Raw genomic sequence first — 57,671 nt, forward strand, 5'->3', positions numbered from 1 at the left:
AATTCGGATATCACCCTTTGCTGGATAGATACCCATTTTCTTTAATAAATCCATTGATAATGGTACATGTTCTTCAGGGCAAGAATTCACTGTTGGAATTCCGTGGTTACTCATTAATTCCTCCCACAGGTGGATATGTTTGTTTCCATTGAATATTGACTTTTCTCTTTGTTGCCATCTAGGAATTAACGGAAAGAAATAAGGGTGAAAAGCTTCTTTTATCCATCCCCATGGGACGGTCAGTAATTCTTGTTCATTGTTTATATCTACAATGACAACTGGGATTTTCATTTTTTTACAAGCCCTTATAAAAGAAGGGGTCAGTGCTTTCAATGAAATTTTAACTCCAATATAAAAGTCAATTGGACTATTTAATAAATAATGCCTAGTTTTTTCTATTTTGTTTTTTAATTCCCGTTCATGTGATACATCGCAAATAACAATAACTGTTGTGCAACCTTTTTGTAGGTAGTGAGTCTTCATGGTTTCTTTGAATTCATGAAAAGGTAGGTTGTTTGCAAATGAAAAATTCATCATAACATGCCCAGGCGTTAATAAATAGTTTGAAAGATTCATTCTCATAAAATTAAAGCGTGTGATGCTATTACTAATATAGTCAATATTTGTGTCTTTTACAACAATTGAGCATTGCTCCACTTTGTTCTCTTTAAGTACATTAGCCTCTTCAATTAGATATGTCAAAATGCCTCCTCCATTCACTATACATTTGATGTGACCTAAATTTTCATCTTAAGACAAGCTATGCTTGTACTAACAGAAGTATGTTGAAAATTTAGGTGCCTCTTAAGTGAATGAAGATTAACAGAAAAAAGAAGATCCTAAGCTATAGCCACTTAGGATCCTTCATTATTATTTATTAACACTTATCTGTTCAAGGTGATTGAAAAAGTTAGGGTAAGAAACTGCAATGGATTCAGGGTTCTCTAATTGGATTTCTCCTTCAGTAATGAGGGAAGCAATGGCAAGCATCATTCCAATTCGATGGTCACCATAACTACTAACTTGGTTGCCATTTAGAGCATCTGTTGAACCTGTAATAATCATCCCATCATCGGTTGACTGAATATCAACACCAAGTTTTGTAAGTTCATTGACAACTGTATCAATTCTGTTCGTCTCTTTTACCTTTAACTCACTTGCATCCTTAATCACCGTTTCACCACTAGCTTGAGAAGCAAGTAATGCAATAATAGGAATTTCATCAATTAATCGTGGAATTAAGTCTCCACTGATTTCAATTCCAGAGAGTGCTGATGTTGAAATGATTAAATCAGCAACTGGCTCAAAATTCACAACTCGTTCATTTTCGATTGAGAGATTTGCTCCCATACGAGTTAACACATCAATGATACCTGTTCTAGTCGGGTTCATACCTACGTTTTTAAGTGTAATTGTGCTGTTTGGAGTAATAGCACCTGCTACAAGAAAAAATGCTGCAGACGAAATATCACCAGGCACAGTGATTTCTGTTCCAGTTAATGCTTGTCCACCTTTGATTGATACTTTTAACCCTTCTTCTTCAACCTCACAGCCAAATGCTCTTAGCATCCTTTCAGTATGATCTCTTGATTTTGCAGGCTCGGTAACAGAAGTTACTCCAGTAGCATTTAATCCCGCTAGTAACACCGCAGACTTCACCTGCGCACTTGCAACTGGTGAGACATAATCAATCGCAGTTAGTTTCTTGCCACGTACGGCTAAAGGCGTATAACCACCCTCACTTCTACCATCAATACTTGCACCCATCATTCTTAATGGAGCCGTCACTCGATTCATCGGTCGCTTTGCAATGGATTCATCACCAATTAAACATGAATGAAATGTATTACCTGATAAGATACCTAAGATAAGTCTAGTCGTCGTACCTGAATTTCCCACATCAAGAATGTCAGATGGCTCAGTTAGTCCTAGAAATCCCTTACCCTCAACCTCCACCACATCATCAGTAAGATTAATTGATACTCCCATCTTCCTAAAGCAATCAATCGTACTTAAACAATCCTCACCAGTCAAAAAGTTACGTATGGTACTCTTCCCCTTAGCAATTGCACCAAACATAACTCCGCGATGTGAAATAGATTTATCACCAGGAATGACAATTGAACCTGACAATCCATTTACTTTTTGAGGGAGTATTTTCGTTGATTTCATTTCTACACCTCCAGTTTATCCATAAAACGTTTCGTAATTTGTATTTGACTCAATACATAACTTCGCACTTTCACGGTCCTCTTCCGATTGAAAGCTTAATCGCAAGACTCCATATATTTCTTCACGTGTTTCTATAATTCTAATATTAGTAATACTGATGTTTGACTCTGCTAAATAACCAGTAATCTCAGAAATAATCCCTGGATAGTCAGGAACATCTACAAATAAATCATAAAATGATGGGATTGCCCCTTTTGTCCTCGTTGGTAAGTCATCACGAAAATCCTTAGCTGAAGCAAAATATTGATATATTTGATCACTACTATCAGTTGCTATAAAGTGACGTACCGTTTCCATTTCCTTCATCCAACTATCAAACATTTCAAGCAAAGATTCTTTATTATGTAAAAGTATATCTCGCCACATTATTGGATTACTTGATGCAATCCTAGTGATATCACGAAAGCCTCCCGCTGCTAAACGACTGACTAAATGATGATTCTCACTATAGTTTCTTGCCTGATGAACTAGTCCCACAGCAATAATATGTGGAAAATGACTAATAACACCAGCAACCTCATCATGCTCTTTAGGTGTGAGTATGATAAAGTTTGCTTTTGTTCCATTTAATAAGTACTTTAATTGTGCAATTTCTTTTTGTGCTTGATCATCATGTGGTGTTAATATATAAAAAGCATTTTCAAATAAATGAGCTTTTGCTGCAACTACTCCACTTTTATGTGAGCCAGCCATTGGATGACCTCCAATAAAGGTAATCCCTCTCCGCCTTAATCCTTCTGCTTTCTCAACAATTTTCACTTTTGTACTACCCACATCTGAAATGATAACATTCTTTTTAAATTCAAGCTCTTCCATATCTTTAAGTAGCATTTCTGTCTGTTTAACTGGTACTGCTATAAAAATAAAATCGCTAATCGGAATAATTTTATGTAAATCATCTACGATTTCATCAATGACATGCAAAGTCTTCGCAAGTCTTCGTTGCTCTTCATTGATGTCATAACCAAATATCTGACAATTTGGATGTTCTTTTTTTATACCAAGAGCTATTGAACCACCTATTAAGCCAAGGCCTATGATTAGAACATTTCCTTTCACATCATCACCCCCCTTGATGAAAAAAGCGAGAGAAGACTAAATCATCTTCGATCTCGCCACTTTAAAATTTAAGACTTACTTCCCTGTTGTTTGTAGCATTTCAGTTAAATGACCAATGATTTCTGCATTCTGTTCTTCTGTACCAACAGTGATTCTAACACTCGTTGGGAAACCAAGTGCATTTCCTGATCGAACAATAAATCCTCGCTCAAGTAAATATTGAAATACTTGATCGCCTTGCTGCTTGAAATCAATCAAAATAAAGTTACCTTGAGATTTATAGTAGGAGAGGTGATGCTCTTCACAAAATGTATAAAATTGATCTAGTCCTTTTTTATTTTTAGAAACACATTCTTTGATAAACTCTTGGTCACTAATGGCAGCTTTAGCAGCTGCTTGTGCAACTCGAGTAGTATTAAATGGTTCACGTGCTGGTTCAATCTGCTGAATCAACTTACTTGAACCAATTCCATATCCAATACGTAAAGAAGCAAGTCCATATGCCTTTGAAAAAGTCCTCAATATCACAACATTTTCATATTCAGATAATAATCCAATCGTTTCTGGATAATCTGAGGCAACAACATATTCATAATACGCTTCATCAAGAACCACAAGTACATGTTTAGGAACTTTACTTACGAATGAAAATAACTTTTCCTTTTCTATATATGTACCTGTCGGATTGTTTGGATTACAAATCCATACAATTTGTGTTTGTTCATCAATTGCAGCTAACATCTCTCCTAAATTGTGCTCACCATCCACTAGCTCAACTTCACGTACTTCTGCTCCTTCAATAACAGCATTATGTTTGTATTGAGGAAATGAAGGAGTTGGCATCACAGTATTTTTCCCCGGTCCTAATAGTGCTCTACAGATGATTTGTATGACTTCATCTGAACCGTTTCCGAAAATAAGCTGTGTTTCATCCACATTTAGATGTTCGGCTACAGCTTTTCTTAAATCGGTTGAATAACCATCTGGATACAATGCAAGTGAATTCAACTCTTCCAATATTGCTTGTTTTGCTTTCTCCGAACATCCAAATGGATTCTCATTAGAAGCTAATTTGGTGATTTTCTCTAAGCCAAATACACGCTTTACAGTTTCAATTGGTTTACCTGGTTGATATGGTTTTAGATCTAATAGTTGTGCTTTGATTTCCATTCCTACAATTACACCTCACAAGGTTTAATTGGCGCAATGATGGTCTCTACAAATTCCTGAAAGTCAGAAAGTGCCTTACCTTGAGTTGAAGGACAAAGAAGTGCTTCGTTTAATTCTTCAATTTTTCTAACGATTGCACTACCAATAACAATGCCTTCACAATGGTCCTTTAATAAGCGAATATGGTCCGAATTAGATATACCAAACCCAACAGCTATTGGAATCTTGCTGAACTGTTTCACTTCATTTAAAAATTCAAGAACATCTTCATTTAATGTATCTCTTACACCAGTCACACCAAGTGATGAAACACAATAAAGGAAACCGTCAGCGTTCTTAGCAATTTTCTCAATCCGTTTTGACGAGGTTGGTGCAACTAACGATATATATTTCAGACCCTGCTGTTTACATTGTTCTCTGATGTGTTCACTTTCTTCATAAGGTAAATCGGGAATAAGTAGACCATCCACGCCATTTTTATGCGCTAAAGTAAAAAAGCGATCTTCTCCTAATTGTAGCACAGGATTGTAATAGGTAAATACTACAACTGGAATTTTTAATCCTTTTTCTCTCATTATCCCCACTAACCCCATCGCACCTTCAAGAGTGATATTATTTTTTAACGCTCTTAATGATGCACTTTGGATAATCGGTCCATCTGCAAGTGGATCTGAATACGGGATTCCTAATTCTAGAACAGATGCCCCTGCTTCTTGTAATGCTAACGCTAGGTCAATCGTTACATCCGGGTGAGGGTCGCCTGCGACAATAAATGGGATGAACAAATGATCAACTTTAGGTAATCTTTCACTATATGTTGTGTTCATATTATTGCCCTCCTTCTATTACTTCCATTAATGAGTGTACGTCTTTATCTCCTCGACCTGATAAGCAGACTAAAATCGTTTCCTCAGGTTTCATAGTAGCTGCTATTTGAAATGTCTTTGCCAACGCATGTGCAGACTCAATTGCAGGAATAATTCCTTCTTCAATCGTTAGGATCTGAAGTGCTTCTAGAGCCTCTTCATCTGTTACACTTTCATATTTCACTCTTCCTATATCATTAAGATATGAATGCTCTGGACCAACTCCAGGATAATCTAGACCCGCTGAAATAGAATAAGGCTCAGTGATTTGTCCATGTTCATCCTGTAATAGGTACGTAAGTGAACCATGGATGATTCCTTTAGTACCTTTTGTGATTGTTGCGGCATGTAGGTCTGTATCAACACCTTTACCAGCTGCTTCCACTCCAATCATTTCTACCTGGTCATCTAGAAATGGATAGAACATCCCAATCGAATTACTTCCTCCCCCAACACATGCAATAATTTTGGTTGGAAGCTTTCCTTCTCTTTCTAAAAATTGAGCTCTTGCTTCATCCCCGATGACTCGTTGAAAATCACGAACCATTTTCGGGTATGGATGTGGTCCAACCACTGATCCAATAATATAGAAGTGGTCTGTACAATTAGACACCCAATAACGAATAGCTTCATTAGTTGCATCTTTTAATGTTTTATTTCCACTAGAAACGGGGATGACCTCAGCACCTAATAATTGCATTCGAAACACATTAAGCTTTTGACGCGCAATATCCTCTTCTCCCATGAATACTTTGCATTCCATGCCAAATCTTGCAGCAACAGTTGCTGAAGCTACGCCATGTTGACCGGCACCTGTTTCAGCAATAATTTTTTTCTTTCCCATTCTCTTTGCAAGAAGTGCCTGCCCGATCGCATTGTTAATTTTGTGAGCTCCTGTATGATTTAGATCTTCTCTTTTTAAATATATTTTTGCTCCACCTAGTTTCCTACTTACATTTTCAGCGTAGGTTAATGCGGTGGGTCTACCTGAGTATTCTCTTAATATATCAAAGTACTCTTTCTTAAAAGCTTCATCCTCTAATGCTTCTTCTAGAGCAGCTTCTATTTCCTCTAAAGGCTGCATAAGTGTCTCAGGTACAAATTTTCCGCCAAATTCTCCAAAACGACCGTTACGATTTGGTACTTGTATCATATCGCTTCACCTTCTCTTCAATTTTTGAAATGATGTCAATGTCCTTTTTATCATTTTGTTCAATACCACTTGATATATCGATTCCATCAATGTTCAAGGTTAGTAATTTATCTAGGTTCTCCTGATTGATACCACCTGCAATTAAGCAGGGTACCCCTTGTTGTTTGGCTTCTGCCACATAAGCAGGTATGTAGCTCCAATCAAATACCTGCCCAGATCCTCCCCACAACCCCTTTGCCTTACTATCAATCACATAGCCGTCAACGATTCCATTGAAGGTTGACATGTTTTTGATCGCTTCTTCAGAATGATGAATAACCTTCCATACCTCTTTGTTAAATGTCTGTTTGACAAGGTCAACAAATTGAGGAGACTCCGTGCCATGACATTGGATAATTGATAGAGGTACTTCTTTCACGACAGAGGCAATCTCCTCAATTGATGCATTCACAAAAACTCCTACTAGCTTTTTTGAATTCGCATTGATTTCAGTTAACCAATTTCTTAATTCACTTGGATCAACTTCTCTTTTACTTTTTGCAAATATAAATCCAAGATATTGAGCGTTGCTATCAGCTGTTATTCTTAAATCCTCTAGAGTCTTATTTCCGCAATATTTAATGTGTAGAGAATTCATAGTCTTCTTCATATATCTGAGCAATTCCTTTTCCTGGTATTTCACACCTCATAAAAGCTTCACCAATTAATACCGCATTAGCTCCATATTGCGCGACTCGCTTCAGATCCTCTGAAGTATGAATCCCACTTTCACTTACCAATAAGCTTTCTTTTGGTATATATTCAACTAATTCCTTTGTTTGAATGAGATTAGTTTCAAATGTTTTCAAATTCCTATTATTTACACCCAGAATCTTTGGTGAAAATATCGCCAAAATTCGTTCTAGAGTTTCTCTGGAATGAACCTCAACAAGACATTCTACTCCTTTTTCATATGCCTCGAGATAAAATTCATGGAGTTCTGATGGGTCAAGAACCTCCCCTATCAATAGAATCGCATCGGCACCTATTCGTACACTTTGTTCTATTTGCTTAGAATCAATGATAAAGTCTTTCCTTAAGATTGGGACATCGACGTGGTCTTTCACTTCTGCTAAATATTGAATGGAGCCTTGGAAAAAGACTTCATCAGTTAAAACTGACATTGCATCAACTTTGGCTTTTTGATAGCTGCATGCAATTTCCAGATGATTGAATTTTTCCCGTATCAGTCCTTTTGATGGTGATGCTTTTTTAATCTCTGCAATTAAAGCAGGCTTCCGATTTGATAGATAGAGAGCTTTGTAAAGTGATCTTCTTTGCACATCTTTAAACTCTGGCATCGTTAATTTCTGTATCTCATGTTTCTTTTGTTCTATGATTTTAGTAAGCATACCCCTCAACCTTCCTTGTACGAAGTTTAGTTAAATGCTGCTCAACTGTTCCGTTTCGTAGAGCTTCCCTTGCTAAAGTGACTCCTTCTGAAATACTTTTCACCTTTCCTGCGACATATAATGCGACTGCAGAGTTAATAATGACAATATTTGTAGCACTTATATTTGACTGTTCTGTAATTATAGCCTCAATTAATGAAGCACTCTCTTCTGAAGTAGAGACTGTTAATTCTTCGATTGTCCCTCTTTGAAGACCTAGTTCCTCTGGTTTAAGAACAAATCGTCGAATCTCTCCATCTATCAATTCAACAACATCTGTTTCCATCGTTATTGTTACTTCATCAAGACCATCTCTACCTGTTACAAACAAGACATGCTTTGAACCGAGGTTTTTCATTGTTTGTGCCAGTTTTTCGGCATGGTCAATCGAAAAAACTCCAATTACCTGTCTTTTGCAGCATGCTGGATTTGAAATGGGTCCTAGTAGGTTAAACACCGTTCTGAACCCAATTTCCTTCCTAGGAACAACAGCATGCTTCATTGCAGAATGATATAGAGGGGCAAATAAAAAGCTCATTCCCGTTTCATTTAATGCCCTAATTGCCTCTTCTCCAGTCGCTTGGATATCGATCCCTAATTTTTCAAGAACATCTGCACTTCCACTTTTAGAAGAGACTGCTCGATTACCATGCTTTGCCACTTTAACACCAAGTGATGAGATAACGATTGCAGCAGCAGTTGATATATTAAAAGTCTGTGCTCCATCACCACCAGTTCCACACGTATCTATTAAATCACCATCAAAATCAAGAGTTGTCATATGTGCTCTCATCGCTTTTGCAAAACCAGTAAGCTCCTCAACTGTTTCACCTCTATATCTTAAAATCGATAATAAGCTTGCTATTTGACTGGAGGTCACATTTCCTTCCATGATTTCATTCATCATTTCAAACGCCTCTTGCTCAGATAGAGTTTCTCCAGAAACACTTTTATTTAAGAGTTGCAGATACATAAGAATCCTCCTGTTCTTCAAAGGTTTTTTGAGCAATTTCAATGGTTTTAATCAAAGCACTTGCTTTATTCCTGGTCTCTTTCCATTCAAGCTCAGGTACAGAATCTGCTACAACTCCAGCACCAGCTTGCACATATGCGACACCATCCTTAAGAACAATCGTTCGTATAGTAATGCAAGAATCAATATTTCCATCAAAGCCGATATATGCAACCGTTCCAGCATATAGATTTCTAGCTGTCGGTTCTAGTTCATTTAATATTTGCATCGCACGTATTTTCGGAGCTCCTGACACTGTACCTGCTGGAAACGCAGCAATTAACGCATCAATTGGATCGACTTTCTCATCTAATACGCCGGTCACTTTTGAGATTAAATGCATCACATGTGAGAATCGACCTAATTCCATTAAAACAGGGGTATTAACACTTCCATATTTCGCAACTCTGCCAATGTCATTTCGTGCAAGATCAACTAGCATATAATGCTCTGCCTGCTCTTTTTTATCATTTTTCAATTCTTCTTCAAGCTGTAAATCTTCTTCCTCAGTTCTACCACGACGCCTTGTTCCAGCAATCGGATGAATTTCCAGATGACTATGATCAATCTTGATTAGTCTTTCAGGTGAACTACCAACAATTTCTAGATCATCAATTTTTATATAAAATAAATAGGGAGATGGATTTACTGTTCTTAGCACTCGATATAGTTGAAAACCTGTTACTTTAATTGGAATTTCGAAGCGTTGCGAGAGTACTGCTTGAAATACATCTCCTGCAGAAATATAATCCTTTATCTTATTTACATCTTCAATGAACTTTTCTTTTTTGTAATTTGATTTAACACCTTCAAATGAAACTTGAAGAGTATCAACATTTTCTAAATATAATTCCTGCTGCCTTGTATGCTGCATGATTTTTGAAATGTACATATCAATCTTTGAATAGGCATGAGCTAAAATCGCACGTTTGCTCTTCTCGTTTTCTTCGCCCGTTAACCTAACATTGTGGATAAAAATGACCTCACGCTGATGATGGTCATATGCAATTATCGTTTCACAGAAGAAAAACTGCTGTCTTTCTACATTGAGATCTATATTTGGGTTCTCCTCAACCTTTTCAAAAGTTGAAATCGAATCATATCCTAAATAACCAACAGCTCCTCCACTAAATGGAATGTCTAAGTCAATTTTCTTGATCGCTAATGATTTTTCTACCCAATTAAAGGCTTCTTTTAATGAAGGCTTTTTCATTAAGTTTTGTTTACTTTCATTTTTAATCGAAAAAACGCCACTAGACTCTTGTATAAACAAGAATGGCTTTAATCCTATGAAAGAATACCTTGACCACGAAGACTCTTCATCCTTGCTCTCTAATAAAAACGAAGCTTCGCTTTCTACATTCTGAAATATTTGGATTGGTGTTAATGTGTCTACAATAAAACGTTTAATAATTGGGATTGTTTTGTACTTACTTGAATCTGATAAAAAAGAGGTGATTTCTTCATTTTTCATTTTTCATTCCTCCACCTTTATAATGGAGAATGAGGATTTAGGAGGGGTATTTTTATAGAAAAAATAAAACCCAAAGACACCTTTGCGTCTTTGGGTAGGAGTTGATTACTTCATATACCTAACTAACCTCAGCTAAACTCACTCATTCTCTGCAAAGCAAATAAAATACGATCGTTAATGATCTTTACGATTATACGTATGATATCCCTTTGCCTACCCTATGCTCTGCTTACTATTCACTGGTTTACTAACTCTATCTTACTTATCTACTCTAACTAAACTCTAACTAAACTAACTCTATTCTTCTATCATGTTATTATATGAGCTTTGGTTTTGTCAACAATTATCAGAATATAAAAATCATTAAACCTTAAGATCTGGACGTAAACTAACTGCTTCTCCTAAGTAAATATGCTTGATTTCCTCTTGATCAATGGCTGTATTAACTGTCATCATCACACGAATACATTTCTTTAATGAATTCATGACAGGGATTTCTTGCATACACATAACAGGAACAAACGACCATCCCTCAATCTTTCTTAATGCAGCAGCTGGAAATACAGCATCAATATCATCTGTAACCGAAATTAATACCTGTGCAACATCTGATGCTTTAATTGTATTTTTTTCGATCATTTCTCTAATAAGCTGATCTGTTGCTATTAATATTTCTTCTGCATTATTTTCAACTACTGTAGTAGCTCCCCTAACTCCTCTAATCATTAGTAGCCTCCTTAAGCAACGACCTGATCATCTCTTCATTCACTTCAACTACCTCAACAGCTCCAATTTCCCGCATAAGAACCATACGAATCTTGTCTTCTTTTGATTTCTTATCTCTTTTCATTCTTTCAATAAGTAAATCAGCACTTAATTGATTTGGAATACATGTAGGAAATTGAAATGTGTGAAACCAAGAAATAAAAGAACTAGATTGCAGATCTATTCCATAATGCTTCTCACTCACTTTTATCGCAAATAGCATACCAATTGCCACTGCATCTCCATGTGAAATCTGACCATATCCAAGCTCTGCTTCTATTGCATGTCCTAAAGTATGACCAAAATTCAAAATAGCCCTAATGCCCGTTTCATTTTCATCCTCAAACACGACGTCAGCTTTTACTTTTACACCACTAGCTATAACATGCTGAAGCTGGTCAGCTTTTAAGTCTGAAATGGAATGAATATTCGCTGTTAACCAATGGTACAGTTCTACATCCTTTATGAGAGCATGCTTAATGACTTCTGCAAAGCCAGATCTCATTTCTTGCTCAGGTAGTGTTTCTAATAAAGATATATCATAAACCACTGCTTCAGGTTGATAGAATACACCAATCATATTTTTACCTAATTCATGATTGATGGCCACTTTTCCTCCAACTGCACTATCATGAGCTAGGAGAGTTGTTGGCATTTGAATAAATGGGATTCCCCTCATATATGTAGCTGCAACAAATCCAGCTAGATCGCCAACAACTCCTCCCCCAAGTGCAATAACGAGGGATGAGCGATCAAGCTTTTCTTTTAATGCATGTGTATGACATTGGTAAAAAACATCTATAGATTTAGCCTTCTCACCACTTGGAATGACAAATGATGTCACCTGAAACTTACCATTTAGGTAATTAACGACCTTATCCAAATAATATTGACTGACTTTTTCATCTGTAATGATTAAAATCTTAGTCACTTTCCACTTAATAAACTCTGGCAGCTTCTCAGAAATGTTCTCTCCTACATATAAAGGATAATCCTTTGTTTTCGTTTTTATATGAAGGATTTTCATTAGAACTTCCTCGCAAATTCCCTGCTGTTATTCACATTTGCTAATAACAAGTCGATTCGATCTTGCCCAAATTGATCAACAATTGCTGTCGCTATTTCCCATGCTACAACCGCTTCAGCTACGACGCTTGCAGCTGGAACCGCACAGCTATCAGATCTCTCAATACTTGCAGCAAATACTTCTTTTGTTTCTATGTCGACACTATTTAAAGGTTTGTAAAGGGTAGGAATAGGCTTCATGACACCTCTTACAACAATAGGCATTCCAGTCGACATCCCACCTTCAAAGCCCCCTAAATTATTGGTACGTCTTGTATAACCATTTTCTTGATCCCAAATAATCTCATCATGTACCTGACTACCTGGTAATTCAGCTGCTTGGAAACCTATTCCAAACTCTACGCCCTTGAATGCATTAATACTCATAACTGCTGCTGCAATTTTAGCATCCAGCTTACGATCATAATGGACATAACTTCCTACTCCTGCTGGTACACCCTCAACGATGACTTCAACAACACCACCAATTGAATCTCCATTCTCTTTCGCTTGGTCAATTGCATCCATCATCTGTTGTTCTACTTTGGGATCAAATGTACGAACTGATGAAGCTTCAGTCACTGTCTGTAATTCCTTTAAATCCTTATATGGGATTCGTTCAGCTTTTACTCCACCAATTTCGACAACGTGACCTGCTACTGTAATCCCTAGTTCAAATAAGAGTTTTTTCGCAACAGCACCTGCAGCAACCCTTACTGTTGTTTCACGCGCTGAGGAGCGCTCTAATACATTTCTCATATCTCTATGACCATATTTTATCGCACCATTTAAATCAGCGTGACCTGGGCGTGGACGTGATATTTTTCTTTTGATTTCATCCTCAGTACCCTCTTCAAGCGGCTCAATTCCCATGATTTTTGTCCAATGTGTCCAGTCTCTATTTTCGACAGCCAAAGTAATGGGTGAGCCAAGTGCTTTACCATGTCTTACTCCACTTAAGATTTGAACCTGGTCTTTCTCTATTTGCATTCTTCTTCCGCGACCATGCCCTTTTTGACGTCTTGCAAGTTCTATATCTATATCTTCATGTGTTATACTTAGTCCAGCTGGTACTCCTTCAAGTATCGTTGTTAATTGTGGACCATGTGATTCTCCTGCGGTTAAGTACCTCATGTTTATCCCCCTTCATGGCTTTAAAGCGATTATGTATCAATATATCATACAATAGAGTGTTCGAGTAGTTCTATTTTTTAAAAATTTGAATAAATAGAATCGATCATTCTGAAAAAAAGCCCATAATTGGGCTTTTTTAGTTATTTTTTTCTATAAATAAATGTGTCTTCTGTTTCAAGATTGAATTGACTAGGATTAAAAATTTGCTCAGTACTCCCCACAAAGAAAAAACCATCTTTTTTCAGTGCATCACTAAACTTTTGATATAAGTGATTTTTTGCATCATCGGTGAAATAGATTAATACATTACGACAAACAATCAAATCAAACTGTTTATCAAAGGGATCTGCTAGTAGATTTTGCTGCTTAAAGGTTACTGCCTTTTTCAACTCACTACTCACCTTAAAATGCTGGTCTTCCATTGTAAAGTACTTTTGTTTTATTCTTTCTGGAACCTCTTTAAGCGATCGTTCATGATATACCCCCAGTTTAGCTCGGGCAATAGCATTGGTATCTATATCTGTTGCTAGAATAGAGATGGATGATAACGGAATATGATTTGATAATATCATCGCTAATGTATAGGGCTCTTCACCAGTAGAACAAGCAGCACTCCATATTTTTAGTTGTTTGTTTTTACTTAGTAGCTGAGGAATAACCTTATTTTCAATGACTTCCCAGCGCTTAGCATTTCTGTAGAATTCAGAGACATTGATCGTCATCCGGTCAAGGAACTCATGAAATAATTTGTCGTCGCGATTTAATGCAGTAAAAAAATCCTTAAAGTTTTTAAAGCCTTTTTTTTCATATAGAGATGAAAGTCTTCTTTTCATCTGTGCTTCTTTGTAAAGAGATAAATCAATATTTGTTTTTCTTTTAATCTCGTTAATAAAATGACCATAATCCTCGTCATGCATCGTATTACTCCTTTGTCATCTTTCTTTGTTAAAAACAAAGTGCCTGGCACAAATCATTCAATCGAACTATGATTAAATGATTGCCTGGCACTAAGGCATTACTATTAGTTTGTGTTATTACAAATTAATAAATCCACTCATTTATTAATTTGCTGTATTCTTGAAGTTCCTGCTCTTCGAAAAACAAGCTAATTTCACGAATTGCACTTTCTTGCGAGTCAGATCCATGAATAATATTCTTTCCTACGATTAGTCCATAATCACCACGGATAGTACCTGGTTGTGCTTCTTTTGGATTTGTCACACCCATCATTTTGCGAGAATGAGAGATTACATCTTCACCTTGCCATACCATTGCAAACACAGGTCCGGATGTAATGAACTCAACTAATTCATTAAAAAACGGTCTTTCACTATGTTCCGCATAATGCTGTTTTGCGAGGTCCTCTGAAATTGTCATTAATTTTGCACCAACCATTTGAAAGCCCTTACTTTCAAATCGAGAAATTATTTCCCCAATTAATTGACGTTGTACTCCATCTGGTTTAACCATTAAAAATGTCTTTTCCATCTCTACTCCACCCCATCAAAGTTATGTTATGTATGAAAAATGACTGGCAAATATGACCAACCAATCAAAATATTAACACTATTTTGATTGGTTATCAACAACTATCAAATCTGGGGCTAAAATTTTCGTTTACCGATAAACCTTGCAATATTATGAAAGGCTGTTTTCGTTTTATTATTCGGAACATCGTCTAGAATATCAAATGCCTTTTGCAAATAAAGATTGCTTAACTCAAATGATTTGTCAATTGCATTTGAAGATTTAACCAATTCAATAATGGGTTTTATATCTGTTACAGATGAATGACTCGAAACCCCAACAATCTGCTCTCTTAATTGACTATCTCTAATTGCTATTAATACAGGTAACGTGATATTCCCTTGTAATAAATCACTTCCTGCTGGCTTGCCTAATTGTTCTTCGGTTGCTGTAAAATCTAAAATATCATCTGTGATCTGAAACGACATCCCAACATAATATCCAAAAAGATATAACTTCTTTTGAATATCCTCAGATACATTAGCAGCAATTGCACCTAATTGACAACTAACAGCAATTAATAAGGCTGTTTTCCTTTTGATTCGTCTTAAATATGTACGCAAATTCTGATCGAAATCATATTTATCTTTAATTTGTTCAATTTCACCAATACAAAGCTCAACCATTGTATGTGAAAGAAGCTTATGTGCTTTTGCATCTTGAAGCTTTGTCATTAATTCTAAGGCTCTAGCAAATAAAAAATCACCTGTATACATGGCAACCTTATTGTCATATTTGGATTTAATTGTTTGCCTTCCTCTTCTTAACTCTGCATCATCAATGACATCATCATGAACTAATGAAGCCATATGGATGATTTCAAGAGCCACGGCAACATTTTTTATTTTATCTATATCATAATCTCCAAACTTACCCGCTAAAAGCACGAATACTGGGCGAAGGCGCTTACCTCCAGCTTGAAGTAACTCAACACCAGCTTGTCTTAACAAAGGATGTTCAGCTTGCACAGTTTCTTCAAGTTCTTTTTCTATGATTGCAAGATCTGTGCTTAAGAAAGAATACATCATTTTTAATTTCATGGAAATTCACCTAAATTTACTTATAGTTGAGAAGGAATATCCCTTCTATTGTTTTTTGTATCCTAAATGCATTGCCGCAACCCCACCGGTGTATGCCTTTACTTCGATATCAACTAAACCAACTTCTCTAAATAATTGTGCTAATTCCTTCATCCCTGGGAATTCACGAGCTGATTCCTGTAACCATGAATATTCCTTATAGCTCTTTGCAAATAGTTTTCCGAAGAGTGGCATGATGTATTTGAAGTAGAAATAATATCCCTGCTTAAAACCAATTAATGTTGGTTGTGAAGTTTCTAGACAAACCACTTTTCCACCTGGCTTTACTACACGGTGCATTTCTTCTAATACTTGCTTATAATCAGGAACATTACGTAATCCAAAACCAATTGTTACATAATCAAACGAATTATCCTCATAAGGAAGTTCCATTGCATTTCCATGAACAAGAGTTACTTGATCTAGCTTAAGTTGATTAACTTTTTCCTGCCCAATTTTTAGCATGTTTTTACTAAAATCTAAACCAATGACTTTCCCCTTTGGACCTACAGCATTAGCTAAAGCGATTGTCCAATCTGCCGTTCCACAGCATAAATCAAGTGCTGCTTGTCCAGGCTGTACATTCATTCTTCTCATTGTGTCTTTTCGCCATGCTTTATGCTGTTGAAAGCTAATCACCGAGTTCATTTTATCATAATTTTTATAGATACTTTCAAACACATGATGTACGCGTTCTTCTTTTGATTGTTGCATCCTATGATCCTTCCTCCGCAATCTTATTCATTGGTAATTGGGAATGGTAATTAACTAATTGATTCATTCTTTCCTCGAGTAAATGATTACCTATAAAGTTATTTGATCCTAACGATAGTAGTATATCCTTTACCCCTTTAATTTGAATGTCTAATTTTTCTAAAATGGTTTCACTTTTTAATTCGGAATGTTCATTTCTTTTATTTGAGTGAGGATATGAAATATTGCAAAATGCATCCACTACAATCGAATGTCCCTCTAAAAGGTACAATTCTCTTTCATTTATCAAACGTCTAAGAAGGAGAAATTTCGAAATAAAGAGTTCCCAATTTGGAAGTTGGAAAAACTGGATTACTTTTTTTATTAATGAGGACTCGATTATTTCTATACTTTCAAGAAGGGTTTCTACTTGAGTTATATCACTTTGATAGACCCTAATCTTATGTTCGTTTACTTCTTTTGTTGCCTCAGATAATAATTGTATCATTTTCAAATCACCCGCTTGGGCAAGAAAATAATAATATAAGCCACTAAAGTAATCGCCAGCTAATACCGTTAGTTGATTCTTTAATTGGCTAGAGGGTTTCAATGAAGTGTTTGTACTAACCTGATCATGAGTATCAAGGGCTAACTGAATGAGCATTGTCGTTAATACATAATGTTCCAGTTCATGCTCTTCAATTTCAATCTCTTCAAAGATCGTATATAACAAAAGAAGCTTGTCTTCATCTATAATAGGGTTACTCAAATATTTATGTAGGTAGGAATGGTTTAACTCTCCTTCAATTCGCTTCTTAAAATTGGCTATTCTCACATTGATGTCCAGCATTCAATCACCCTTGTTTCCCCTATTTATAGCTTAAAATCAATAATTAATTAATAAACAAATTATATTATAACATACCTGTCCTATTTTCGCCTTTGTCTCTAGTTAAAAAAACACAGGTCTCAGTCATTAAAAAATAAAGCAGGAAGATCCTGCTTATTTTTTCGCATCTGCCTCAATTTCTCCATGGCTCGTTTGAATAATCGCTTGTCCTCTAATTTTTATGGCAGAGGTATGCTCTGTGAACTGAGCTATCATCACTTCACCTTTATCTAGTTTTTCAGAATGATGAAATCTTGTATCAGTTCCTCTTGTTAATCCGATTACATTTACACCATCTTCAATCGCTTTAATTACGATGAAATCATTCTTATCATTTAAACTCATGAATCTCTCCCCTTATATAAAGAAGACTTTTTTATAAATCTTCCCTAACTATCTCTTAAAAAGGAATATCTGTCAAACATAACTAGATGATTAACTCTTATTTCTCTTTCGGAATATGAATGTAATGAAATTCTAGCATAATGGGGATATGAAAAGCAAAAAAGAAGAATCATTTAAAGAACGATTCTTCTTTTTATATCAGGTGATTATGTATTATTTAACAGCGTCCTTAAGTGCTTTCCCTGGTTTAAATGCAGGAACTTTACTTGCTGCAATTTCGATTTCTTCACCAGTTTGTGGATTACGACCCTTACGAGCAGCTCTCTCACGAACCTCAAAGTTACCAAAACCAATCAATTGTACTTTATCACCATTTTTTAATGCTTCTAAAATTGAGTCAAATAAAGCATCAACAGCTTTAGTTACATCTTTCTTAGAAAGTTCTGTACTTTCAGCTACAGCGTTAATTAATTCTGTTTTGTTCATGCCATTCACCTCCTCCCAAAATCTAAGAAATCTAACTATGCAACGATTCTTGCAATTCATTAATCATTTCTTCACAAATTTAACTATTTCTATACATTTAAATGAGCTAGTAATTACTAACATGCCTTATATTAAACGATAATAAGACATATTTCAATCATTTTCGCGTAGAATCTTATTGAAATAGGTATATTTAGCCATTTTCACAAAAAAAGAGACTCCTCTAGAAAGGAGCCTTCAATTCTTTTGCTTATAGAATAATCGCAATCAATCCACCAGATCCTTCATTAATGATACGCTCTAGCGTTTCCTTTAGCTTATATCGTGCGTTTTCAGGCATTAATGACAGTTTCGCTTGAATGCCTTCACGTACAATAGAACTTAACGAACGACCAAAGATATCAGAGTTCCAAATTGATAGTGGATCATCTTCAAAGTCTTGCATTAAGTAGCGTACAAGCTCTTCACTTTGTTTTTCAGTGCCAATGATTGGGGCGAACTCTGACTCGACATCCACCTTAATCATATGAATGGAAGGGGCAACTGCTTTTAATCGTACTCCAAATCTAGATCCTTGACGGATAATTTCGGGTTCATCTAAACTCATATCAGCTAACGCTGGTGCTGCAATTCCATAACCAGTTTGCTTCACCATCTTAAGTGCATCAGCGACTTGATCATACTCAGCCTTAGCATAAGCAAAATCCTGCATAAGTTGTAGCAAGTGATCCTTCCCACGGATTTCCACACCAACAACCTCTTTAAGAATTTGATCATAAAGGTCATCTGGAGCATATAAATCAATTTCTGCTACTCCCTGACCCATTTCAATTCCTGCTAGGCTTGCTTGATCAATAAAGTCATACTCGCTGAATTGACCAACCACTCTATCAACATCTCTTAAACGCTTAATATCTTTGACAGTATCCTTCACTGCATCTTGGTAGCTTTCACGTAACCAATGGTCTTCACGAAGTACCATGACCCAGCTTGGTAAGTTAACATTCACCTCAAGCACTGGGAATTCATATAAAGATTCCCTTAATACATTAAATACGTCGCCTTCTCTCATACTTTCAACACTCATCGCTAAGACAGGAATATCATACTTTTCAGTAAGCTCTTGTCGCAATGCTTCAGTATCAGGGTGATGTGGCTGTACTGTGTTGATGACCATAATAAAAGGCTTCCCTACTTCTTTCAGTTCATCAATCACTCGAGCCTCTGCCTCAATATAATCTCTTCTTGGAATATCTCCAATCGTACCATCAGTTGTAATTACTACACCGATTGTTGAATGTTCTTGAATGACTTTTCTAGTTCCAATTTCTGCTGCTTCATGGAATGGAATTGGTTCTTCATACCATGGAGTATTAATCATTCGAGGACCATTTTCATCCTCATACCCTTTTGCACCTGGGACTGTGTATCCAACACAATCAACTAGACGAATATTAACGTCAAGCCCCTCGTCAACATGAACTGATACCGCTTGATTTGGCACAAACTTAGGTTCAGTTGTCATAATAGTTTTACCAGCTGCACTTTGTGGTAACTCATCTTGTGCCCTTGCTTTATCAGCCTCATTACCGATATTCGGTAGAACTACTAGCTCCATAAATTTCTTGATGAAAGTAGATTTACCAGTTCTTACCGCACCAACGACTCCTAAATAAATATCGCCACCGGTACGTTCAGCGATATCTTTGAAAATATCTACCTTTTCCAAGTGATCCCCTCCTGATCTTAGAGTTCCTGGGATAATAATATCCGACAAATTTAATAATCTAGGACACTATATATGTATGACGTTGTCCTATTTAATTATGACTAGATCTTAAAAATAAATTTGAACCCCTAGTGATTGAAGTAACAAACAGTATAAAAAACCCTTCCTCTAGATTGTATTCACGAAGGAAGGGTTCATAACTATTTTTTTAAAAAAATCGGCTCATTTTCCGAATTAATTGTATATGGAGTTGAATGACTTGGAACAAACATAGAATGGTCAACTAGGATACTTCGAATATCTTCCCCTTCTTTGAAGGTATGTTCATGCTTCGTAAGCGCATCATATAAATCAATTCGATAGTCTACAAATACTTCAATTTCATTATTAATTATGAATGGAAGATTGTTTCCCGTAAACGGACTAACAACGAAGGGTTCTTCCTTTAGACCAAGCTTTTGATAATCTAAGGTAAAGAATTCGGATTCTATCACTTCCTTAATAGGAGGAAATCCATGTTCTCTTCGGTACATATCTAATCTTAAATTTAAGTCTCTAATTTTTTCAGATATCGTCAAATCAAAAAGCTTTACTGTAGGATTCGTTTCCACATCAACTAATACATAGAGATAAACTCCACCGCTTTCATAAGCAGAACCAGGAGGATCAGCGATATATCTAGGTATGAGCTTATTAAAGTCAATTGGGTATTTTTGATATAGTGGTGTTTCCATATCTCTTGTTTTGATTGGAAGTAACCCATCATTTGCTTCCTGAAATTGTTCAACTGATGCTTGAACAGATTCTAATTGATGTTCATACGGAACTTGATTTTGAACCAATTTTTCTTGAGGATACATGCAACCGGTTAAAAAAAAGAGCATTCCTAAAACTATTATGTATTGTTTACTCATCATGAATCTGCCTCTAATCACTTACTGGACCACTTAGCACAACAAAGAAAATAATTATCCCTGCTAATACCATAAAGAAATAAGCCAGTCCAGCTGTAATCAATTTAAAAATGCCATTTAATTTATATCGACTAAAGTAAATTCCTATAACTGCAATAAACATAAATCCCATTGCAGCTAATGAAATCCACATTTTTAACAATCCAGGTGTCATCCATACATCTCCCCCATCTTTAATCTCTACCTGAATGGACACAAATCATGCTTGTCCGCCGCAAAATATTATACCATATATTTCGTTTTCAAGAAATGCCACCAATTATTACGCATATACAAAAAAAACTGAAGTAAAGGGGGCAATCTTTACTTCAGTACACATTCTAACTATTTTACCCATACCATGTTCAACCCTTACAGTATTACGCTTCATTTTATGCAAATATCGTCCTAAATGTATCGTGTTATTGCCTATCTTTTACGATCTATTTCTAATTAGATTTCTTTTTGAAGGCTATGTTATACTGGGCTGTTTCGATAAGCGATTACCTTCAACTACACTTCATTTTATCTTATGCAAAATCCAGTGCTATTGTGAGCTATTATACCGTTCGTTCACCTAGTATATTTGCAAGATCCTCCATTTCATGGGTAGGTAGTCTTCCCATTAAAGAATCGACTGCTTCTTTTGGACTTTTCTCATTAAATAAAACATCATAAAGAGCAAATGTTATTGGCATTTTGACATTCATTTTTTTTGCAAGCTGGTAAGCTGCCTTCGTTGTTCTTACACCTTCTACAACCATGCCCATATTCTCTAGAACTTCATCAAGGCTATGGCCCTTACCAAGTAAGTTCCCTGCTCTCCAGTTACGTGAATGAACACTCGTACATGTAACAATTAAATCCCCAATTCCAGTCAAGCCTGAAAAAGTAAGAGGATTTGCGCCCATAACAGATCCAAGTCTTGCAATTTCAGCTAAGCCACGAGTAATTAGTGCAGCTTTAGCATTATCGCCATACCCTAGTCCATCGGTTATTCCAGCACATAGTGCAATGATATTCTTCAAGGCACCGCCTATTTCCACACCAACAACATCAGGGTTAGTGTAGACTCTGAAATTCTTATTTATAAATAGATCTTGTACAAATTCAGCTGCAGCAATATTTTTTGAAGCTGAAGTCACTGTAGTCGGTTGTCTTAAAATAACCTCTTCCGCATGGCTTGGACCAGACAAGACAACGACATCCTTCAATAATTCTTCTGGTAGTTCTTCTTCAATGATTTCAGAAATTCTTTTTAATGAATCAGGCTCTATCCCCTTACTCACATGAATCACTGTTAAAGCAGTACTTGTCATTGTAGAAACCTGATTAAGGACTTCACGAATTGCTTTTGTTGGAACTGCTAGTACAATCGTATGTATTCCTTCCAATGCACTTTTTAAATCAGAATACCCAACAATGGATGCTGGTAGTTCAACATCAGGCAAGTACTTACTATTAGTATGAAGTTGATTAATTTCAGTAATTTGTTCTTTATTATGGCCCCACAGTCTAACCTCATGGCCATTATCAGCTAAAACAAGTGCTAAGGCTGTCCCCCAGCTACCTGCTCCAATTATTACGACCTGTTGATTCATTTTTGCACCTCACAATTCACCCTTATTTTCTCGCTCTTGCAAACAACCTAATTGGTGTCCCTTCAAACCCAAAGGCTGCACGAATTCGATTTTCTAAGAATCGCTCATATGAAAAATGCATAAGCTCTGGTTCATTTACAAATACAACAAATGTTGGTGGCTTAACTCCAACTTGTGTTGTGTAATAGATTCTTAATCTTTTTCCTTTATCAGTTGGTGCAGGATTCATAGCAACTGCATCCATTATGACATCATTCAATACATTTGTCTCTACTCTTAGAGAATGATTTTCACTAGCTACTTCAATCATCGGGATAAGCGTATGAATACGTTTCTTAGTCTTCGCTGATAAAAATACAATCGGTGCATAATCAAGGAATAAGAAGTGATCTCTCACTTTTTGCTCAAATTCCTTCATTGTTTTTTCGTCCTTTTCAATCGCATCCCATTTATTCACAACAATGACAACAGCTCTTCCAGCCTCGTGTGCATATCCTGCTATCTTCTTATCTTGTTCGATGATTCCTTCTTCAGCATTTAAAACAACTAAGACAACATCTGATCTTTCAATCGCTTTTAATGCTCTTAGCACACTATACTTTTCAGTAGTCTCATACACTTTACCCTTTTTTCTCATACCAGCAGTATCAATAATGACATATTCTTTATTATTATATTTGTATTCTGTATCAATTGCATCTCTTGTCGTTCCAGCAATATCACTAACAATAACTCTATCCTCACCTAAGAGAGCATTCACTAAAGAAGATTTACCTACATTCGGTCTTCCGATTAAACTAAATCGAATTTTATCATCTTCTTCGTCTTCCACACCTTTATTTGGGAAGTTCTCAATCACAGCATCTAACAAATCTCCTAATCCTAGACCATGTGAGCCCGAAATTGGATATGGTTCACCAAAGCCAAGTGCATAAAAGTCATAAATAGCATCTCTCATCTCTGGATTATCGACTTTGTTAACTGCTAGTACTACCGGTTTTTTTGAACGGAATAAGATCTTTGCAACCTCTTCATCTGCAGCAGTCACTCCCTCACGACTATTTGTCATGAAAATAATCACATCTGCTTCATCAATAGCAATCTCAGCCTGGTACCTGATTTGAGCTAAAAAAGGTTCATCTCCAACCTCAATTCCACCCGTATCAATAATATTAAATGTTTGATTTAGCCACTCTCCTGAACTATATACCCGATCTCTAGTTACCCCAGGTACATCTTCAACGATTGAAATTCTCTCTCCAACAACGCGATTAAAAATCGTTGATTTCCCCACATTTGGTCGTCCAACTATAGCTACTACTGGTTTTACCATTAGTAAATCACCCTTCCTCTACTTGATGTTCTAATTGAAAGCTATTTTTCACTGTTCTTATGTTAAGTAATTTCACAAAGTCCGTTATTCAAAACCAATGTAAACAACTAGCAATATGTATAAATAAACCCTTCTCAATTAGAAGGGCTAACTTTTATATTCTATCAGATATCATGGTAAAAGCAATAAAATTAATGTTAGTGCTTTACAATCACATATAACTCATCACTAAGGCCATGTGCAATTCCATCCAATATCGCTTCTAAATTGCCTGCAACATGTTCCATTTCTTCTTTTGTTTCACATGTAAAAATGGCTGTACTTCCAGTGACTTTTTTTGGATTGGTTGTAATAATTGCAAGAATATACTTTTCTAAATTCATTGTAAACGCCGCCCTTTCTTATTAGCCTTTGATTCAGTAGGCATTCTTATGGCATTTTCCAATGTTGGCACTTGACCTATCACAGCAATCGCTTTTTCAATGTCCTTTTCCTGCGGGAGAATAAATATGCCAACGCGTCCATCATCTAGATCACGCTTGGCCAACGGTATTAGTGCTGGGGTCCCAGAGTCTCTATATACACCCAAAGCCGTTGAAACATCATGTAAAATGGCTTGTCTTTGACCTAAATTAGCAATTGTTGACCTGACATTAAAATTCTTGGGCTTTAGAACAAATCCCATACCATATTTAAGCACTTCCTCTTGCCTAGCAGGTAACCCTATATTCATTATATAAATGTTATCTACATATAATCCTGGACCTTCAAATCGGGGCTTAACATATTCAATATCCACCATATCTTTCAGTTTTCCACCAGCCATAAGCTTCTTCGATATAAGTAAAGAGATGATTCCCGCTGCAATTCCTGCCCAAACATTCCAAACTAAATAGGCGAAAGTTGTTGAAAATGATGTTAGAATCACTAAATAATTTCTACTTTCAAAAGCAACAGCTATTCCTTCAATGTAAGTGTTCCCTCGTTTTACTAACTCAAATTGATCTAATTCTGTTAATGTATTTCTTTCCATATTTCGAACGTCGCGAAATTGAGAAGCAGCAATAGTAAGAAACGTAATTGCTGTAAATTCTTGCTCCATAATGGATGGGACAGCAACTGCTCCTAAGCCAGCTGCAATAAACCCTAGAGCAACATGAATAATCTTACCATGTAGATAAGTTGGATACTGTCTGTAATCAGTACGGAGCATATATACTCTTGTCATGACTCCAAATACTAATCCCAACAGAATGGGGTATGTATATTCATTCATTTATTCGAGTTTCTCCTTTAGCATTTTTTTGGATCATCTCATCAAAATAATGGATGAACAGCTCTATTTTTAACCAGACAAAAACAATAAAAAAAGCAATTGACAACACATCAAGAAATAAAAATGAACCAATCTCATATTCAAAACGAAACTTATTGATTACAAACCCATAAAGCAGTTCGCCTTGACAACTACCAATTAACAGAATAGCCATTCTAGAAAATCGGTCCTTTGTCAGCATAAGTGTAAGATAAATAAGCACAAATGCTAATAGTAATTTCCGATCAAGAAAGAGCCAAATTGGATCAAATAATTCAAAGAGCTGAAAGGTTACATACGCAATAGTTATAGTTAGCGAACAAATAAGTAAATATACTTTTTGTGCCATTGTTTTTTTTGCAATCAAAGTAAATGAAATAAACAGGATGACAAAATGAACTACATTTAAGTGATAGGTTTTTAATGTTAATTGTAGTGGTGAAAGAATAATAAGGATCAAAAATAGCAATGATAAACCTAACCGTTCCTTGTTTTTTTCCATAATAAATGTAGTATAGACCCAGGCCATCCATGCAATCCAATAAAAATATATACCTTCCATAACCCACCTCCACATCCTTCATTATGGCTATAAAACTAATTAATTAGTCGGCAATTCAAGATAATTTATAAGAATAGATAAAAAAATTACACAAAAGATAAATATGTTGTTAAGTACAATTAAAGGAGAATGTCAAATGGGTAAAGATAGACAAGAAAAGAAATTAAGGGAACGAAATGTTGTACCTGCGGATCGTGATCCAGAGCTACATCAACCAGGAGCAACGAAATTAGAAGGACCTGAAGCAGCAAGAGAGAGAAATGAACATTAATCTGCAAAAAAAATAAAGTAGGATGCATTAAATGCTTCCTACTTTACTTTTTTTGACTATATTTAGTTGTATCAATTCCTCTTTGCTGTAGCCATTGATTAGTATCTCCACTAATAACAATCATAGCGTTCTGAAGTTCATCTATTGTTTTAGCACCAACTGCTGTCATGATATACCTTAGGTCTGTCTGTAAATGAATGATTTCTTCTAATAAAGCTTGTTCCCCATCATTCATTAAAATTTTCAAGAAATATCCAGCATAGCCAACAACAGATGCACCTAATGCAATAGATTTCGCCATGTCCATTGCATGTTGAATTCCACCTGATGCAATAATCGATGGATGACCATTCACACTTGATACTTCTGCAATAGATGCAGCAGTCGTAATGCCCCATGTTTGAAAATAATCTAACGTCCGAGTTCGTCGCTTATTTTCAATAGCAGAAAAGTTTGTACCCCCTCTTCCACCAACATCAATCATGTCAACTCCGATATCAGAGAGCTTTTGGCATGTTTCTTTACTCATCCCAAAACCTACCTCTTTTACAATTACAGGTACTGATAATGAGTCTACAATTTTCTCAATTCTCATTAATGCACCCTCAAAACTACGATCTCCCTCTGGCATAACAAGCTCCTGAATGACATTAAGATGAATTTGTAGTGCATTCGCCTCAATCATGTTAACTGCTTGTTTTGCATCTTCAACGGTTGCTTCACTACCTAAATTCGCAAAGATGATACCATTCGGATTTGTATTTCTCACCACTTCAAAAGATAATCGTTCGTTAGCATCTTTAATAGCAGCCATTTGCGAACCAACTGCTATGGGAATATTGGCTTTTTTTGCGACTAATGCTAATGCTTGATTAATCTTTCTCGTTTCTTCTCCACCCCCACCAGTCATCGCATTTATTAAAATAGGCGAACTTAATATAAGTTCGCCTACTTTCGTACTAATGTCTATTTGATCGATATTGGTATTTGGAAGGCTTTGATGAACAAATTTTATATCTTCTAAACCATGTGTTCTATCTTGACCTACTGATAGAGCATGCTGAATATGTTCTAACTTGCGTTGTTTTCGATTGCTCATTCGATCACCAAATCTTTATTTTAATTTTTTAAGTTGGTCGCCAATCATTTCACCTAATTGAAAACCTGAAGATTCTTCTTTCTGTTGGTATTTCGCAAAATCCTCTTCATCTACGAAGTCGTCTGCTAACTCTTTCATACTTAAAGAAATTTTTTGGTCCTTCTCATTAATTTCAAGGACTTTTACATTTACTTTTTGTCCTTCTTTAAGTACTTCATGTGGAGTTCCAATATGTTTATTTGAGATTTGAGAAATATGGACTAATCCTTCAACTCCTGGAATCACTTCGACAAACGCACCGAATGAAACAAGTCTTCTGACAGTCCCTTCTACTACATCACCACGAGATAGTTTTTCATTAATATTAGCCCAAGGTCCAGGTAAGGTTTCTTTTATCGATAGTGAAATTCGCTCATTATCAAGATCTACAGATAGAATCTTTACAGTAACCTTTTGCCCCTCTTCAACCACATCAGATGGTTTCTCTACATGATTATGTGACAATTGAGAAATATGTACTAGTCCATCAACTCCACCTAAGTCAACAAAGGCACCAAAATCAGTTAATCTCTGAACAGTTCCTTCAAGAACCTGGCCAACCTCTAATGAATGAATGAGTTTATTCTTTTTATTTTTCTGCTCTGCTTCAACAACAGCACGGTGAGAAAGAATGACACGATTCTTCTCTCTGTCTAGTTCAACCACTTTTACAGTTAGTGTATTGTGTAGGTACTCAGAGAAATCCTCTACATAATGAGCTTCAACTAGTGATGCTGGGATAAATCCTCTAACACCAATATCAACGACTAGACCACCTTTTACCACATCTTTTACTTCTGTTTCAAACACTTCTCCAGAGGCAAAGCGCGCTTCTAGTATTTCCCATGATTTTTCAGCTACTGCAGCTCTTTTAGATAGAATAACAGTATCCTCTTCCACCTTAATAACCTTTAATTCTAATTCTTCTTCTTCTGAAACAACATCACTTGCTTTTTCTACATGAAGACTTGAGAGTTCGCTTATTGGAATAATGCCATCAACCTTACTGTTCTCAATGCTCACGATTACTTGTTTTTCTTCAACCTTTGTCACCTTCGCAACAACTGTGTCGCCAACCTCTAAATCTTTCACATCTACTTGATTCATATCCTCAACCATCATTTTACCTCCTTAAGTCCACCTGCGAAAACAAATGTAACTGTTGTTTTGTCTTGCAAATGTATCAATACCCAACTTTTGATGATCAAAAATCATCTTGGGAATACATAGTTTAAAAATAACTCTCTTTAATAAACTTCTAATAAATGCTAACTTTTGTCAAGTACAAACTCTTAAACTATTTATGTTTTTCTAGCAATTTTCTAATTCCATCCATTATATGCTCAGTAACAGCTTCAGCAGATGCTTTCTCCGATCTAAGCATATCCATCTCAATCGGAGGTCCATACACTACTTTTAGCTTACCAAACATTTTATATGGTCCAATAATTGCACAAGGAATAACAGTAGCACTAGAGCGCAACGCGAAAAACCCTGCTCCAGCAAGACCTTTACCTAAGTGACCATCCTTACTTCTTGTTCCCTCTGGGAATAGACCAAGTACATGATTTTCCTTTAGGATCTTCATTGCTTTTCTTAACGCTTCACGGTCACTCATTCCTCTTTTTACTGGAAAGGCTTTTGTTTTTGTAATAATCTTACCTAAGATTGGAATGTTGAATAACTCTTCTTTTGCCATAAAGTGGACAGGTCTTGGTACTGTAATACCTACAATTGGAGGATCTAAGTTATCTATATGATTAGAACAAATGATTACTGGTCCTTCCTTTGGAATATTATCCTGACCAATTACTTCTATTCGATAAAACGGGCGAAGAATGACTCTTACTGTTTCCCTTGCAAAAATATAAAAATCCATCTAATCAAATCCTTTCATCGACAAGGATCATAATCTTATCAACCACCTCATTAATTGAAAGGGAAGTAGTATCAATTTCGATCGCATCTTCTGCTTTCTTCAATGGTGATACTTCGCGTTCTGAATCTAATTTATCTCTTAATGCAATTTCCTCTTTTAATTGATCAAGATGTGATTCAATACCCTTAGCAACATTTTCATCATGGCGTCTGATGGCTCTCTCTTCCACTGAAGCTAATAAGAATACTTTCACCTCAGCATTAGGAATAACATGCGTACCAATATCTCTACCATCCATAACAACTCCACCGTTTAATGCTAATTGCTGTTGTCTAGCAACCATTTCTTCTCTGATTTGACGATGTTTTGCAACTATTGAAACAGAGTTTGTCACGATATTTGATCTAATTTCTTCCGTAACATCCTCACCATTTACATAAACAAGTTGTCCATTAGCAACTGGTTTTAGTTCGATTTTTGTTTGAAGAAGTAGGTCTATTAATTTCTTTTCATCTTCTAAATTAATATCTTCTTGGATCGCCTTGTATGTTAAAGAACGATACATTGCACCTGTATCTATATATATGTATGACAATTTTCTTGCTACGATTTTTGCAACTGTACTTTTTCCAGCAGCTGCTGGTCCATCAATTGCAATTGAAATATGCTTGTTCATTTAATTATAAATCCCCCTAATTTTCTTCGTTTCATTCCTTGTGAAAGAATGTTTCTATTGTTTGAGTAGCCTCGGATTTGTTTACGCCTTCGTAATCAATGATTTTCGTCAGATATGGTGAGATAGGAGTATATAATAATAAACCTTGAGCTACGATCATGGTTACTAATTGAATGATGATTAATTTAATTAAAATACCCTCAAACCGCTTCATTTCACACAACCCCATACTTTTTCTATATAGTATGTGAAATAAATAGAATAATTATTCTATATCCTGTATTCCTTTTTTTCGATCAGATAATTGTTTTTCAAAACAGAATTTCGTTATAAGTTGTATTGCGTTGTTATTGGTATTAATAAATTGTAAGGATGCCTTACTCCTGTGAGAGCCATTTTCCTCTATAACTCTTATCAATTTACTTTCCAATTTTAAGTATTGATTTTCTCCTGAAATCATTGGTAGGACAAACCATGTCTCCAATTCATCACCAGGGCGACATAGATATTTTCTTGGTAAAATGATTGATGAACCCCCAGCACTTAAATCAGTCGTAAGTGTTACAAATGGTGGAAAACGCTGATCCTTTGAATGGACTGCTACATCAAGACTTACATCAATTCGAACAAACTGTCTTCTTTGTATTCGTTTTACATTCTTATATCCAGGAAATGAAATAATCACCATCGGAATTCCCTTGATTGTCCGACCTAATACTTCAGTTTCAAATAAGTGAACAGAATTATCCTGGCCAACAAAGGATGCCTTAAGTTTTGTTCCATTTATTAAGAAAATTGATTTTCCTGTTTGCTCATTTATAGGATAATCGATGTATAATTGATGATTCATTTCTTCAACTAGTCGGCAACGAAATGATTCCCTTTTATCATTATTGATTAATTCTAAGGTGATCGAATCTCCAATTCTCAACAAACTATATCACTCTTCCCACTATCAATAGTGTGTAGGAATACGAATTACTTATTCCATAACCCCACACTTTAAGTTTTATCAGTTGTACAAAAACAACCTATATTCATATTAAATCATGGAATAAAAAAAAGGGAAAGTATATTTCACTTTCCCAAAGATAAATATTACATTGATTGATTATATAATGGTTCAGCATTTTTCAACTTGATAACCTCTTCTTCATGTCCATTTTCGGCATTAATATAGAGTCTGTAGGTATCATCATTTATTACCCCTAAAAATTCATAACATAGAACTTCTTCATTTAAATCATTTGTTATAATCGCTAGTCGATCTTCCATCACTTCTAAATTCGGATTTACTTTTTTTCTAGCTTCTTCAAGAGAAATACCTGGCTTTGGTATTTTTCTCTCCTTATGGGATGATAAGAAATCTTTAGCTGAGAATCCAACGATATGACCGTCATCTAGCGCTACCTTCATTTTAATTGAATCTGGATAGATTCTAACACCGTCAATACTTGAAACAAAGTTAAATACACCGATATTGTCATATTGTGCACTTTCAAACAGTTCTTGAGTGTGAAAGTTATGATCCTTAAGAAACTTAATTGCATTATTTGATGCTTCATTTAAACTGATTTTCGGATCTTTAACATCTCGGTGCTGAATGACCCATACTGGATATCCGCCTTTTTTGGTAATATCCATATAAATTTCAGATTTTGAATCAGGATCATCTATTCTTAAGCTATAGAAGCCATTTGTTGCTCCATCACCATTTTCTGTGACGGACATATCAATATTCCCTTTTAGACTTAGAAAGTCTTTTGCTATTTCCTTTGCTTTGTTCTCATCGATTTCATTGCCTTCGAGATTTTCATACTCTCCACCATTTTGCTTGCTAGAGACTGTTGGTCCAAAGTTCGTTTCTTTATATCCTTCTATATCTTTTTCAACAGTCTTAAATCCATCGATGATTGTATTATCAGCTTGCTTTTGTCCTGATGCCAATGCTAATTCTACATCCATCCACCTTAAATTATTCTCAATTACTAAATGCTGAACCTTACGTAATTCCTTCTGTATATCCTCTGCATTCGAATACAGATTTTGCAGTGTTTTATACTCTTCATCACTGAGAGGTTCTCCATCTAAGTCTCTCACAGCTGTACGATAACTGAAGTCACCGATATTAGACAAAAACTCTTCAGTTTTATTGAAAGGTAAAAGAGTTAATGGAAGTTGACCTACATCAGATTGTGCTTCAGAGGTCACTCTCCACACATCTGCTAAGGCAGGTGATAAAGAATCTTTTGAATTCATCGCTAGTGTTGTTCCAATTTTGTCATGGAGCAAATCAATCTGATACGTTAAATCATGGAATGCTCGTTGATAATTATTTTCAGCATGAATTAATACAGCGTTTTTTTCTTGATGTTCTTTATAGCCCCAATATGAGGTTCCTACTATTCCTATTGTTAATATTGTGATAAAAATTCCTCGTAGCATGTTCACTCACCTTTCTATCTACAGAAAATGTGCTTTCCGATCCGTTTAATTTGAGGTCTTCCCCAAATCCATTTACTAGTTGCTGTTTCAGGATTAAAGTAATAAGTTGCACCATCGGTAGGGTCCATCCCATTAATCGCATCCAATACTGCTCTTCTTGCTGTATCGTTAGGTGTAAGCCAAATTTGACCATCTGCTACTGCTGTGAAGGCAAGTGGTTCAAATATAATTCCAGAAATTGATTTAGGAAATGTAGGGCTGTTAAGTCGATTTAAGATGACCGCGGCTACAGCTACCTGGCCAATATATGGCTCTCCACGTGCTTCACCATATACAGCATTTGCCATTAATTGTATATCGTTTTGTGAGAAACCACTCGGAACATTTACTGCTGTTGGTCCTGCAGACTCTTCTGGTGCTGCCTCTTCAGCTGCTTGTTCTTGTTCTTCACCATCTTCATTCTGAGGAGCTGGTGCTGGTGCTGGAGCTGGTTCAGCTTGCGGTTGCCCACCATCTTGCGGTTGCCCTCCACCTTGTGGCTGCTGACCACCTTGGGCCTGTCCTCCACCTTGCGGCTGCTGGCCACCTTGGGCTTGACCACCACCTTGTGGTTGCTGACCTTCTTGGGCCTGTCCTCCACCTTGTGGCTGCTGGCCATCTTGGGCTTGACCACCACCTTGTGGTTGCTGACCTTCTTGGGCCTGTCCTCCACCTTGTGGCTGCTTGCCTTTTTTCGGTTGCTCTTCACCTTGAGCTTTGAAACGACTTTCTGATTCTTTTTTTCGTGCTTCAGCTGTTTGCTTTGCTTTTTCAATCGCTTCCTTACTAGGTGCTGACTGTATATCCCAAGGCACGCCTCCGTAGTGAGTAAATCGATTTCCTTTATTTATATTTGCATAGACAAAATCACGATTGTATTTAGTGGCTCTTTTTAACATGTCCTTTGTTTTTTGACCAACTAAACCATCGACCTCTGTTAACCCAAAAGCCTTCTGAAAATTACGAACTGCCCAATAGGTTGACCATCCATATACACCATCGATGGTACCATGATAATACCCGTTATACTGAAGCCTTGATTGGAGTTCAATAACATCGTCTCCTGTCGCACCTCTTTGAATAATTTGTTCTGAAAATGCCTCGGTTTTATTGAAATTGCTTCCTCCAAATATCCCAAATGCTAATATAAAAACTAAAATTGGTAACTTTATGAACAATCTAGAGTTCATTATTTCTTTTACCTCCTTAACCAAATTCTATATAAACTTACATGTATTTTCTGTAATGTCTTATTTTTTATTCAAAAACTAGAAAATTCATCAAAAAAAGAGCCTACCAAAGTAGACTCTCATCCTTAACATATTAAGCTGTCATAGCAAGTCGAGCTTTTTTTGCCTTCCTTAGCCCTACCCACCAAAGACCGATCATGAAAGGTAGCATGTAAAGCATCCATTTCTCCTGAGTTAACAAAATAAAATCATACGTACCATGTAGCATGAACGGTAAGAAAAGAGAAGTAGCAATCCATTTGCTCTTCTTTCCCTTCGGAGCAAACTTTCCTTTTCCAATATAGTAACCCATAATAACCCCAAATAAGGCATGACTAGAGACAGGAAGTAATGCTCGACCAAAAGCAAATTGCACTCCATTTGCAAAGAGGTAAAGAATATTTTCAAAAGTAGCAAAACCTAAAGAAACCGATGCTCCATAAACAATCCCATCATAAGGCTCGTCAAAGTCAATATGTTGAAACACAACATACATCAGAATAAACCATTTGAAAAATTCCTCTAAAAGACTTGTGGCAATAAAGGCTCGCAAAAACTGAGAGACAAGTACCCCTTCAACTTGAAGTACATATTGAACAAACATGATTGGAAATACCAGTATTGCACCAAATATAAATACTCGAAACACCATGGATATCGGCTCATTATCATATCGATCTTTTAAATAAAAATAACTTAGTAGTGCTAAACCAGGAGCAATACCCGCGGAAATGATAGCAACCATACGCTTCCTCATTTCGTACCAAAATTATAATTAAATGTTACATTCACATTATATAATTAATTTTTATTGAGAATCAGATAAGAATATCGTAACATGTAAATGATTAATTGAACATCGTAAATTAAGGAAATCATACTCCCGGGAGTGATACATTTGAAAAAGATTCTACTTATACATACTGGTGGTACCATTTCCATGATAGAAGATAAAACGACAGGTACGATCCAGCAAAATCAACAAAACCCTTTACTTAACACAACCAACAGCTTAAATGAGATTGCTGACATTTCAGTGCTAGAGCTATTTCATTTACCTTCGCCTCATATTACAACAAACGAAATGCTGTTGTTAATGAAGGAAATAAAAGAACGTGTTGTAACAGAAAATATTGATGGAGTAGTCATTACACATGGTACTGATACACTTGAAGAAACTGCTTATTTTTTGGATGTAACCATATCATTTGAACTACCAATCGTCGTAACTGGAGCAATGCGTTCAAGTAATGAACTTGGAGCGGATGGTTTATACAATTTAATCTCTTCTATTCGAGTTGCTGCAAGTGATTCTGCTCGTGGCAAAGGTGTTTTAGTTGTTTTAAATGATGAAATTCATACTGCGAGAAATGTGACAAAAACACATACAAGTAATGTAGCTACTTTTCAAAGTCCCCAGTATGGACCAATCGGTATAGTTACAAAAAGAGGGGTTGTATTCCATCAAGCACCCTTATTTAGAGAAACATGTAATATTAAGAGTATTACAAAGAAAGTAATTATGCTAAAAGCATATGCAGGTATGGATGGAACAATTTTACAAGCAGTGCAATCATTAGGAATTGACGGTTTAGTCATTGAAGCTCTTGGACAAGGGAACCTCCCCCCCTTGATGGTCAATGATTTAAAAGAAATGATCGACAATGATATTCCCGTTGTACTTGTTTCTAGATGTTTCAATGGTTTTGTCGAGGACGTTTATGGTTATGATGGCGGTGGAAAGCAATTAAAGGATTTAGGTGTTATCTTCTCCAATGGTCTAAATGGACAAAAGGCAAGACTTAAATTATTAGTAGCTCTAGAAAGTAATGTCTCACAAGAAAAACTACAAGAATTATTTCAAAAGTAATCTAGCTTGCCTGGTACTATTCTCAAAAGTACTAAATAGACCAGGCACACTCATGTCAGTTGTTTTTTGTAGCTGTCGATTGAATTTTTTGAGCGATGAGACCTCCATGAAACCTGCCGTTTTCAATAAATATTTCATTTGCATTATTCCCTGCAGCTATAACACCTGCAATAAATAAACCCTCAACATTGGTTTCCATTGTTTCTTCATCAAAAAATGGTCGCCCAGTTTCTTCATCAATGATCACATTCATCTTTTTTAGAAATTCATGATCTGGGTGATAGCCAGTCATTGCAAATACAAAATCATTTTTTATGTGATAAGTTTCCCCATGTTTCTCATACACCACTTCGTTCAAATGAATTTCTTTCAAGTGTGCTTGAAATTCCATCTTTATTGTACCATGACGCACAAGGGATTCGAATTCTGGAAGAATCCACGGCTTAATACTTGAAGAGTACTCACTTCCTCTATAAATAACAGTGACCCTCGCTCCAGCTTTCACAAGTTCTAAAGCAGCATCAACACTTGAGTTTTTGCCCCCAACAACTACTACATCACAATCAAAGTATGGATGTGCCTCTTTAAAATAATGAAAGACCTTATCCAAATCCTCACCAGGAATATTCATATAATTTGGATGGTCATAGTAACCTGTAGCAATAACTACCTGGTTTGATTGATAAAGCCCAGCAGATGATTCAACGACAAAGTGACCATTCTCTGTCTTTTCAACTTTAAAAACCTCTTCAAAGGATTGAACCCTAATCTTTTTTCGCTTAACTACTTCTCTATAATAAGCAAGTGCTTGATTTCGGACTGGCTTCCTATTTTCAGTTATAAAGGCTACATCACCAATCTCTAATTTTTCACTAGAGCTGAAAAAGGTTTGATGTGTTGGATAATGATAAATGCTATTTACAATATTGCCTTTTTCTATAATTAAGGGATCTAACCCAATCTCTTGTAACGCGATCGCTGCAGCTAGCCCACAAGGACCTCCACCAATGATAATTACTTCTTCACTTTGCACGTCTTTGCTCACCTCTAAAATGATCTAAGCATCCATAGAATTAACTGAATACTAAGATATGTATTAAAATAAAAAATCTCCTATAAAAATCATAGGAGATTTGATCAGATTGTGCAAATATTAGCCATTTACAAAATTAAATCCATCCTCTAAAACGCGAAGCTTCTGCCATTTTTCGAACTCCGACCATGTAGGCTGCAAGTCTCATATCTACACGTCTAGTCGACGCGGTTTCATAAATGCTATTAAATGATTTGACCATCACTTTTTCAAGTCTTTCTTCCACTTCACTTTCAGTCCAATAGAAGCCCTGATTATTTTGTACCCACTCAAAATAAGAAACTGTCACACCACCTGCACTAGCTAATACATCAGGTACTAATAGAATTCCTCTTTGTGTTAAGATATCTGTTGCTTCCAAAGTTGTTGGTCCATTTGCAGCTTCGACTACTATACTTGCACGAATGTCATGCGCATTTTCTTCTGTAATTTGATTCTCAATTGCAGCTGGAACTAAGATATCACAATCAAGCTCAAGTAATTCTTTATTTGAAATTGTATCATTAAATAATTTCGTAACCGTACCAAAACTATCTCTTCTGTCCAATAAATAATCAATGTCTAAACCATTTTCATTATGAAGAGCACCATATGCATCTGAAATCCCAACAACCTTCGCTCCAGCATCATGCATAAATTTCGCTAAAAAACTACCCGCATTACCAAATCCTTGAACAACGACACGAGCACCCTTTAACTCAATCCCTTTTTTCTTTGCCGCTTCCCTTATACAAATCGTTACACCCTTAGCAGTTGCCGATTCTCTACCGTGTGAACCACCAAGAACCAAAGGCTTTCCTGTAATAAATCCTGGAGAATTAAATTCATCAATTCGACTGTATTCATCCATCATCCATGCCATGATTTGTGAATTAGTGAATACATCTGGTGCTGGTATGTCCTTTGTAGGACCAACAATCTGACTTATTGCACGCACATAACCACGACTTAATCGCTCTAGCTCCCTAAATGACATATCTCTTGGATCACAAACAATTCCGCCTTTTCCTCCACCATAAGGAAGATCAACAATCCCACATTTCAAACTCATCCAGATTGATAATGCCTTTACTTCCTTTTCAGACACATTCGGATGGAATCGAATTCCACCTTTTGTTGGTCCAACTGCATCATTATGCTGAGCACGATATCCAGTGAAAATTTTGACTGAACCATCGTCCATTCTTACTGGTATTTTTACAGTCATCATTCGAATTGGTTCTTTTAATAATTCATAAACCTCTTCAGGATAACCCAATTTTTCGAGTGCTTTATGTATGACAGTTTGTGTTGATTTTAGGACATCTAATTTTTCTTTTTTATTTTCAGTGTTGTCCTGTTTTTTATCGGCTTCCATTTGTAAACCTCCTAATATTCTTCAAAGGTATTTTAGTCACTTAGAGCTCTTTTTAAACGAAATATTCAAATACAGCTACATGACATAGTATACAACTTCATCGATTTGATGCAAAGATAAAAAAAGGCTGTTTTCTCAAAGATTGTTGTTTTTTGAGGTGAATTAGTTGAGTATAGATTTCTAGCAGACTGAATACACGGAGACTCCCGTGGGACTAGTAGCCAAAGTGAGACCCCGCAGGAGCACAAGCGACGAGGAGGCTCACCGGTTACCCCACAGGACGCGGAGTGTATTCAGGCTGCGGTATCAAAAGCAACAATATATACGAAAACAGCCTAAAAAAAAGACCTAAGAGGAACTTTTATTACATGTTTTCTAATAAAATATTTTATTAGACAGGTAACATGCAATATCTGGACCATCTTAAGTCAAATCATCCCTTTTATTCTTTCATAAAATAATGAAATATTTTCTCTATAGATTGTTCACTCATTAAGAGTTTCCCATATTCATGCACTCTATATTTAGTTAATGTTGCAGAATTCCCAAATTCAGCAAGGATCGCAATAAGATTCTCAGAATTCGGAATATCTTCTTCTTCAAATAACAAATAGAAGTGTTCATTATATGAATAGAGCTTTCCACTAAGAATATTTAATGGAAACAGTCTTGAGGAGAGTTGTATGACATCTTCAAATGATGAAAATTCATAAAACAAATCATCACTTTCGTCAAGTGTAACTTGCATTTCAATATAATCATCTGAGAAATCAGCATCTTCATCAAGTTCTTGACTTTCTACATCCTTTGTGACGATTACAACCATTCCTTGAGCCTGTAATGAATATACTTCTACAGCTATTGCACCGTTTGCTTCAAAGCCTAGTTCTTCACTAGCCTCTTCAATCATATCTCGAAAAAGCTGATGTACCTTTATAGAATCGTGCCTAAGATCTTCTTTGGTTAAACCACGTTCCATTAAATCATCGAATGTCAAAAATATCTTGATCTTATTATAATTTAAGCGTTCAAGACGCATAAAGACCCCTCCCTACCGTCACGCCAACATTCTTATTCTCAGTTTATGAAAAATCCAAAGGATGGTTCATATTTTAGTACAGAAATAGAAGTAGTATGTTAATTAACCTGATTCATTTTTTCTTTCAACCACTGTTCCCAATCGCTTTGCTGATCTCCAACAATAATTGATTCAATAGGGGGCGTATGAGTTTTATTTTTGGTGAATGCATTACCACCTAAGCCGATCGTTAGTTCTCTGTTCTTCTTCGTTATTCTTTCAACTAACTTCAATGTTTCTCCTTTGTTCTCTTCCATCGTACATGAGATAAATAGATAATTTGGATTTATTTCATCAATGACGATTTCCAAATCACCTTCTGCAGTACTTGTCCCAATATAGATAACCTCAAAGCCTTTTAGTCTTAGAAAAAGTGTAAAAATAGATAATCCTATTTCATGAAATTCACCTGGCCCGCATGCTGTAACAGCCTTAGGAAGCATACTATTAACTGGCAGATTATGAAAGATCATCCCAATTTTTGATCTTATAAACGATGATGCAAAGCGCTCATGTGCACTTGTGATTTCCCCTTCTTCCCAAAGCGTTCCTATTTGGATAAGTGTTGAACTCAATAGTTCGATAACCACTTTATCAATCGTATAGATGCTAAATGCTTTATTCATCAATTCATGGGCTTTGTGCTCATTAAAATGGATTAAGCTATCGACTAACTCATTCTGTAATGCTAGTAAGAACTCCAAGCGATGTTCTTCATTAAGTGAGCTCATTAAAGCTGGTGAAGATTCAAGTAAAGAAATCGCTTGGCTAATCGTAAATCCTTTATTTACCTTTTCCACAAGCCAGCTTAATATCTGAACATGTTCCTCAGTATATAATCGATGACCAGATTCATTTCGTTTTGGAGCAATGATTTTGTATCTTCGTTCCCATGCCCTTAAAGTCCCTGCTTGAATGCCTAACATTTTTGTCATGGCTTTTATATTGTACTTTCCTTCTTGTGATCCCATTTTTATCCTCCAATAGGATGTAAAGCTTACAGCTTACTTGTCTCGTATTATAACGAATTTCATAGATTGTGTAAAATAACTTCTCTTCTCATCTAAACAAGTGATTTACTCCGTTTTTATAGTAATTAAATGTGTTTCTGGATGTGCACCTAGACGTAGAGGTAATTGTGTTGTTCCATACCCATTACTAGTAAGAAGTGTGGTCCCTCCCACTTGTTCAATCCCGCCTTTTTTGTACATTCCAACATTAAAAATTCTAATTTGACCTCCATGAGTATGTCCTGACAAGATAAGGTCAATTTTATGTTGATCGGTCACTTCATTAATTATTTCCGGATTATGACTAACTAATATTTTGAAAGCTACATTCTCTTTGACATCATTTAACGCTAGATCAAGACGATGTCGCCCTGTTTTTATATCATCGATTCCTACTATTGCAAGCTGTTCACCTGTCTCAGATTCAAATCCTGCAGCTGTATTATCAAGAATGTTGACGCCTTTAGAAAGTAATACTGAATCTAATTGATGATAATCTATTTCATAATCATTATTACCCCACACAAAGTAAACTGGTCCAATCATCCGTAATAAATCAATATTTGCTTCAATCTTATGTAAAGGGACTCCCTTCTCACATAAATCTCCACCAATTATAACTAAGTCTGCTGTACCGACCTCTTTGATCATTTGCTCAGAAACTGTTCGTTTATGTATATCAGAAATAAAATAAATAGTAATTTCACCAAAGCTCTTCGGAAAATGATCAAATGTTAGAGTTGTTTTAATGATGTTATTTTCTTTAGCAACAATGGCCATATATACCAATAATCCAATCGCGAGTAATGCAAGAACGATTATTCCTATCAAAGATATTCCCCTACCTTCAGTTCTTTAATAATGCTTTTAAAAACACTATACCATAGATGTGTATTCCATTTTGAGGAATATTCTCCAATTATAAGAAGGTTCATGTAACTTCTTATTTTTTGCCATAAATTTATTGGAATTAATTTGAAATTAATCCATAAACATGAATTGAAGAATATGTAAATTCCATATCGTAGGAGGTTCGCGCTTATGTATACTTGGAGAAAGAGCTACGCTCCTTACTCTGGCCCATTCGACCCTTGCCGTCCGATTCCGAAAAAGACATTTGTCACTCCACCAAATATATATCTAGGATTTCAGCCAGCTAATTTGCCTCAATTCTCTCCGAAAGAAGCTCTATGCACAGGAACACTCTGGAAAGCATTCTATGATCCCTATTATGGTCCATATGAGCCTCAAAAAAGGGAGGGTTCTTAAATGAAGAAGATGCCACCTGAGTATTATGCTTTATTAGAAAATCTACAAGCGTTAGATTTTGTCCTTGTTGAATTAACCTTATATTTAGACACTCATCCAAATGACTATGATGCCATTAAACAATTCAATGACACGGCTTACGAACGTAAAAAAGTCGCTAAACAATTTGAATCTCAATTTCATCCATTATTGCAATATGGCAAGAGTTATTCAAGTTATCCTTGGAATTGGGATGACAGTCCTTGGCCATGGCAGGTTTAATTATTATCTGAAGGGACGTGTTTATATGTGGGTCTATGAAAAAAAACTTCAATACCCTGTAAAGGTAAGTACTTGTAATCCAATGTTAGCAAAATACTTAGTAGAACAATATGGTGGGGCTGATGGAGAATTATCAGCTGCTCTTAGATATTTGAACCAGAGGTATACGATACCAGATAAGATTATTGGACTATTAAACGATATCGGAACAGAAGAATTCGCTCATTTGGAAATGATTGCCACGATGATATATAAACTCACAAAAGATGCTACACCAGAACAATTAAAGGCTGCTGGCTTGGATACACACTATGTGAACCATGATAGTGCCCTCTACTATAGTAATGCTGATGGTGTGCCGTGGACTGCAAGCTATATACAAGCCAAAGGTGATCCAATTGCAGATCTATATGAGGATATTGCTGCTGAAGAAAAAGCACGTGCTACTTATCAATGGATTATCAATATGAGTGATGACCCTGATTTAAACGATAGTTTACGTTTCCTAAGAGAACGTGAGATTGTCCATTCTCAGCGTTTTAGAGAAGCTGTAGAGATTCTAAAAGATGAGCGCGATAAGAAAAGGATATTTTAGTAGAATGGTAGAAATGAGGCTTCCAAAAAGAAGCCTCATTTCTATTTAGTCTCTTCAACTTTCATTGGAATCTTCAATACTTGTCCTTGATAAATTTGATTATCCTTTATATGATTCCACTCTTTAATTAATTGTTCTCCTGCTCTAGAGTGATAATACATATTAGAAATACGATATAAAGTTTCGTTCGCTTTTACAGTGTGATACTTGACCTCATACTCAACAGATGCTGGTTTCTCTTTAGGCACACTTGGTTGTTTCACCTCAGGTTGCTCTTCTACTGGATCATTTCTAACTTCTTCAGAAGATACTTGTTTTTCTGATTCTGACTCCTTTGGTGTATCAGAGCCAACTTCCTCCCCTTGTGATTCGAGTAATTCAGATCCAATCAATGTGTTAGAGTCCATTTTCTTCTGATTAGCATATTTAACCGTCTCAACATTTTGTAAATCTTTTGAAACAAAACTTGGTTTAGGCAGATAATCATTAAAGTAAATCGTTGTACATACTATTGTCAGAATAAGTAGAATAAAAAAGAATCCTAGTAATCTAACAACAGGGAATTTTATCTTGAATTTTGTCTTCTTGGGATTTGTTTGATGATACTCACTTCTTGGAGGTAATCCTCCCTCTTTGAAGCTTTCCTTGAATTCATCATTTGAATTATTCATACACTTACCTCATTTACGTAAACTTTTTATATATTCAATTTTTAATTTAAGTGCAAAGACAGCATCTATCATGAAATGTGCAAATATTGTAACCCATAAGTTACCAGTGTTTTCAAAAACAATACCCAAAAGAAAGCTTAAGACGACTACAGATAATAGAAGCACCCATTTATACAAATAACGAATATGTAACAATGCAAACACGATACTCGCAATATATAATCCAAAATGAGTCTGAAGAATGCCCCTGAATAGAAGTTCTTCAGTAAAAGAAATGAGAAAACAAACAAAAAGGATATGAATTATATTTAATTTTTCAAACATCCTTTTGTTTATTCCACCGTCATCAAGCATTTCCTTGGGTAACCATCTTTCTAATAATAAATCCACTACTATTACCCCAATGGCTATACTACCACCAATATAAAAAATGGAGGGATGAAAGCTCCACATTGAGATAAATGACTCAACATCCTCAAATAGAAAAAAAGCTAATATGATAGATACCAATAGGAGCATGATTTGTGTTAAATATAGATGAATCATAATTTCTTTATCTGCCATTCTTTTTATAATATCAGCTTGACGGCTCATGACTATGTTCACTCTCATCTCCTAATAGAATACAACGTAATTCTTGTTTCCAATCAAAAAACAACCCATTTTTAGTTCTTTCAACTTCTGTAGCTTGAGCAAAATCTAAGATTATATCACTTATACAATTGTCACAGCATCTTTGAGGCTTTTGAGAAAGCTCTTCTTGAAAATATGCTAAGATTCTCTCTCTTCGACACCCGGTCGTATTAATCCATTGTTTCATGAATCTTAGCTTGTTTTCTTTATACCTTATCCTGTCTCTTACTTTTTCGTTCACTAATTCAGTAGTTTCGATTACATTTACTTGTTTAGATATCTTTTGATTCTCAAAAATCACATTTTCTCTTAGATGATATTTAATAAATCTCCAAATCGTTTCTGAAATCACATTATGTGCAACAACCTCATTGTCTAATTCTTTGGTGAAATGAACTTCACCCTTTTCATGAATTAATCTATTTAAATAATTTAACACTGCAGTTATTTGTCTTTCGTCTGGAAGATCACTTTGAATTAGCATTTCAGGAAGCTCATGATCATTTTCACTATAAAGTAAGATAGAGATACTATCTTTTCCATCTCTTCCCGCTCTTCCAATCTCTTGAAGATAGCTTTCTAACTGTGTAGGGAAATGAAAATGAATCACATATCGTATATCACTTTTATCAACACCCATACCAAATGCATTGGTACTACAAATGACCGATAACTGTCCTTGAATAAATTGTTGCTGTATTAGCATTCGCTGCTCATGATCAAGACCACCATGATAATAAGCTACATTGGGAGTATGATTTTCTTGCAGAAATGTGGATACATTCTCAGCAACATTCCTACTTGAAAAATAGATAATTCCTGGCCCTTGTAACGACTGAACCAATTGAAGCAGTTTTTCTAATTTTTGTTGATAGCTTCCTATCTTTTCAACGACAAACGCAATATTCTTCCGATCAACAGAATGAATATGTCTTTTGACATCCTTAAGCTTCAAGCAATCTATGATATCTTCAAGTACCTCTGGTGTTGCAGTAGCTGTTAAGGCAACACATGGTGGATTTCCAATCATTTTACGAATATCCCCAAGCTTTGAATAATCAGGCCGGAAATCATGTCCCCATTGTGAGATACAATGTGCCTCATCGATTACTAAATAAGATATATTTATTTCTTTTAATTTATCGATAATCCAATTGGATTGAAGAATTTCAGGAGACGCGTATATAAATTTATAGTCATTTAATTGTCTGATGACATGTTTCTTTTCAATTGAAGTTAAGATGCTATTTAAAGCAACAACACTTTTCTCTCCTTTTTTTCTAAGCTGGTATACTTGATCTTCCATTAAAGAAAGAAGAGGAGAAACAATTAAGACAGTGCCATTCTTTACGTATGCAGGAAGCTGATAGCAAATGGACTTCCCTCCACCTGTTGGAAGCATAGCCACAACATCATATCCATTGACAATATCTTCAACAATTGGTTTTTGACCTTCTCTAAAAGAATCATATTTAAATTTAGAAAACAAGATTTGTTCAAGATTCATTTATTCACACCACTTCTTGCAAGTACTAATCTAATTTCAAAATAAGTGACATCTGATTTTATCACATCTTTAATCTGTTTTAATCTTAATGTTTTAAGGGATTGTTGTGTTGTCTGAATGATCGCTTGCTTTTCTTTTGAAACAAAGGGATTGATTGAGAACTGTGAGTCATGTTGGACAATCTCTACGATATGGTCTTCGATTGTACTTTTTTTCAACTTCCTGATCGTTGCTACCTCTTCTATCGTTTTTCCACTTTTTAAAAGCTGATATGTTTTTTCCGATGATTCTGTTAAAAAAGGGCTCCGTTTATTAATGGAAATAAAGATTTCATACAGTGCAGGAAAACTTTGCGGAGCTTTTTCAACTCTAGACAATAGATAATGAATAACATTTAAGAATAAAAATTCGACCTTTGTTTCATCAAGTGATAGGAAAGTAGCTATTTGTTTATTTGTCCAGCCAATTCGTTGCTCACTTGAAAGCTTCATCACAAAAATGGTTGCTTCTAGTTCAGATATTTCAGAAAGGCACTTCTCACATTCTTTGTATATCTTCAAAGAGAGCTCTTGCTTTTTTTTTGTATTGTTGAGTAAAAAGTGCTTAGTCCAATTTAAAATATGTTGATCCTGTTGAATGGTAATATACTCTTTATTATCTCTTAAAAGATTAGATAGTACTTGAATCAGTAGTGTTAGTTTTTGCCAAAATTGCACACCTGTGTCATGGTATTTACGGCCATTCACAAAGCACTGTTGTGTAAAAGCCTCTTCCTTTAAGAGGGAATTCCCTTTTGGTGTCGCAATGTAAATATGTTCTTCCAGCATTTTTATTAAACCTTTTGATACTAGTTCGTCAATACTAATGATAAGGTCTTCACGACTTAGTTTCTTCATTACGCTAAACAAAAAAGATAACTGATAAAATTCACCATCTGTCATTGCTTGTGATGACTTTTTTCCAGTTAGGATATGATATATGCCATAAATTGATCTTTCACCATTCACCTTATTTATACAATATAATAAAATGAAGGATCTGAAGGAGACGTTCATAAGAATCTGCCACCTATTCTTTCTCCAACATTAGTTAGAAATTTGTCGAAATACATTTTTCTTTATTTTAACAAATGTAATTGTAAATGAATACTGAAACCAAGTGAATAATTTAGAGAAAATGTTAAAAGAAGAATATTTTTAAGTAAACTATCATTAGTTAGTAAGGAGCGAAAATTTAAGAAATCCCTTCTGTGATAAGCATTCTCACTAGACTTTTCTATTGAAATGTTTTGAAAACAGTTTTACAATAGGAAATGAAGGAATAAGTAACATCTTCTACCAACTGGTAGGATGTAAATAATGCATTATGTTCTCGAACATTTTTTAAGATATTTTTGGGAGGTTATTTACTCATGGCAAAGTACACAATTGTTGACAAAGAAACTTGCATCGCATGTGGCGCGTGTGGAGCGGCTGCACCAGACATTTACGATTATGATGATGAAGGTATTGCATTTGTAACATTAGACGATAATCAAGGAATTGTTGAAATTCCGGATGTATTAGAAGAGGATATGATGGATGCATTTGAAGGTTGTCCAACAGATTCAATCAAAATAGCTGACGAACCATTTGATGGGGACGCACTAAAATTTGAATAGTAATTGATTTATGTTAAAGGGCTGACCAAAAGCTAATAGGTCAGTCCTTTACTATTTATGCAAGTCGTTTCTGATTTTTTCTCTCGTTTTATCCTAATGGTACTTCCTTACGCTCACCTTTTTCGAAAGTCATTAAGGTTTGATACCCAACACTTTTTGCTAAATCAATTGCCTTATCATAATCTGCCCCAACATCACCTGGTACATGTGCATCTGAGGATAAGACAATAGGTATCCCTTTATCAAAACACATTTGGAGTAATCTTGGATCCGGATATAATTGGCCGATATGTTTACGCAATCCTGCTGTACTGATTTCTACACAAGTTTTTGAATTTGATAAAGCAGTTGTTGCTCGATCAAATTGCTGTAATAAAAACTCTTCATCATTAGGAATATAGTTGAAGATTTTCACTAAATCTAAATGCCCGACTATATCAAACAGGTTTGATTGTGCTAATGTTATCACCTGATCATAGTATTTCTCATATGTATCATATAGGTCACGACGTTCCCATTCTTTTCTATATTCTGCTAAATCAATACCAAAATCATCTACCCAATGAATAGATCCAATTACATAATCAAAGTCATAAGAATCGATGAAATCTTTCATTTCTTTATGTTTACCTGGTGTATAATCCATCTCTATCGACATTTTCACATTCATGTGTTCATTCCATGCTTGTTTAAATAAGTCTACATAATCTTTCATATCATAATACCTGCGTTCATCTACCCATGGATTTCTTAGGATGTTTTTTGTTTGGTAAAAATGATAGGCATGCTCTGATATACCAAAGTGCTCAATGCCCTTCCTTTTTGCCTCATCTGTGAATTGTTTCATATAATCTAGCGTTAATGTGCCTCGTTCTAAATGATTATGATAATCTGTGAGCATACTTGTTCCCCCTCAAGTTTTTTACCATTATACCTATTAAATATAACAAATACAATGAATACATGAGGGAATAGTTAGAAGCTTCCTGACTTTGTATTTATTTGCTAATAATTAGCTCCTGCATCGGAAAGATGAGATCTCCTACTATATCATTAAGTGCTTTTATTTCCTCAACTGAAATGTTTACTTGCTTTGAAATTTGTTCAAGAGAATCTCCTTTCTTAACCACATAAATATCATCATGTTGTTCATATATTTTTATTTTTTGCCCGACCTTTAACAAATCTGTTTTTAGATCATTCCATTGCATAATTGCAGCTATTGATACCTTATTTTCTTTTGAAATATCCCAAAGAGTTTGATTCTTTTGTACTTCGATCACTTTAGGCTCAATTTCTTCTTCATTTTGCGATTGCTTAGAAACTACGATCGATTGACCTGCTATTTTGCCTTCTTCATGAATTGTTTCCCAGTTCTGATAGCCTTCAATGAACTCGCTTGCAGCAAGCTTCATACTTTGTCTTTTCATCTCATTTTCTTCTTGATCAATTGCTACAAATAACTTTCTTTCATTCAGCACGGTTAAAGGATCGATCGCATTATTTTTATCGTAAGTCCATTCACCCTTATGTACTTCAAAGTGAAGATGGGAGCCTGTTGAGACACCTGTGCTACCAACTTCGCCAATTTTTTGACCCGCTTTCACTTTGTCTCCTTCTTCTACATTACGCTTACTCAGGTGAGCATATACAGTTTCTAATCCATTAGGATGTCCAATGAATACAACATGACCATAGGTTGTTGAATAGTAAGATTTCTTGACAACACCTTCATCTACAGTTAGAGTATCCTCACCTTTTGGGGCGGCAATATCCAATCCCTTGTGCCTTCCATGTCTAGTTCCAAACGTATCTGATATTTCACCAACAACTGGCCATACCCAATGTTGTGTCTTTTGTTTATATTCTGTATTTGCACTTGTTGGCTTTCCACCAACAACGAATAGTCCAATACTAATGGCCATGATCACTAAAAGTGTCAGGCGTCCTATCTTTTCTTGCAGTAACATCAAAATCCCCCTTGAAAACTATGTTGAAAAGAAACCTATGTTAGCCTGTCTATCGATAGTACATGTTCATACACACTGTAAACAAAACGTTATATTTGTCTTATATATGTTACAAGCCTGAAAAACAAACACCTTTTAATTATTTGACATATTTTCTTAAATTATGTAATTTTTTTAACCACAAAAAAAAGAGACTTCATTCTAAGTCTCTGAAATCGGGTATTAATTAAGAGAATCAATTGGGTTAAGTGAGACTGGTACAGGAATTGGTGTACCTATATCAATTCTACCTACTTTATCAATGTCAGCTATAACCGTCACGGTCTCAAAATCAAATTCCTTTGCCGTAAGCATCATTGCTTCAAGAGCAAGGATATGTTCTTCTCGATTTTCTACTGGTGCTGTAATAGAAATCGTTAGATGCTTCGCTTTCTCATCAGGTGTCAATGTAAAGGTCCAATCCTCTGGAATTGACGGATTAATTGAATAATCACCTAAATTCTCTATTTGCTTCATAGCCTCAAATGCTTCTTCAATCGTATCATAAGGGTCAACTGAGTAAGCAAAAAAAGGAGTGTCAGAGCCTTCATTTTTATAAATAAAGTATCCCTTTTTTGTGTTTTTTTCAATCGTAATCCCTTCTGAGACTACACCTGACTGACCAATTACAGTTCCTACCTTACCATCCAATTTATAAATGACCTTTGAATAGCCCTCACGTAACCATCTGAACGTATTATCAATCGTATGATTGAATACTCCAGATTCAGCCGAACTAAAATTAGATATATTCAGATTTGATGGAATATCAACGACGACATTTTTTGTTTCATCATTTTCAATTTCTTCAGTATAAGTCAAATAATCCAATGCATACGTTTCTAATCCCCAATTCTTATATTTTTCACTCAGAAGATTGTTTAACAATGGAATATATTCATTATATTTTTGAATGGAGCTTCGCCCATCGTTATTAGTTAATATACTAACAGTGGAAAAAAACTGACCATAATCGATTGGCACTGTAAAAGTTAATAAAGTCTGATCACCTATGTCGTCCTCATTAATAACAAATGATGGTTGAGAGTCAGTTACTACGCCTAAATTAGATTGGGATTCTTTCGAATTTTCCTCTTCAACTTTTATTGACTCTTCATCTCTAGTCATAGACATCATGCCAGTATCTGATTCAGCCTGACTTTCATCCCCTGACATCGTATTTTCCTCGAAAGCAATATCAGATGTACTCTTCATTTCATTCATAAGTGATGGACTAATTATGGTAATTAGAATAATTGCAGCTATAGTTGCTACACAAGGTACCAGCCAAGAGGGTCTACGCCTTTTTTGCATCTTAGCTGAGATATTTTGATAGATTTCCTGTGGATTACGTTCATCTTTCATTTGCGGCATTTGCTGTAACACTTTCTCTAGTTGTTCATCGCTCCACTCTGATCTTTTCATCTAGCGGCCCCTCCTTTACCCCAGATTCTTCCATGTGTGCTTTTAATACCTTCAAACCACGATGCTGTGTTGTTTTCACTTTACTTTCAGTCCAACCTAATGCTTCTGCTGTTTCAGCTATGGAAAGTGACTGAATATACCTTAGAACAAGAACAAGCCGTTGATCGACTGAACATTTATCCAGACATGTATACATCATTTGAATTTGTTCATTTTGAATCGTTATTTCTTCAGGTAAAGGCGCAACATCCTGAACTTGTTGTTTACTCCAATCAAATGAATCGATGATACGCTGCTTCCATCCCTTTTGCTTTCTAAATGAATCAATTGCGACATGTCTAGCAATTGAAAATAACCAGGTCTTTTCACTGCTTTTTCCTTCAAACCGATCATAGGATTTTAAGACCCTTATATACACTTCCTGAACGAGGTCTTCTGCTTGCTCACGATTTTTCACCATATACAACAAAAACGAAAATACATCGTGATGATATTTTTCGTATAGCTTCTGAAACACGGCGTTCATTCCTTTACCCTCCTCGTTCAAAATAATAGTCGTTTTCTATAAAAAAAAGTTTCACCTATTTGTTATAATTTCATATCTATCATACATTAAATTAAGGAAATATGGGTACAATAATTTATTTAAGTGCATTGTCCAAAAAAAAAATAAGACTGTAATACACAGTCCTATCATTTTGAAAGTAAACCGTATTTAAGCTTAAACCTTGTTAAGATCTTTATCCAAGTAGCTCCAAATATTAAAATAAAAAAAGCGTTCGATAATGCATGTGTCAGATCAAAATAAAAACTAGCCGCAAAGAACGCTATAAATTCCTTCCAAGATACATCCTTTATAAATCCAACAATAAAATAAAGATTCATAATCCAACCATACACAAAACCTGTAATTATCCCATATAAAGTAATACCTAGCTTCTTTTTCATAACTAACGTATGTCTAATTAGGCCAGCAATCAGGCCAATCATTCCCCAACTATACATTTGCCATGGAGTCCATGGACCCTGCCCTAATATTATATTCGATACGAATGCAGCAACTGCACCTATTAGAAAACCACTTTCCGCCCCAAAAACGATCCCACTTACAATCACAATAAAAGTGGTCGGCTGAACACTTGGGAGCATTGAAAATGGTATTCGGCTAACTGCCGCTATAGCGGCTAAGGTGGCTAGTAAGACAATTTCTCTTGCATCCATCCTTTTTTTTTCAAACGAACGAAAAAAGATAAGCATTGAAATCAGGAGTAATGCTACACCAAATAGGAGAAAGTATTCATTTTCAAAAAAGAATGAGAGTAGTAGCAAAAGTGGTGGAAACAGGATGAGAAAGATAATTCCTATCTGTCTAGATTCCATTTGTTAAGTGCCTCCTCAATTGTTACAGCTTCCCGATTCCCTGTCTCTCTTGTGATCCTATTAATAGATGTTGTATAAAAGTAATTACCCTTGAAAAAATGACTTGGCTGACCTAGTGTAGAAATATCGCCATTAAACATGATCCCACTTCGAGTTGAATATTTAGCGGCAAATTCAAGATCATGTGTTGCCATCACGATTGTTTTGCCACCTCGATGTAACTGTTCTAGCAACATTCCAAGTTGTTGTTTTGCTTCAGGATCGATTCCTTTTGTAGGTTCATCAATAAATAGTATTTCTGGTTCACTAAGTAATAGACAAGCAAGTGCTGCCTTCTGCTGTTCACCACCACTAAGATCATAAGGGTGTCTGTATAATAATGAATGTAATTGGAAGGTATCAATAACTTTAAATATGGCCTCTTCTTCTAGATTTAATTGAATAGCATGGAATGATAGCTCTTCTTTTAATGACTCTTGAGTGAAAAATGCTTTAGGATTTTGTGGCAAATAAGCCATTTCTTCATTTAGAACACTTGCTTTGATTGCTTTCGTCTTAGTTCCATTATATGAAAGATACCCTTTTTCAGGCTTTACAAGCAAACTTAACACTTTTAATAATGTTGATTTACCAGAACCATTTTTCCCAACGAGCGATAGAAATTCGCCTTTATAAATCTCCAAATTAACATTCTTCAATATATAATCCGAGTTTTTTTTATATCGAAAATAGAGATCACTGCCTTTTAACAAGATGTTTGTTGGTAATGGAGTAACCATTTCCTCTTTAGCGATATTTTTTGGATATTGCAATTGTTTTATCCAATCCTTCCCCTCCTTAACAGTTAGGGGCACATCAGTTGATGTAGGGTTTTTCTCAATCTCTAAATAAAACTTAGGGATGGAAGGAATAAATGGAGTAAAAAGTTGATTCGAATCTGCTACAGCTTCAACTATCGATAGTCTTGGGTCTCCTTGAGAGACAATCTTGCCTTTATCCATAAAAACCAAACGATCTGCAATCGGTAGAATGTCCTCTAGGCGATGCTCAACCATAATAATGGTTATCCCAAACTCTTGATTGATTCGCTGCAATAACTGGACAAAATCCTTTGCTGCTATTGGATCTAATTGTGATGTCGGTTCATCAAGAAGAAGAACCTTAGGTTGAAGCAACAAAATAGATGCTAAATTGACCAATTGCTTTTGCCCACCAGACATCTCGTATGTCTTCTTATATAATAGATGATCTAAATCAAAGAATTGAACAAGCTCTGCAATTCTTTTTCTCATGCTATTATAATCAACTCCCAGATTCTCCATCCCAAAGATTAGTTCTTGGTAAACCTCATCCATGACAATTTGGTTTTCTGGGTCCTGAAATACCATCCCAATTTCTGAGGTAAGAACTTCTGGATTATATTGCTCAATAGACAGATTCTTATAATAAATAACACCTTCTTTTAAACCGAATGGTGTTATTTCTTGTTTTAATTGTTTTAATAGTGTACTTTTACCAGAACCTGTTCGTCCACAAATCACGACAAACTCGCCTTGAGAAAAGCTTAAATTAATATCACTAATCATAGGCTCTTCTTGCCCAGGATAAGTGAAACTAACATTTTCTAACCGGAGTATTTCCACTTTATCCACTCCTTTATTTCAATCACAATTGGAAACCAAATATATAGTATAAATGGTACCATATAAAAATTTGTAATACGATTAATGTCAAATGGCTCCAACGACGGGTAAATCTGTAGTTGTGCAACAGAATTAGTTATCATTCCAATCATTGTTAGGATAAATAAAGTCAACAGTACCAATAACGCGAGATAATCTTGTTTTGTCATTTGAAAGCGATGAAAGTAAGTTTTTTCTTTGTTCTCATAGCCTCTTGCCTTCATCGAATCTGCAGTTTGAATTGCATCTTCTAGTGACCATGTCAATAGTACTTGCAAGAGAATGATCCCATGCTTTAATTTATTCTTTATTTTCCCTTTATCTGTCCTTACACCTCGTCTGCTTTGAACCATCATTATTTCTGCTAATCGTCTTCTTAATAAAGGTACAAATCTCATCGTTAGAATCGATAACAATGCAGACTTTGGCGCTATTCTACCAAATAAATAGAATAGCTTAAGATCATTTAAGACCACATTCAACAAAAAGAAGATAAATAGGATACACATAAGGGATAATCCCATACGAATACCATAAATTACCCCTTCAAGCATGATTGACTGATCACCCAAATAAAAAAGAATATGAGTACCTCTCTTATTCATAAGGGGATTCATAATAAGGATAAATAAAAACATTAAAAAGAAATAAGGAACCCAAGCTTTTAATTTTCTATCCTGTTGAAAGATGAGAAATAGTACAAGTAATAAAAAAAAGTAAAAAGCCAAATACAGAGGATGAGAAATGATTGATGCTAAAGCGATTAATCCTATAAAATAACATAAATTCGTAAATGGATGATATCCATGAAACCTTAGATACTTTTTATTCATGTCACTCGGTATATTCCCAAAGTATGACATCACCAGGATTCACCTTATAGATTCCTGCACTTTTATTTTGAGATGTACCGTTCACCTTATAAATCCATCCACTTTGTGGGCCATAGTCAAATTCAAAAAGGTTATTTATGCCTTCAACATATGACATTCCACCACTACCACGAACTGATAAAGAAATCCCTTGTGCTTTCGTTACTCTTTGTAGAATTGTTAGTACAGTATCATTTGAAGTAACTTCAATTGTAGTATTAGATAGAATAACTCCCTTGCCATTGATTGAAATGGTTACATTATTATTTCTCTCAGCTGGCTTAGGTACCGGGGCTGCTTTTTCTTCCTGCTTTGTCTCTTTCGGAGAATCAGCTTCTTTTTTTGTCTGAGTGCTCTTCTCACTTTGTGATTTGCTCGTTGTCTCTTTCTCAGCAGAACTAACTGGTAGAGTTTTTGTTGAATCCTTTTTTTGCTCAGCTTTTTCTTCTTTGGTATTATTAGATACTATTTTTCCCTCTTTTTCTTCTATAACATCTTCTGTTTTAAATTCTTCAGCTTGAGACTTGAACGTTTCTTCAGTGATATTAGTCTTGATTTGAACAGTTTTCTCTGTTTGTTGATGCTTACTGGCTAATAAGTCCTGATTAGTAGTTGATTCAGTGCATCCAGCGAGGAATAACAAGAAGATTGATACAACGATAAGTGATATTTTTTTCATTTCCACTTAGATTACCACCTTTGTTGATATAAAATGAACGAAGCTGACTTAAAATGGCGTTCTTTAAGTCAGCTTAATTCTACAGCATAATTATGCCATCTTTCTTTTATTTGCAAATGTGTAAACAATCAAACCAATAACCATTAATACTAGACCTAGTACAAGAAAATTATACACATTCGTCGCAGTATTTGGTAATTTATATCCATCTACTTCTTTTGTTGATTCTTTATTATTTTCTCTTTCAACTTCTACAATTTGGTCTTCCTCTATTTGTGTATCACCAGTTTCTTCTGGGCCTTGTACCACTTGTTCTTCCTGCGGTGGGTCTACAACAGCTGTTGCTGAGAAGTCATAGATAGACCCTTTTCCTAATAGAAATTGATGATATGCAACTAATGCTAGGTAAGCTTTCTCTGTTGCCATAGCATCGGCTGCATCTCCTAAATAATTGCTAAATTCTCCACTAGTTAATCCAAATTTTAACAAATGAGCAAGCGCACCAGAAAAAAGGGTAGATTCATTCGGTGAAACTTTTAGTGCTGATAATGCAATGATTACTTCAGCAGTTGTAACACTTGATTCACCATTTAGTCCTGTAAAACCGCCGTTTTCATTTTGTTTGGAGCTTAACCACAAAATTCCTTTATTAATTGCTTGTTGGACACGCTCTTCTTGCTGATAATTTGAGAGGGCAGTTAAAGCCATCGCAGTTATATCTACATCAGAAGCCCCTGAATAAAGACCGAATCCTCCATCACTATTTTGTGCTTTTAATAAAATAGAAACTAGTTGCTCTCTAGTCCACAGTGCGCTTGAAGGTACTTCAAAATCCTTACTATCTAATGAAATCAATGCATAAATTGGTCCGTTTAAACCCTGATTCTCCATTCTTTCATTATTATAAATTCTCTCTATCAAATTAAAACCATCAATATTTGTTGGATCTATACCTGAGGCAACAAGACCTAAAGTTATTCGCTCATAATCAGTTACATTTCTAAATATCCCATCCCGGTCTTTTAATTGCTGGCGTTCATAATTAATATAGTCAGTTGAGAATGATCCATTATATTGTGAAGCTGCAATTGCCTTCCATGCTGTATTCACCTTAGAATTCTGGATAAAAGCATTAGTACTAGTTAATTTATCTTTAATATTTTTATTTAGTTTATCAATATCAACAGTGTTTGGATCAGCTGGTGTTGGCACGAGAGTCTCTTGATCATTAGTATCCTCTGTTGATTCATCATCTAATGGATCCTCCCATGAAATATATCGCAGTTCTAAATGATCAGATAAATTTAGTAGATCATCATATCTAAAATCAACTGCGTATTCTCCATTCAAATAAAGAGCCCAGTAATAAGTGCCTTCTGGTTTGATTCCGTTAATTTCAGTAATATAAGGGCCATAGGTTTCATGTACTTCATATTTAACGTTCTCCTCACCAAGAGCAAGAATGAGCCCATCTATAATACTCGTATTATCTTCAATACTAATTGTCTTTTTCTCTACTACTTTCTCTTTGTTAATTTCAACAGATACTGTCGCTTCTGCCCACGATGTATAACTAAAGCGTATTTGGTCATTTTCCTTAACAATATAATCAGACGAACCAACGGACATAAATTCATCATTTACATAAAAAGCCCAGTAATAGAATGTATCTATACTAGTCAAACCGTGAATGGTATCAAGCGATGGTCCCCAGTTAGTTTCACTTACTTCTATATATTCCTCGCCAACTAAGTTCTTAAGTAATGTAAGAGCCGTGTCACCAATTTGAATCGTAACTTCACCTTGGTCAAGTACTTCCCCACCCTTTCCTTCCACTACAACACTTGCTACGTTCGTACTATTAGCAAATACTTGAACTTGAAAAGGGACAATTAATTGTACAAATATAAGTAAAAATGCAATATACGATGCTACAATTTTTTTAGACATTTCGTTTCTCCTTTTTTGACAAAATAAAAAATCTCCTATGACAAGGAGATCGCTGTAATGCATCCAAGGTAAGAGTAATATAAAATCCTACCTAATCTATGCCTTACACCTCCTTCTATCCGCGTAGAATCCAATTGGTGTCTTAATAGGCAGGTCTCCTGGCTCATGATTATCGGATACTACACCTTCCCATCAATAAATTGACAGTGGTATCTTTTAGCAACCAATCATATACAGTGGCGGGACCGCATCGGAATTTCACCGACTTCCCTTTTAAGCTAGTAAACTAACTAGCACCTATTAATTATAATATTTAATTCAATTTATCTTAGCAATATTTCCGAGATCTGTCTATCAAATAGATAAAAAAAGAAACATTTCCAATTAGAAATGTTTCTTATGAAACAAGAATCTTCGGCACCAGCTTTCAAATTACTCAGTTTTTCGAGGTAAAAAGAAAGTAAATGTCGTACCTTCGTTCATTTTGCTATGAACGGAGATTTCTCCCATATGAGCATCGACAATATTTTTAGCAATCGCAAGCCCTAATCCTGTACCGGAGCGACCTCTTGTACGAGCTTTGTCAGCCTTATAAAAACGTTCAAATACAAATGGCAGGTCTTCTTCTGGTATCCCTGAACCTGAGTCAGAAACCTCAAATAAAACCCCATTTTCTTTCGATGTAATATTTAATGTGACAGACCCTTGCTCATTCGTATGTCTAATAGCGTTATCAATCAGATTTGTTAGAACCTGTTCTATTCGATCTGGATCAATTATCAATGAACCAATCATTTGCTGATTTTTGATTGCGCTTAAATGAATGCCTTTATCTTTGGCAAGTCCTTGAAACTTCCTAATAATCTTATCAGAGAATTCGTCAATATTTGCTTCTTCTTTATTAAGGGTTATATGACCTGCTTCCATTCTAGCTAGGTCTAATAACTCATTTACGAGTCTTCCCATACGCAATGATTCATCATAAATGACCTTGACGATTTCTTTCTTCTCTTCTTCAGAACTCGCTATATCATCTATAATTGCTTCACTGTATCCCTGAAGCATCGCAATTGGTGTACGAAGCTCGTGTGAAACATTTGCTATAAAATCGGTTCTTAGCT

At 35.5% G+C, this 57,671-nt stretch carries 62 protein-coding genes and 1 riboswitch (2 of these 63 cut by a window edge); of the genes, 6 read left to right on the top strand and 56 right to left on the bottom strand.

The features are described 5' to 3' along the window. From F7888_RS14980 to F7888_RS15115, 28 genes are all read right to left on the bottom strand, one after another. A protein-coding gene (locus F7888_RS14980) for a hypothetical protein (RefSeq protein ID WP_191780786.1) crosses the window boundary here: on the bottom strand, window positions 1–702 show its 5' portion. Its footprint begins 210 nt before the window's first position; only the first 702 of its 912 coding nucleotides appear in the window; the start codon lies at window positions 700–702; the stop codon falls past the left edge of the window. Window positions 703–870: 168 nt separating this feature from the next. After that, window positions 871–2,172 (bottom strand): 3-phosphoshikimate 1-carboxyvinyltransferase, encoded by a 1,302-nt coding sequence (aroA, locus tag F7888_RS14985; RefSeq protein ID WP_191780788.1) that lies wholly within the window; start codon window positions 2,170–2,172, stop codon window positions 871–873. A 15-nt stretch (window positions 2,173–2,187) separates the two neighbouring features. Beyond that, entirely contained in the window at window positions 2,188–3,291 is a 1,104-nt protein-coding gene (locus F7888_RS14990) for a prephenate dehydrogenase (protein WP_191780790.1), read from the bottom strand. Between the two features lie 75 nt (window positions 3,292–3,366). Further along, window positions 3,367–4,461 (bottom strand): histidinol-phosphate transaminase, encoded by a 1,095-nt coding sequence (gene hisC / locus F7888_RS14995; protein ID WP_191780792.1) that lies wholly within the window; start codon window positions 4,459–4,461, stop codon window positions 3,367–3,369. 8 nt (window positions 4,462–4,469) lie between these two features. After that, the gene (gene trpA, locus F7888_RS15000) at window positions 4,470–5,288 is read right to left on the bottom strand and encodes a tryptophan synthase subunit alpha (RefSeq protein WP_191780794.1); all 819 of its coding nucleotides are present in this window, start codon (window positions 5,286–5,288) and stop codon (window positions 4,470–4,472) included. A gap of 1 nt (window position 5,289) precedes the next feature. After that, window positions 5,290–6,480 (bottom strand): tryptophan synthase subunit beta, encoded by a 1,191-nt coding sequence (trpB, locus tag F7888_RS15005; RefSeq protein ID WP_191780796.1) that lies wholly within the window; start codon window positions 6,478–6,480, stop codon window positions 5,290–5,292. Further along, the gene (locus F7888_RS15010) at window positions 6,458–7,129 is read right to left on the bottom strand and encodes a phosphoribosylanthranilate isomerase (RefSeq protein ID WP_225228821.1); all 672 of its coding nucleotides are present in this window, start codon (window positions 7,127–7,129) and stop codon (window positions 6,458–6,460) included. Before F7888_RS15010 ends, trpB begins: the two co-directional genes overlap by 23 nt. After that, window positions 7,098–7,871: an indole-3-glycerol phosphate synthase TrpC gene (gene trpC / locus F7888_RS15015; protein ID WP_191780798.1), complete on the bottom strand. Its 774-nt coding sequence runs from the start codon at window positions 7,869–7,871 to the stop codon at window positions 7,098–7,100. Before trpC ends, F7888_RS15010 begins: the two co-directional genes overlap by 32 nt. Next, window positions 7,861–8,883, bottom strand: coding sequence for an anthranilate phosphoribosyltransferase (trpD, locus tag F7888_RS15020; protein ID WP_191780801.1), 1,023 nt, complete (start codon window positions 8,881–8,883; stop codon window positions 7,861–7,863). Before trpD ends, trpC begins: the two co-directional genes overlap by 11 nt. Further along, window positions 8,861–10,396, bottom strand: a complete 1,536-nt coding sequence (trpE, locus tag F7888_RS15025) for an anthranilate synthase component I (protein WP_191780803.1) — start codon at window positions 10,394–10,396, stop codon at window positions 8,861–8,863. The genes trpD and trpE overlap by 23 nt, the downstream gene beginning before the upstream one ends. A gap of 363 nt (window positions 10,397–10,759) precedes the next feature. After that, complete coding sequence (aroH, locus tag F7888_RS15030; RefSeq protein ID WP_191780805.1) at window positions 10,760–11,122, bottom strand: chorismate mutase; 363 nt, start codon at window positions 11,120–11,122, stop codon at window positions 10,760–10,762. Further along, entirely contained in the window at window positions 11,115–12,188 is a 1,074-nt protein-coding gene (gene aroB, locus F7888_RS15035; protein ID WP_191780807.1) for a 3-dehydroquinate synthase, read from the bottom strand. The genes aroH and aroB overlap by 8 nt, the downstream gene beginning before the upstream one ends. Next, a complete protein-coding gene (gene aroC / locus F7888_RS15040; RefSeq protein WP_191780809.1) occupies window positions 12,188–13,360 on the bottom strand; it encodes a chorismate synthase in 1,173 nt (390 codons plus the stop codon). The genes aroB and aroC overlap by 1 nt, the downstream gene beginning before the upstream one ends. Window positions 13,361–13,500: 140 nt before the next feature. Further along, window positions 13,501–14,277, bottom strand: a complete 777-nt coding sequence (locus F7888_RS15045) for a CheR family methyltransferase (RefSeq protein ID WP_191780811.1) — start codon at window positions 14,275–14,277, stop codon at window positions 13,501–13,503. Between the two features lie 124 nt (window positions 14,278–14,401). Next, window positions 14,402–14,848: a nucleoside-diphosphate kinase gene (ndk, locus tag F7888_RS15050; protein WP_191780813.1), complete on the bottom strand. Its 447-nt coding sequence runs from the start codon at window positions 14,846–14,848 to the stop codon at window positions 14,402–14,404. 116 nt (window positions 14,849–14,964) lie between these two features. Beyond that, window positions 14,965–15,927, bottom strand: a complete 963-nt coding sequence (gene hepT, locus F7888_RS15055) for a heptaprenyl diphosphate synthase component II (RefSeq protein WP_191780815.1) — start codon at window positions 15,925–15,927, stop codon at window positions 14,965–14,967. Between the two features lie 45 nt (window positions 15,928–15,972). Next, on the bottom strand, window positions 15,973–16,680 hold the full coding sequence (locus F7888_RS15060; protein WP_191780817.1) for a demethylmenaquinone methyltransferase: 708 nt from the start codon (window positions 16,678–16,680) through the stop codon (window positions 15,973–15,975). Between the two features lies 1 nt (window position 16,681). Next, a complete protein-coding gene (locus F7888_RS15065; protein ID WP_191780819.1) occupies window positions 16,682–17,509 on the bottom strand; it encodes a heptaprenyl diphosphate synthase component 1 in 828 nt (275 codons plus the stop codon). 153 nt (window positions 17,510–17,662) lie between these two features. Beyond that, complete coding sequence (gene mtrB / locus F7888_RS15070) at window positions 17,663–17,893, bottom strand: trp RNA-binding attenuation protein MtrB (protein WP_191780821.1); 231 nt, start codon at window positions 17,891–17,893, stop codon at window positions 17,663–17,665. Between the two features lie 213 nt (window positions 17,894–18,106). After that, the gene (locus F7888_RS15075; protein ID WP_175490372.1) at window positions 18,107–18,379 is read right to left on the bottom strand and encodes an HU family DNA-binding protein; all 273 of its coding nucleotides are present in this window, start codon (window positions 18,377–18,379) and stop codon (window positions 18,107–18,109) included. 250 nt (window positions 18,380–18,629) lie between these two features. Beyond that, on the bottom strand, window positions 18,630–20,108 hold the full coding sequence (gene spoIVA, locus F7888_RS15080; RefSeq protein ID WP_191780823.1) for a stage IV sporulation protein A: 1,479 nt from the start codon (window positions 20,106–20,108) through the stop codon (window positions 18,630–18,632). A gap of 200 nt (window positions 20,109–20,308) precedes the next feature. Then, on the bottom strand, window positions 20,309–21,025 hold the full coding sequence (locus F7888_RS15085; RefSeq protein WP_412096006.1) for a hypothetical protein: 717 nt from the start codon (window positions 21,023–21,025) through the stop codon (window positions 20,309–20,311). A 10-nt stretch (window positions 21,026–21,035) separates the two neighbouring features. After that, the gene (locus tag F7888_RS15090) at window positions 21,036–21,236 is read right to left on the bottom strand and encodes a DUF2768 domain-containing protein (RefSeq protein WP_191780825.1); all 201 of its coding nucleotides are present in this window, start codon (window positions 21,234–21,236) and stop codon (window positions 21,036–21,038) included. 385 nt (window positions 21,237–21,621) lie between these two features. After that, window positions 21,622–22,662, bottom strand: coding sequence for an NAD(P)H-dependent glycerol-3-phosphate dehydrogenase (locus F7888_RS15095; RefSeq protein ID WP_191780827.1), 1,041 nt, complete (start codon window positions 22,660–22,662; stop codon window positions 21,622–21,624). A 22-nt stretch (window positions 22,663–22,684) separates the two neighbouring features. Then, complete coding sequence (gene der / locus F7888_RS15100; protein ID WP_191780829.1) at window positions 22,685–23,995, bottom strand: ribosome biogenesis GTPase Der; 1,311 nt, start codon at window positions 23,993–23,995, stop codon at window positions 22,685–22,687. A 197-nt stretch (window positions 23,996–24,192) separates the two neighbouring features. Next, window positions 24,193–24,378: a capping complex subunit for YIEGIA gene (locus F7888_RS15105; protein ID WP_191780831.1), complete on the bottom strand. Its 186-nt coding sequence runs from the start codon at window positions 24,376–24,378 to the stop codon at window positions 24,193–24,195. Further along, window positions 24,375–25,271: a YIEGIA family protein gene (locus tag F7888_RS15110; RefSeq protein WP_191780833.1), complete on the bottom strand. Its 897-nt coding sequence runs from the start codon at window positions 25,269–25,271 to the stop codon at window positions 24,375–24,377. The genes F7888_RS15105 and F7888_RS15110 overlap by 4 nt, the downstream gene beginning before the upstream one ends. After that, window positions 25,264–25,872 carry a YphA family membrane protein gene (locus F7888_RS15115; protein ID WP_191780835.1) on the bottom strand — a complete coding sequence of 203 codons (609 nt, stop codon included), beginning with the start codon at window positions 25,870–25,872 and terminating at the stop codon, window positions 25,264–25,266. The genes F7888_RS15110 and F7888_RS15115 overlap by 8 nt, the downstream gene beginning before the upstream one ends. 136 nt (window positions 25,873–26,008) lie before the next feature. Between F7888_RS15115 and F7888_RS15120 the strand changes: the two genes are divergently transcribed. Continuing rightward, window positions 26,009–26,143: a YpzI family protein gene (locus tag F7888_RS15120; protein ID WP_191780836.1), complete on the top strand. Its 135-nt coding sequence runs from the start codon at window positions 26,009–26,011 to the stop codon at window positions 26,141–26,143. Between the two features lie 43 nt (window positions 26,144–26,186). Here F7888_RS15120 and fni read toward each other — a convergent pair whose 3' ends face one another. The 9 genes from fni to prsW form a co-directional block, all read right to left on the bottom strand. Next, entirely contained in the window at window positions 26,187–27,242 is a 1,056-nt protein-coding gene (fni, locus tag F7888_RS15125) for a type 2 isopentenyl-diphosphate Delta-isomerase (protein ID WP_191780838.1), read from the bottom strand. 15 nt (window positions 27,243–27,257) lie between these two features. Further along, on the bottom strand, window positions 27,258–28,400 hold the full coding sequence (rpsA, locus tag F7888_RS15130; protein ID WP_191780840.1) for a 30S ribosomal protein S1: 1,143 nt from the start codon (window positions 28,398–28,400) through the stop codon (window positions 27,258–27,260). Window positions 28,401–28,578: 178 nt separating this feature from the next. Then, window positions 28,579–29,160, bottom strand: coding sequence for a lysophospholipid acyltransferase family protein (locus F7888_RS15135; RefSeq protein WP_191780842.1), 582 nt, complete (start codon window positions 29,158–29,160; stop codon window positions 28,579–28,581). Between the two features lie 4 nt (window positions 29,161–29,164). Beyond that, window positions 29,165–29,836: a (d)CMP kinase gene (cmk, locus tag F7888_RS15140; protein ID WP_191780844.1), complete on the bottom strand. Its 672-nt coding sequence runs from the start codon at window positions 29,834–29,836 to the stop codon at window positions 29,165–29,167. Window positions 29,837–29,867: 31 nt separating this feature from the next. Then, on the bottom strand, window positions 29,868–30,050 hold the full coding sequence (locus tag F7888_RS15145) for a DUF5359 family protein (protein ID WP_191780846.1): 183 nt from the start codon (window positions 30,048–30,050) through the stop codon (window positions 29,868–29,870). A 51-nt stretch (window positions 30,051–30,101) separates the two neighbouring features. Beyond that, a complete protein-coding gene (locus F7888_RS15150; RefSeq protein WP_191780848.1) occupies window positions 30,102–30,770 on the bottom strand; it encodes a flagellar brake protein in 669 nt (222 codons plus the stop codon). Window positions 30,771–30,934: 164 nt separating this feature from the next. Further along, window positions 30,935–32,281, bottom strand: coding sequence for a germination protein YpeB (gene ypeB / locus F7888_RS15155; protein ID WP_191780850.1), 1,347 nt, complete (start codon window positions 32,279–32,281; stop codon window positions 30,935–30,937). 14 nt (window positions 32,282–32,295) lie between these two features. After that, window positions 32,296–33,510, bottom strand: a complete 1,215-nt coding sequence (locus F7888_RS15160; RefSeq protein ID WP_191780852.1) for a cell wall hydrolase — start codon at window positions 33,508–33,510, stop codon at window positions 32,296–32,298. Window positions 33,511–33,643: 133 nt separating this feature from the next. After that, a complete protein-coding gene (prsW, locus tag F7888_RS15165) occupies window positions 33,644–34,294 on the bottom strand; it encodes a glutamic-type intramembrane protease PrsW (RefSeq protein WP_191780854.1) in 651 nt (216 codons plus the stop codon). Between the two features lie 153 nt (window positions 34,295–34,447). On the opposite strand from prsW, the gene F7888_RS15170 reads away from it, so the two are divergent. Then, on the top strand, window positions 34,448–35,419 hold the full coding sequence (locus F7888_RS15170) for an asparaginase (protein ID WP_191780856.1): 972 nt from the start codon (window positions 34,448–34,450) through the stop codon (window positions 35,417–35,419). Window positions 35,420–35,474: 55 nt separating this feature from the next. On the opposite strand, the gene F7888_RS15175 is transcribed toward F7888_RS15170, so the two are convergent. The 5 genes from F7888_RS15175 to F7888_RS15195 all read right to left on the bottom strand — a co-directional run bounded on the left by F7888_RS15175 (window position 35,475) and on the right by F7888_RS15195 (window position 40,788). Further along, window positions 35,475–36,452: a YpdA family putative bacillithiol disulfide reductase gene (locus tag F7888_RS15175; RefSeq protein WP_191780858.1), complete on the bottom strand. Its 978-nt coding sequence runs from the start codon at window positions 36,450–36,452 to the stop codon at window positions 35,475–35,477. A gap of 136 nt (window positions 36,453–36,588) precedes the next feature. Then, entirely contained in the window at window positions 36,589–37,869 is a 1,281-nt protein-coding gene (locus tag F7888_RS15180; protein ID WP_191780860.1) for a Glu/Leu/Phe/Val family dehydrogenase, read from the bottom strand. A 442-nt stretch (window positions 37,870–38,311) separates the two neighbouring features. Next, entirely contained in the window at window positions 38,312–38,908 is a 597-nt protein-coding gene (locus tag F7888_RS15185; RefSeq protein WP_191780862.1) for a genetic competence negative regulator, read from the bottom strand. Window positions 38,909–39,006: 98 nt separating this feature from the next. Next, window positions 39,007–39,918 (bottom strand): MerR family transcriptional regulator, encoded by a 912-nt coding sequence (locus F7888_RS15190; RefSeq protein WP_191780864.1) that lies wholly within the window; start codon window positions 39,916–39,918, stop codon window positions 39,007–39,009. A gap of 105 nt (window positions 39,919–40,023) precedes the next feature. After that, complete coding sequence (locus tag F7888_RS15195) at window positions 40,024–40,788, bottom strand: metallophosphoesterase (RefSeq protein WP_225228822.1); 765 nt, start codon at window positions 40,786–40,788, stop codon at window positions 40,024–40,026. 210 nt (window positions 40,789–40,998) lie between these two features. Here F7888_RS15195 and F7888_RS15200 point away from each other — a divergent pair, with 210 nt between their 5' ends. Genes F7888_RS15200 through F7888_RS15210 form a run of 3 tightly spaced genes read left to right on the top strand, consistent with a single transcriptional unit; the run spans window position 40,999 to window position 42,082 of the window. After that, window positions 40,999–41,226 (top strand): spore coat associated protein CotJA, encoded by a 228-nt coding sequence (locus tag F7888_RS15200; protein ID WP_191780866.1) that lies wholly within the window; start codon window positions 40,999–41,001, stop codon window positions 41,224–41,226. Then, on the top strand, window positions 41,227–41,487 hold the full coding sequence (locus tag F7888_RS15205; RefSeq protein ID WP_191780868.1) for a spore coat protein CotJB: 261 nt from the start codon (window positions 41,227–41,229) through the stop codon (window positions 41,485–41,487). A gap of 25 nt (window positions 41,488–41,512) precedes the next feature. Then, the gene (locus tag F7888_RS15210) at window positions 41,513–42,082 is read left to right on the top strand and encodes a manganese catalase family protein (RefSeq protein ID WP_191780869.1); all 570 of its coding nucleotides are present in this window, start codon (window positions 41,513–41,515) and stop codon (window positions 42,080–42,082) included. A gap of 41 nt (window positions 42,083–42,123) precedes the next feature. Here the strand turns inward: F7888_RS15210 and F7888_RS15215 are convergent, their stop codons facing one another. The 4 genes from F7888_RS15215 to F7888_RS15230 are packed head-to-tail and all read right to left on the bottom strand — an operon-like array spanning window position 42,124 to window position 45,948. Then, window positions 42,124–42,753: a LysM peptidoglycan-binding domain-containing protein gene (locus F7888_RS15215; protein WP_191780871.1), complete on the bottom strand. Its 630-nt coding sequence runs from the start codon at window positions 42,751–42,753 to the stop codon at window positions 42,124–42,126. A 9-nt stretch (window positions 42,754–42,762) separates the two neighbouring features. Further along, window positions 42,763–43,359: a CPBP family intramembrane glutamic endopeptidase gene (locus F7888_RS15220; protein ID WP_318246303.1), complete on the bottom strand. Its 597-nt coding sequence runs from the start codon at window positions 43,357–43,359 to the stop codon at window positions 42,763–42,765. Then, window positions 43,331–44,893 carry a RecQ family ATP-dependent DNA helicase gene (locus tag F7888_RS15225; protein ID WP_191780873.1) on the bottom strand — a complete coding sequence of 521 codons (1,563 nt, stop codon included), beginning with the start codon at window positions 44,891–44,893 and terminating at the stop codon, window positions 43,331–43,333. Before F7888_RS15225 ends, F7888_RS15220 begins: the two co-directional genes overlap by 29 nt. Beyond that, window positions 44,890–45,948, bottom strand: coding sequence for a YpbB family protein (locus F7888_RS15230; RefSeq protein ID WP_191780875.1), 1,059 nt, complete (start codon window positions 45,946–45,948; stop codon window positions 44,890–44,892). The genes F7888_RS15225 and F7888_RS15230 overlap by 4 nt, the downstream gene beginning before the upstream one ends. Before the next feature lie 356 nt (window positions 45,949–46,304). Here F7888_RS15230 and F7888_RS15235 point away from each other — a divergent pair, with 356 nt between their 5' ends. Then, window positions 46,305–46,553, top strand: coding sequence for a ferredoxin (locus F7888_RS15235; RefSeq protein ID WP_078546005.1), 249 nt, complete (start codon window positions 46,305–46,307; stop codon window positions 46,551–46,553). Window positions 46,554–46,641: 88 nt separating this feature from the next. On the opposite strand, the gene F7888_RS15240 is transcribed toward F7888_RS15235, so the two are convergent. The 10 genes from F7888_RS15240 to F7888_RS15285 all read right to left on the bottom strand — a co-directional run. Next, on the bottom strand, window positions 46,642–47,454 hold the full coding sequence (locus F7888_RS15240) for a histidinol-phosphatase (protein WP_191780877.1): 813 nt from the start codon (window positions 47,452–47,454) through the stop codon (window positions 46,642–46,644). Between the two features lie 97 nt (window positions 47,455–47,551). Beyond that, on the bottom strand, window positions 47,552–48,523 hold the full coding sequence (locus F7888_RS22985) for a peptidoglycan DD-metalloendopeptidase family protein (RefSeq protein ID WP_191780879.1): 972 nt from the start codon (window positions 48,521–48,523) through the stop codon (window positions 47,552–47,554). A 222-nt stretch (window positions 48,524–48,745) separates the two neighbouring features. Next, window positions 48,746–49,987, bottom strand: a complete 1,242-nt coding sequence (locus tag F7888_RS15250; protein ID WP_191780881.1) for a hypothetical protein — start codon at window positions 49,985–49,987, stop codon at window positions 48,746–48,748. Continuing rightward, window positions 49,962–50,513, bottom strand: a complete 552-nt coding sequence (gene sigX / locus F7888_RS15255; protein ID WP_191780883.1) for an RNA polymerase sigma factor SigX — start codon at window positions 50,511–50,513, stop codon at window positions 49,962–49,964. Before sigX ends, F7888_RS15250 begins: the two co-directional genes overlap by 26 nt. Window positions 50,514–50,680: 167 nt before the next feature. Further along, on the bottom strand, window positions 50,681–51,367 hold the full coding sequence (locus F7888_RS15260) for an ECF transporter S component (RefSeq protein WP_191780885.1): 687 nt from the start codon (window positions 51,365–51,367) through the stop codon (window positions 50,681–50,683). Beyond that, window positions 51,349–53,010 carry an ABC transporter ATP-binding protein gene (locus tag F7888_RS22990; protein ID WP_191780887.1) on the bottom strand — a complete coding sequence of 554 codons (1,662 nt, stop codon included), beginning with the start codon at window positions 53,008–53,010 and terminating at the stop codon, window positions 51,349–51,351. Before F7888_RS22990 ends, F7888_RS15260 begins: the two co-directional genes overlap by 19 nt. Further along, a complete protein-coding gene (locus F7888_RS15270) occupies window positions 52,992–53,912 on the bottom strand; it encodes an energy-coupling factor transporter transmembrane component T (RefSeq protein ID WP_191780889.1) in 921 nt (306 codons plus the stop codon). The genes F7888_RS22990 and F7888_RS15270 overlap by 19 nt, the downstream gene beginning before the upstream one ends. Then, window positions 53,884–54,600, bottom strand: a complete 717-nt coding sequence (locus tag F7888_RS15275; RefSeq protein WP_225228828.1) for a DUF4430 domain-containing protein — start codon at window positions 54,598–54,600, stop codon at window positions 53,884–53,886. Before F7888_RS15275 ends, F7888_RS15270 begins: the two co-directional genes overlap by 29 nt. A 90-nt stretch (window positions 54,601–54,690) precedes the next feature. After that, on the bottom strand, window positions 54,691–56,550 hold the full coding sequence (locus F7888_RS15280) for a DUF4430 domain-containing protein (protein WP_191780893.1): 1,860 nt from the start codon (window positions 56,548–56,550) through the stop codon (window positions 54,691–54,693). 131 nt (window positions 56,551–56,681) lie between these two features. After that, a riboswitch (cobalamin riboswitch) is annotated at window positions 56,682–56,866 on the bottom strand. A gap of 116 nt (window positions 56,867–56,982) precedes the next feature. Then, window positions 56,983–57,671, bottom strand: partial view of an ATP-binding protein gene (locus tag F7888_RS15285; protein WP_191780895.1) — the end only. The gene runs 1,099 nt beyond the window's last position; 689 of the gene's 1,788 nt are visible here — the last part of the coding sequence; its start codon lies beyond the right edge, outside the window — the gene reads right to left on this strand; it ends in the stop codon at window positions 56,983–56,985.

The organism is Litchfieldia stipae, assembly GCF_014837155.1.
Taxonomy (GTDB): domain Bacteria; phylum Bacillota; class Bacilli; order Bacillales; family Bacillaceae_L; genus Litchfieldia.

Bases quoted from the DNA above. Each gene is read 5' to 3' on its own strand.
- F7888_RS15205 (WP_191780868.1), top strand. From the start codon at position 41,227: ATGAAGAAGATGCCACCTGAGTATTATGCTTTATTAGAAAATCTACAA.
- F7888_RS15210 (WP_191780869.1), top strand. From the start codon at position 41,513: ATGTGGGTCTATGAAAAAAAACTTCAATACCCTGTAAAGGTAAGTACT.
- F7888_RS15090 (WP_191780825.1), bottom strand. From the start codon at position 21,236: ATGACACCTGGATTGTTAAAAATGTGGATTTCATTAGCTGCAATGGGA.
- F7888_RS15110 (WP_191780833.1), bottom strand. From the start codon at position 25,271: ATGAATGAATATACATACCCCATTCTGTTGGGATTAGTATTTGGAGTC.
- F7888_RS15240 (WP_191780877.1), bottom strand. From the start codon at position 47,454: ATGCTCACAGATTATCATAATCATTTAGAACGAGGCACATTAACGCTA.
- ndk (WP_191780813.1), bottom strand. From the start codon at position 14,848: ATGGAAAAGACATTTTTAATGGTTAAACCAGATGGAGTACAACGTCAA.
- F7888_RS22985 (WP_191780879.1), bottom strand. From the start codon at position 48,523: ATGTTACTGCAAGAAAAGATAGGACGCCTGACACTTTTAGTGATCATG.
- F7888_RS15145 (WP_191780846.1), bottom strand. From the start codon at position 30,050: ATGAAGCGGTTTGAGGGTATTTTAATTAAATTAATCATCATTCAATTA.
- aroA (WP_191780788.1), bottom strand. From the start codon at position 2,172: ATGAAATCAACGAAAATACTCCCTCAAAAAGTAAATGGATTGTCAGGT.
- hisC (WP_191780792.1), bottom strand. From the start codon at position 4,461: ATGGAAATCAAAGCACAACTATTAGATCTAAAACCATATCAACCAGGT.
- F7888_RS15185 (WP_191780862.1), bottom strand. From the start codon at position 38,908: ATGCGTCTTGAACGCTTAAATTATAATAAGATCAAGATATTTTTGACA.
- F7888_RS15105 (WP_191780831.1), bottom strand. From the start codon at position 24,378: ATGAATTTAGAAAAGTATATTCTTGCAATTATTACAACCAATCCAAAA.
- aroC (WP_191780809.1), bottom strand. From the start codon at position 13,360: ATGAGGTACTTAACCGCAGGAGAATCACATGGTCCACAATTAACAACG.
- F7888_RS15200 (WP_191780866.1), top strand. From the start codon at position 40,999: ATGTATACTTGGAGAAAGAGCTACGCTCCTTACTCTGGCCCATTCGAC.
- F7888_RS15235 (WP_078546005.1), top strand. From the start codon at position 46,305: ATGGCAAAGTACACAATTGTTGACAAAGAAACTTGCATCGCATGTGGC.
- F7888_RS15215 (WP_191780871.1), bottom strand. From the start codon at position 42,753: ATGAATAATTCAAATGATGAATTCAAGGAAAGCTTCAAAGAGGGAGGA.
- F7888_RS15260 (WP_191780885.1), bottom strand. From the start codon at position 51,367: ATGGAATCTAGACAGATAGGAATTATCTTTCTCATCCTGTTTCCACCA.
- F7888_RS15230 (WP_191780875.1), bottom strand. From the start codon at position 45,948: ATGAACGTCTCCTTCAGATCCTTCATTTTATTATATTGTATAAATAAG.
- F7888_RS15075 (WP_175490372.1), bottom strand. From the start codon at position 18,379: ATGAACAAAACAGAATTAATTAACGCTGTAGCTGAAAGTACAGAACTT.
- sigX (WP_191780883.1), bottom strand. From the start codon at position 50,513: ATGAACGCCGTGTTTCAGAAGCTATACGAAAAATATCATCACGATGTA.
- cmk (WP_191780844.1), bottom strand. From the start codon at position 29,836: ATGAACAAGCATATTTCAATTGCAATTGATGGACCAGCAGCTGCTGGA.
- prsW (WP_191780854.1), bottom strand. From the start codon at position 34,294: ATGGTTGCTATCATTTCCGCGGGTATTGCTCCTGGTTTAGCACTACTA.
- F7888_RS15280 (WP_191780893.1), bottom strand. From the start codon at position 56,550: ATGTCTAAAAAAATTGTAGCATCGTATATTGCATTTTTACTTATATTT.
- F7888_RS15275 (WP_225228828.1), bottom strand. From the start codon at position 54,600: ATGAAAAAAATATCACTTATCGTTGTATCAATCTTCTTGTTATTCCTC.
- F7888_RS15135 (WP_191780842.1), bottom strand. From the start codon at position 29,160: ATGGATTTTTATATTTTTGCAAGGGAAACAGTAAGAGTCATTCTTCGC.
- aroH (WP_191780805.1), bottom strand. From the start codon at position 11,122: ATGATTAGAGGAGTTAGGGGAGCTACTACAGTAGTTGAAAATAATGCA.
- rpsA (WP_191780840.1), bottom strand. From the start codon at position 28,400: ATGGTTGAGGATATGAATCAAGTAGATGTGAAAGATTTAGAGGTTGGC.
- der (WP_191780829.1), bottom strand. From the start codon at position 23,995: ATGGTAAAACCAGTAGTAGCTATAGTTGGACGACCAAATGTGGGGAAA.
- mtrB (WP_191780821.1), bottom strand. From the start codon at position 17,893: ATGAGTTTAAATGATAAGAATGATTTCATCGTAATTAAAGCGATTGAA.
- trpB (WP_191780796.1), bottom strand. From the start codon at position 6,480: ATGATACAAGTACCAAATCGTAACGGTCGTTTTGGAGAATTTGGCGGA.
- fni (WP_191780838.1), bottom strand. From the start codon at position 27,242: ATGAGCAATCGAAAACAACGCAAGTTAGAACATATTCAGCATGCTCTA.
- F7888_RS15060 (WP_191780817.1), bottom strand. From the start codon at position 16,680: ATGCAACAATCAAAAGAAGAACGCGTACATCATGTGTTTGAAAGTATC.
- F7888_RS15065 (WP_191780819.1), bottom strand. From the start codon at position 17,509: ATGCTGGACATCAATGTGAGAATAGCCAATTTTAAGAAGCGAATTGAA.
- trpE (WP_191780803.1), bottom strand. From the start codon at position 10,396: ATGAAAAATGAAGAAATCACCTCTTTTTTATCAGATTCAAGTAAGTAC.
- F7888_RS15190 (WP_191780864.1), bottom strand. From the start codon at position 39,918: ATGGGATCACAAGAAGGAAAGTACAATATAAAAGCCATGACAAAAATG.
- F7888_RS15160 (WP_191780852.1), bottom strand. From the start codon at position 33,510: ATGAACTCTAGATTGTTCATAAAGTTACCAATTTTAGTTTTTATATTA.
- ypeB (WP_191780850.1), bottom strand. From the start codon at position 32,281: ATGCTACGAGGAATTTTTATCACAATATTAACAATAGGAATAGTAGGA.
- aroB (WP_191780807.1), bottom strand. From the start codon at position 12,188: ATGAAAATCCTTCATATAAAAACGAAAACAAAGGATTATCCTTTATAT.
- F7888_RS15010 (WP_225228821.1), bottom strand. From the start codon at position 7,129: ATGAAGAAGACTATGAATTCTCTACACATTAAATATTGCGGAAATAAG.
- trpA (WP_191780794.1), bottom strand. From the start codon at position 5,288: ATGAACACAACATATAGTGAAAGATTACCTAAAGTTGATCATTTGTTC.
- trpC (WP_191780798.1), bottom strand. From the start codon at position 7,871: ATGCTTACTAAAATCATAGAACAAAAGAAACATGAGATACAGAAATTA.
- F7888_RS15120 (WP_191780836.1), top strand. From the start codon at position 26,009: ATGGGTAAAGATAGACAAGAAAAGAAATTAAGGGAACGAAATGTTGTA.
- F7888_RS15225 (WP_191780873.1), bottom strand. From the start codon at position 44,893: ATGAATCTTGAACAAATCTTGTTTTCTAAATTTAAATATGATTCTTTT.
- F7888_RS15270 (WP_191780889.1), bottom strand. From the start codon at position 53,912: ATGTCATACTTTGGGAATATACCGAGTGACATGAATAAAAAGTATCTA.
- F7888_RS15115 (WP_191780835.1), bottom strand. From the start codon at position 25,872: ATGGAAGGTATATATTTTTATTGGATTGCATGGATGGCCTGGGTCTAT.
- trpD (WP_191780801.1), bottom strand. From the start codon at position 8,883: ATGTATCTGCAACTCTTAAATAAAAGTGTTTCTGGAGAAACTCTATCT.
- F7888_RS15180 (WP_191780860.1), bottom strand. From the start codon at position 37,869: ATGGAAGCCGATAAAAAACAGGACAACACTGAAAATAAAAAAGAAAAA.
- F7888_RS15085 (WP_412096006.1), bottom strand. From the start codon at position 21,025: ATGATGAGTAAACAATACATAATAGTTTTAGGAATGCTCTTTTTTTTA.
- F7888_RS15045 (WP_191780811.1), bottom strand. From the start codon at position 14,277: ATGCATGACGAGGATTATGGTCATTTTATTAACGAGATTAAAAGAAAA.
- hepT (WP_191780815.1), bottom strand. From the start codon at position 15,927: ATGAAATTAAAAATGATGTATTCTTTCTTAAGCACAGATCTTGCAATC.
- F7888_RS15250 (WP_191780881.1), bottom strand. From the start codon at position 49,987: ATGAAAAGATCAGAGTGGAGCGATGAACAACTAGAGAAAGTGTTACAG.
- F7888_RS15095 (WP_191780827.1), bottom strand. From the start codon at position 22,662: ATGAATCAACAGGTCGTAATAATTGGAGCAGGTAGCTGGGGGACAGCC.